This window comes from Aquabacterium parvum (assembly GCF_001447195.1).
GTDB classification, from domain to species: domain Bacteria; phylum Pseudomonadota; class Gammaproteobacteria; order Burkholderiales; family Burkholderiaceae_C; genus Aquabacterium; species Aquabacterium parvum.
Genome location: NZ_LFRI01000561.1, coordinates 1 through 55,653 on the forward strand (window position 1 = coordinate 1; position 55,653 = coordinate 55,653).

A 55,653-nucleotide genomic window follows, 5' to 3' on the forward strand; every position below is an offset into this window, starting at 1 on the left:
CTGGTCGTGCATGAAGTCCATTGACCACACCTGATTGATGGCCTCTGGTACCGATAGCGGCTGTGGCTTGTCGCGCACCAGGCGCTTGCGTGGCTTGATGCGCAGGTTCAGCTCCAGCTCCCTGTAGATGCGGTACGCGCTTGAGCGCCTCGATGATCTGGCTGTCGGTGAATCGGGACTTCTTCATGGTAGAAATTTTCCTTCGAAAACTTCTACTTCTCACTGCGCTGGTTTTGAGGGGGGATTACCGGAGCAGGCGTTGATTGCTCGCTACGGCTGCCTGGGCAAAGTCAGGCACCCGTTCTTGCTGAGGTCAGACAACGGACTGGTGTTCACCAGCCGCAGCTACACGGCCCTGGTCAAGAGCTATGGGCTGCAGCAGGAGTTCATCACACCGTACAGCCCGGAGCAAAACGGCATGGTCGAACGCGTGATCAGAACGCTCAAAGACCAGTGCGTGCACCGCCACCGGTTCGAGACCCTGCAACACGCCAGCCGCGTGATCGCAGACTGGATCGGCTTTTACAACCACCGGCGCCCTCACCAAGCGCTGGGCATGAAGACCCCCGCTGAGGCTTATGCTTTAGCAGCCTGACCTGTGCAGAAACCGCTGGGTCAATACAGGCAACGCCTCATCAGCTATCGTTCGCACTGGACCAACACAAAAGGGCAGTGGATTCATGAACCCAGCAATCAAGGCAGCCGCGATGACTGGCGCCATCGTTCTTGCGGCAATTGCCCTCAACCCCTCTGCCCAAAGGCACAGAGATCAGATCAAGGCGGCGGTCGCAGAGCGCAGCCCCTTGGCGGGAATCCTGGGCGTCGGGGCGTTGACGGCGTTCGCCAGCAACTATCACTCGGTTGGCGTGGCCTCTTACACAAGCATCCAAGACAAAACCGTCTCGGTTGGCCTTTTGGGCATGGTCTTCGTGCTTGATTCGCACTGACCGGTCCACGCCGAAAACTCAAAGATACCTGGAAACTTCATGGGACAAGCCAAGCTACGCGGCACACCAGAGCAACGCAAACAAGCTGCCATCGAGCGGCAACTGTCACTGCGGCCGAAACACATCGTCTGCAACAACTGCAAGGCGGAGCTCACCGAAATGATCCCGATGGACATTTCGGGCATGCGCGGCATCGAGGCGGCATTCGCCGCACATTGCCCGCATTGCTCACACGACACCTATGCCATCAAAGGCGAGCGAGAGGCCGTGGCAAACATGCACATGGCCATCGAAGATGCCACGGGCACCGAGGCGCAGGTCGGGGTCGTGCCGGCTGCCAACAAACGATGAGCCTGCGCACACCGCGCACAAATTCACCCCAGTCAGAGGTCTTTCATGAAGCTTGGCTACACCATCGTCTATGTGCCGGATGTGTCGGCTTCGCTGGCGTTCTTCGAGAACGCATTTGGTCTGAAGCGAAAGTTTCTCCACGAGAGCGGCACCTACGGTGAGCTGGACACCGGTGCCACCACCTTGTCTTTCGCCGCGCACGAGCTGGGTGACATGAACTTTCCTGGCGGTCACGTGCACGCGGACAAATCCTTGCAGCCGTTGGGCTTTGAAATTGCGCTGGTGACCGAGCAGGTGTCAGCAGCCCACGCTCGCGCGCTCCTCGCCGGGGCCACCGAGCTCGCTGCACCAAAGCTCAAGCCTTGGGGTCAGACGGTCTCGTATGTGCGCTGCCCAGATGGGGTGCTCGTCGAGCTTTGCTCCCCCATCAGCAACTGAGCGGCGCCAGCGCGGGCCCGCTGCAGTGGTAAGGTGGGGGACACCAACCGGAGAGCATCCCATGGCCAAGCCCAACTACCAGTTCGAGAAGCGTCAGCGGGAACAGCAAAAAAAGCAGAAGAAGGCCGAAAAAGCCCAGCGCAAAGCCCTTCCGGCACAGACCGAGCCATCAGCCACCGACTTCCCTGTTCAGGCACCTGCCGCCGAATGAACACAGGTCTTTGAAAAGGAGTGCACCATGGCCAAAGGCGAACAGCGCAGCAACAAGATGATCAAGAAGCCGAAGAAGGACACCAGCGCGCCCAAAGATTCGGCTTCCGTCTCGACCCGGCCCGTTGCACCGACCACGACGGTCATGCCCAAGGGCAAGTTGAAGAACAAATAGCTTCGGACAGGCCTGTTGGCCCTGAAGTGTCAGAATCGCGGCCATGCATGCCTTGCTGGACGCCATCTCCCGACTCGAACGCCCAACCGATGCCCAGCGCGTCTTCCATGGTCGAGGGGGCTTGCACCCTGGCAGCGAGCAATGGTCGCTGGACGCCTACGCACCAGTCTGGTTGCTGACCAGCCACCAGCCCGTCTCTGATAGCGATCTCGACGCCGTGCTCGAGGCGCTGCGTGGACGCTGGTCGGTGCTGGCGCCGTCAGAGCCACTCAATTGCGTGTTTCAGCTTCGCCAGGAGGCTCGATCGGAGACCCGGGTGTTGTCTGGCGATGTGCCCGACCCGCACACCGTGAGCGAGGGCCCGGTTCGCTTTCGTGTGCACCTGCCAAGGGGCCTGAACCACGGGCTGTTCCTGGACATGGCAGCTGGCCGTCAATGGGTTCGCGATCGCATGCAGGCTCAGCCTGGTGCGCGGGTGCTCAACCTGTTCGCCTACACCTGCGCCTTCTCGGTGGTGGCCATGCAGGCAGGCGCCTCGCAGGTGGTCAACGTGGACATGGCGGGCAGTGCACTGAACATCGGCAAGCAGAACCACGCGCTCAATGGCCTGGGCCAAGGTGCGAGTTTCCTGCCGCACGACATCTTCAGCTCATGGGGCAAGTTGCGCAGAAGCGGCCCTCATGACCTGGTCATCGTGGACCCGCCTGCTTACCAAAAAGGCAGCTTCGTGGCCGAGAAGGACTATGTGCGCCTGATGCGCCGCCTGCCTGACTTGCTGGCCCCAGGAGGCCACGCGATGCTCTGCTTGAACTCAACCAAGCTGGAGACAAGCTTTCTGCTTGACCTCATGCAGGAGGCTGCACCGTCCCTGCGCTTTGTCGAGCGCCTGGCCAACCCGCGAGCGTTCGACGACGCCTCACCCGAGCGCGCCTTGAAGGTGCTGATCTTTCAGGCGCCCACCGAAGAACCGGGCGGGGATGAAGCCCGCCCGGGTCACATGCCATGAGCGAGGAGGCGTCATGGTTGATCGAGCTGGCGGGGTCCGAGATCGCTCGGGTGGAGCAGCATGGCGCAGACCTCGTGGTGGTCCTGGCTGCGGCCAAGGTCGGCGGGGATCGGCGCCAGTTGGACCCCACACGAAGTGGCGGTCACCTGCTGGGCGTGAGGTGGCACCTGATTGAAGCAAGCTGGGAGGGTCTGCCATCCAGATTGATCGGTCGCATCGACGAGGCCGAATGGTGCGATGGCTCGAATGCGCACACGGTCACAGGCGTCGTCCTCGAAGCACCCTCCCGGGGTGATTCGCCCACCTCGCTGACATTGAAGACAGCTTTGGGTGATGCCTTGCTGGTGCACGCCAAAGCCTGGCGGGTCGAGCTGCCAGCAGACGCTCGTTTCGCGCCTTCCTTGGCTTGCTGACGTGCCCAGGCCTCAGGCCATGACGTCGTCCAGCCAACCGGCCAGGGGCATGGGCCTGGCGAAGAGGTAGCCCTGCAGGCACTGGCAACCGTGGCTGGTCAGGAAAGCGGCCTGCTCTTCGGTCTCGACGCCCTCGGCCACCACGCGCAGACCCAGGTGTTGCGACACCGACAGGATGGCTTCGACGATGGCCGTGTCGTTGGGATCCGACGGCGTGTCGCGCACGAATGTGCGGTCGATCTTGAGCTCGTACAGCGGCAGCTTCTTGAGGTAGGCCAGGCTGGAGTAGCCCGTGCCGAAATCGTCGATCGAAAAGCGCAGGCCCAAGGCCACCAGCTCGCCCATGCGCGAGACCGTGTCTTGCCAGTTCTCGATCAACAGGCCTTCGGTGACCTCCAGGATCAGGCCACGCGCATCGGCGCCGGCTTCTTTGAGCGCGTGCGAGACGCAGTCCACGAAATCGGGGCTGCGGAACTGGCGCGGGCTGACGTTGACCGACAGCGTCCACTGCCGGCCCGCCTGCTGCAGCCGAGCCAAAGCCTCGCAGGCTCGCTGCAACACCATCTGCCCCAACTGCAGGATCAGCGTGGATTCTTCGGCCAGGGGGATGAAGACGTTGGGCGGCACGTTGCCGCGCTGGGGATGCTGCCAACGCATCAGCAACTCGCCACCGATGATTCGGCCCTGGGCGTCGACCTGGGGCTGCACGTGCACATCGAACTGCTCACCCGCCAGGGCGAGCTGCAGGTCCTGCTCCATGGCCAGCCGCTCTTCGACTTCGGACTGCATGGTCGCCTCGAAGAACTCGATGCGGTTGCGCCCGCCCGACTTGGCGCGGTACATGGCGGTGTCGGCTTCGCGCAGGAGGTCGTCGACGGTGGTGGCGTCACCGCGCGGGAACAAGGTCAAGCCGATGCTGCCGGTGCTGCTGTAGGGGAACCCCGAAACCTCGTAGCGCCCTTCCAGCACGGTGCGCACCTTCTCGGCCACCAGGCGGGCCTGCCTGGCGGCGACCTCCACATCGGGGTCGAGGTTGCCAACCTGCACGACGAACTCGTCGCCGCCCAGCCGGGCCACGGTGTCGTCCTGGCGCAGCACGCTGGACAAACGCTGGGCCACCTGCCTGAGCAGGTCGTCGCCGACGGCATGGCCGCGCGCGTCGTTGATCTGTTTGAAGTTGTCCAGGTCGATGAACAACAAGGCCCCGAGTCGGCCGCAGCGCCGCAAGTGCGCCAGTTCGCGCTCGAGGCGATCGATCAGCAAGCGGCGGTTGGGCAAGCCGGTGAGCGGGTCGTAGTAGGCCAGGCGGTGAGTGCGCTCCTGGTGCAGCCTTCGCTCGGTGATGTCGGTGATGAAGCCGTGCCACAGCACACTGCCATCGGGCAGGCGCTCCGGCACCGCGTCACCAAGGCGCCACCTGGTGCCCTGCTGGGGCAGCACGACGCGGTACTCGTGTCGCCACGGCAGCATGTTGGTGGCAGAGGTCTCGATGGAATCGAGCACGGCTTGCACGTCCTGCGGGTGGATGCGCGCGATGACGCAGGACGCGTCATGCAGGGCCTCTTCCGGGTGGACTTCGTACATGTCCCACATGCGCTCGCTGGCGTACGGGAAGCAGCTTCGGCCGTCCGGGTAGAGCCTGAACTGGTAGATGACGCCTGGCACGCGGTGCGAGAGCTGGCTCAGCAGTTGGGTGCGGTCTTGCAGCTCGTGCAGCAAGGCCTCCAGGCGCGTCGCCTGCCTGCGCAAATTGAGCTGGGCCATGACCTGCCTGGCAAGCAGGGCCAGGGTCTCGCGCTGGCCAGGGAGCAGACTTCTGGGCTGACGGTCGATGACACACAGGGTACCCAGGGCCGAACCATCGTCGGCGACCAGGGGCGCCCCGGCGTAAAAGCGGATGAACGGATCGCCCGTGACCAGCGGGTTGCTGGCGAAACGCGGGTCAGCGCTGGCGTCTTCGACCACCATGACATCGGGTTGCCGGATGGCGTGGTCGCAAAAGGCGAAGTCGCGCGGGGTGCTGCAGACATCGATGCCCACTCGGGACTTGAACCACTGCCGGTCGCGGTCGATGAGGCTGACCAGGGCAATGGGCATGCCCAGGACCTGGGCAGCCAGCTGCGTCAGGTCATCGAAGGCCTGTTCGGGGGGGGTGTCGAGAACACCGTGGCGAGCCAAGGACGCCAGCCGGCGTTCCTCGTCATCGTTCGTGCTTTTCGGCAAGGCGGACATGGTCAGTGGCAATGAGTGCACCGATTCTAGGAATCCTGCCCGGTTTGAAACCGCAAAACAGCACCGGTAAACGCAAGCATGCCCTGATTTTGTGCGGGGCGCCACACCCTGCCCCGGCTGTGGCCGCTGTGTATGCTTGTGCATCGACGCCGAACGCCCTCGCAGACCTCTTGCCCATCCTGATCGTCACCATCCTGGCTTTGTTGCTGATTGCCTGGCTCATCTGGCAGCCACGTCTGGTCACACAACGGCGTGTGCGCCAGCAAGGCCAGGCTTTCCCCCCGGCCTGGCGGGCGATCATCCGGCGCAATGTGCCCCTGGCAGCGTCCCTGCCTGCGGACCTGCAGGTTCAGCTTCGGCGCCACATCCAGGTCTTCCTGGCGGAAAAGGCATTTGTCGGTTGCCAGGGACAGGTCATCGACGACGAGGTGCGCGTGACCATCGCGGCGCAGGCCTGCCTGCTGCTGCTCAATCGGCCGAACGACTACTACCCGGCTCTCAGGCAGGTGCTGGTCTACCCGAGTGCGTTCGAAGTCGACATCGCTCACACCGACGAGATCGGCGTGGTGCAGTCGGGCCGCGACTGGCGGGCAGGCGAGTCATGGCAGGAGGGACAGGTGATCCTGTCGTGGGAGGACGTGCTGGTTGGCGCCGCCGACCCCGTTGATGGCTGGAACGTGGTCATCCACGAGTTCGCGCACCAGCTGGACTCGGAGGCGGGACTGACCGATGGCATCCCGGCGCTGCCCAGCGCAGCCCGGCAAGCCAGCTGGTCGAAGGTGATGCAGTCAGAGTTCGAGGCGCTGCTGGCCGCTTTGGATCGCGGGGAGGAGGACACCTTCCTCGACCCTTATGGCGCCAGCAACCCGGCCGAGTTCTTTGCGGTGGTGACAGAAGCCTTCTTCGAGCAAGGGCTGGAGCTGCGCACGCACCACCCAGCGCTGTTCGAAGAGTTGCTGGCTTTTTACTGCGTGGACACCAGCGCCTGGCCGCCACCCCGGGTGCTCAGGCGCCCCGATCTGGCGCAGCAACAGTCCCCTTGATGCTCACTGCGCACGCACCTGGGCGACCAGCTCGGCACGTTGGCCCGTGCGCGCACGATGGTGGTGCAGGCTGCCCAGCCGAGCCCGCGCTGGCACTGGCACTCAATTTGCTTACTGACTTGCGAGAGCAGCTCGGACCGCGGTCACCGCTTCAGGGCTGAATGAGCGCTAGGGTTCCGAGTCGGTGTCACGCCGGCTGTCTGGTCCGAGAGCACTCGGTCGCAACGGCAACAGCGGTGGCGGCTCCACGGAGGGACAAAAGCCCGGGAGGTCCTGATGAAGGCGAAGAGCCGACACCAGAGTCTCTCGTGCTTGTCCCGCCCCTCCAGGAGTCAGACCATGTCAGCCCACCACCCCGAACACACCCGCGACAACCCACCCGCTTCGGCCCCGGTTGACGCCGTCGCTCATTGGCAGCGCCTGCCCGCTGATTCACTGGCTGGTGTGAGCACCGACCACATCCTGTGGTCCGAACGCGTGCCGGGAGGTGGCCACTGGTCGTGGCGCCTCAAGCGTGGCACCTCCTTGCGTTTCGTCAGCCTTGGTGCCGACGCCAACGTGAGCTTGGTGCTCTACGCCGCGCACCACACGCTCGAGCGCTACAACATGCCCGACTCGCTCAAGGCGCAGCACACGGCCCACTACCGCCGCGGCCACGTGCTCATGAGCGACATGGGGCGCTCGATGGCCAGCTTCACCGCCGACAGCCTGGGCTGGCACGACCCGCTTGGCGCCCTGCTCGACACCCCCACCATGCAGCGGCGCTTTGGCGAGCACCGCTTCGAGGCCCACCGCAACGGCATGCACCGCTCGGGCAAGGACGGCCTGCTGATCGAGATCGGCAAGCACGGCCTGAGCCGGCGCGACCTGATCGCGCCGGTCAACCTGTTCAGCAAGGTGACGGTCGATGACGAGGGGCGATTCCACTTTGCGGCCGGCCACAGCCAAGCGGGTGACTTCGTCGAGCTGCGGCTGGACATGGACTTGGTGGTGGCCATCTCGACAGCGCCCCACCCGCTCAACCCCAGCGAGTCCTATGCGCCGCCGCAGGTCGGCGTGGTGGCCTGGCGCAGCGGCCCGGCCCCGGCCGACGACTTCTGCCGCACCTTCCGCGGCGAGAACGCCCGCGCCCACCACAACAGCGACATGTTCGCGCTCTGAGACTCAGGAGCCCACGCCATGAACGCAACCCAAGCGACCGCCATCCGCATCCAGCACAGCCCCCTGCTTGAAGCAGATGCCATCCTCAACCAGCGCCACCCGGCGGGCGAGCCCGTCCTCTTTCAGGTCAAGCGCGGCCAGACGCTGCGCATCGTCGACCTGGAGGGCAACCAGGCCGCCGACGTGATCTTCTACAACGCGAGCGACCTGGCCGAACACTACAGCGCCACCGACACCCTGCTGCACCAGGGCGGCATCTACCTGACGACCGGCTCGGTGCTGGTGAGCAACGAAGGCCGCCCCATGCTCACCATCACGGCCGACACCTGCGGCCGGCACGACACGCTGGGCGGGGCCTGCGCAGCCGAGAGCAACACCGTGCGCTACGCGCTGCAGAAGAAGTTCATGCACAGCTGCCGCGACAACTACCTGCTGGCCATCCAGCACGCCGACATCGGCCTGGGCAAGGCCGACCTGGTGCCCAACGTCAACTTCTTCATGAACGTGCCGGTGACGGCCGACGGCCAGCTCACCTTCGCCGACGGCGTCTCGGGCCCCGGCAAGTACGTGGAGATGCGCGCCGAGATGGACGTGTGGGTGCTGATCTCGAACTGCCCACAACTCAACAACCCCTGCAACGCCTACAACCCGACGCCCATCCAGCTGCTGGTGTGGGACCCGGTTGAGGCCGCGAGCTGAGCGGCTGGCCCAAGCCTTGCTGTCTCAGCACCAAGTCGATCACATCCTGTTCTTGACGGCCAGCGGGACGGCCCGCTGCGCGACACACGCCCGCGGGACGGCCCGCCCGGAAGCGCCCCCATGTTCGACAAGGTCCTGATCGCCAACCGAGGCGCCATCGCCTGCCGCATCATCCGCACGCTCAAAGCCCTGGGCGTGCGCAGCGTGGCCGTCTACTCCGAAGCCGACGCCAGCGCGCGCCACGTGCGCGAGACCGACGAAGCCTTCTGCGTGGGCCCGGCCCCGGCCGCCGAGAGCTACCTGCGCGCCGACGAGATCCTGCGCATCGCGCGCGAGTGCGGCGCCCAGGCCATCCACCCCGGCTACGGCTTCCTCTCGGAGAACCCCGGCTTCGCTGAAGCCTGTGAAGCGGCGGGCATCGCCTTCATCGGGCCGAACGCCGATCAGATGCGGGCCTTTGGCCTCAAGCACACCGCGCGCGAGCTGGCCCAGCTCAGCGACGTGCCCCTGCTGCCCGGCTCGGGCCTGCTGGACGACATCGCCCACGCGCAGCTGGAAGCCGCACGCATCGGCTACCCAGTGATGCTCAAGAGCACGGCGGGCGGCGGCGGCATCGGCATGCGCCTGGTGCGCAGCGACGCCGAGCTGGCCGACGCCTTCGCCGCCGTGCAGCGCCTGGCCTCGGCCAACTTCAAGGACGCGGGCCTGTACCTGGAGAAGTTCGTCGAGAACGCGCGGCACATCGAGGTGCAGGTGTTCGGCGACGGGCGCGGCCAGGTCATCGCCCTGGGTGAGCGCGACTGCTCGGTGCAGCGCCGCAACCAGAAGGTCATCGAAGAAACGCCGGCTCCAGGTTTGACCGACGCCCAGCGTCAGGCCTTGCTGGACACCGCCGTGCGCTTGGCGAAGGCCGTGAACTACCGGTCTGCCGGCACGGTGGAGTACGTCTACGACGCCGACACGGCGCAGTTCTACTTCCTGGAAGTCAACACGCGGCTGCAGGTCGAGCACGGCGTGACCGAGCAGGTGTGTGGCGTGGACCTGGTGGCCTGGATGGTGAAGCTGGCCGCAGGTGAACTGCCGGACCTGGCCTCGCTGCAGCCCAAGCCACAAGGCGCCTCCATCCAGGTGCGGCTGTACGCCGAAGACCCGGCGCGCAACTTCCAGCCCAGTGCGGGCCTGCTGACCGAGGTCGTGTTCCCTGAAGCGGCCCGCGTGGACGGCTGGGTCGAGCGCGGCACCGAGGTGCCCGCCTGGTACGACCCGATGCTGGCCAAGCTCATCGTCACCGCCGACACGCGCGAGCAAGCCCTGTCCAGGCTGGACGCGGCCCTGGCCGGCACCCGCCTGGCCGGCATCGAGACCAACCTGCCCTACCTGCGCCAGGTGGTCAAGCACCCGGTTTTCCGCGAAGGCCGCCAGGTCACGCGCTTTCTGAGCACATTCGAATTCCGCCCCGACACCATCGAGGTGCTGGCCGCTGGCGTGCAGACCGCCGTGCAGGACTGGCCCGGCCGCCAAGGCCTGTGGGACGTGGGCGTGCCCCCTTCGGGCCCGATGGACGCCCTCGCCCACCGCCTGGCCAACCGGCTGGTGGGCAACGCGCCCGATGCCGCGACGCTGGAATGCACCCTGGCCGGCCCGACGCTGAAGTTCCACGTCGACACCGTCATCGCGCTCACGGGTGCGCCGATGCCAGCCGAACTCGACGGCGAACCATTGGCCCTGTGGCAAAGCCACGCCGTGCGCGCCGGCAGCGTGCTCACGCTGGGTCGCGCCGGAAGCGGCTTGCGCAGCTACCTGGCCGTGGGCGGCGGCCTGGACGTGCCCACCTACCTGGGCAGCCGCGCCACCTTCACGCTCGGCCAGTTCGGTGGCCACGGCGGGCGCAACCTGCGCGTGGGCGACGTGCTGCACCTGGCTGCCCCTGGCGTCGGTACATCGGGCCAGCAGGTCGCGGCCGAGGCCCTCCCCAACATCGGCCAGCACTGGGACATCGGCGTGCTCTACGGCCCGCATGGCGCTCCCGACTTCTTTCAGGACGAGGACATCGCCACCTTCTTCGCCGCCGACTGGAAGGTGCACCACAACTCCAGCCGCACCGGCGTGCGCCTGATCGGGCCAAAACCGAAATGGGCCCGCACCGACGGTGGTGAAGCCGGCCTGCACCCCTCCAACATCCACGACAACGCCTACGCCATCGGCGCCATCGACTTCACCGGCGACATGCCCGTCATCCTCGGCCCCGACGGCCCGAGCCTGGGCGGCTTCGTCTGCCCTGCCGTGGTGGTCAACGCCGAGCTGTGGAAGCTGGGCCAGCTGCGCCCAGGTGACACGGTGCGCTTTCACCGCATCTCGGCTGCGCAGGCCGCCGAGCGCGAGGCCGTGCTCGAAGCCAGCGTCCGCACGCTGAACACGCCGCTGCCCGCGGCGCCGCACGACCACGCGCACGCCTGCGTCAGCCCGATCCTGGCCGACGTGCCCGCCGATGGCGAGAAGCCCCACGTGGTGGTGCGCCAGGCCGGCGATCGCTACGTGCTGATGGAGTTCGGCCCGCTGGTGCTGGACCTGGAGCTGCGCTTCCGCGTGCACGCGCTGATGGCCGAGCTCAAGAAGCTCAATGGTGGAAAAGGCCTGTCAGGCGTCATCGACATGACCCCTGGCATCCGCTCGCTGCAGGTGCTCTTCGACCCGGCCGTGCTGCCGCGCGACGAGCTGCTGCGCGTGCTGCTCGACGTCGAAGACCACCTGCCGCCGCTGGACGACATCACCATCCCCAACCGCGTGGTGCACCTGCCGCTGTCTTGGGACGACGCGCAAACGCGCCTGGCAATCGAGAAGTACATGCAATCGGTGCGTCCCGACGCACCCTGGTGCCCGAGCAACATCGAGTTCATCCGCCGCATCAACGGCCTGGACAGCCTCGAAGAGGTCTTCAACATCGTCTTCGACGCCAGCTACCTCGTGCTCGGCCTGGGCGATGTGTACCTGGGCGCGCCCGTCGCCACGCCGGTCGACCCACGCCACCGCCTGGTCACCACGAAGTACAACCCCGCGCGCACCTGGACGCCCGAGAACGCCGTGGGCATCGGCGGTGCCTACCTGTGCGTCTACGGCATGGAAGGCCCCGGCGGCTACCAGTTCGTCGGTCGCACGCTGCAGATGTGGAACCGCTGGCGGCATGGCGCCGAGGCGGGGCACCCGGCGTTTGAACAGCCCTGGCTGCTGCGCTTCTTCGACGAGATCCGCTTCCACCCTGTCAGCGAGGCCGAGCTGCTGCGCATCCGCGCCACCTTCCCGCACGGCGGGTACGCGCTGCGCGTCGAAGACTCGAGCTTCAACCTGCGCAACTACCGCCGCTTCCTGACCGAACAGGCCGACAGCATCGCGGCCTTCAAGGCCCGCCAGCAGGCCTCGTTCGAGGCCGAGCGTCAGCGCTGGATCGCCAGCGGCCAGGCCGACTTCGGCAGCGAAAGCGACGTGGCCAGCGCCGCACCCGACGCCGAGCTGGACCTGCCCGCAGGCGGCCGCTTCGTGGCCACCAGCGTGCCCGGCAACGTCTGGCAAGTGGCGGTCAAGGACGGCCAGAGCGTGAAAGCCGGCGAGGTGCTGGTGGTGGTCGAGTCCATGAAGATGGAGTTCGCCATCGCCGCGCCTTGCGACGGCACCGTCCACCGCGTGCTGTGCCGCGAAGGCGCGCCGGTTGCGGCCGGCCAGGACACGCTGATCCTGATCGAATCAGGCCCGAAATGAACCCATGAGCGCCGCCCAGCACACGCCCCGCACCAGGAAGGAAGCCCTTTGATGACCCCGACCGAGATCGCGACCCAACCGCCCGCCACCGACCTCAGCCAGCTGAGCTTCGACCTCGCCAGCTTGCGCACCGCCTACCGCCAGGGACTGAGGTTGCGCGATGTGATCGCCGAGGCCGCGCGCCGTTGTGCCAGCGATGCCCACCACGCCTTCATCCACCGCCTGAGCGAGGCCGAACTCGAGCCCCACCTGGCTCGGCTGGAAGGCCTGGACGCCAGCAGCTTGCCGCTCTACGGCGTGCCCTTCGTCATCAAGGACAACATCGACCTGGCGGGGGAGCCCACCACTGCCGCGTGCCCCGAGTTCGCGCACACCCCGAGCGCCAGCGCCTTCGTGGTTCAGCGCCTGCTGGATGCGGGCGCCATCCCCATGGGCAAGGCCAACCTCGACCAGTTCGCCACGGGCCTGAACGGCACGCGCTCGCCGTATGGCGCCTGCGCCAACGCTTTCGATGCGGACTTCATCAGCGGCGGCTCCAGCTCCGGCTCGGCCGTGTCCGTCGCCAAAGGCTGGGTCAGCTTCTCGCTGGGCACCGACACGGCTGGATCGGGTCGCGTGCCCGCCGCGTTCAACAACCTGATCGGTCTGAAGCCCACGTGTGGCCTGCTGTCGACCACCGGCGTGGTGCCTGCATGCCGCTCGCTCGACACGGTCAACATCTTCGCGCTGCACGCGGGTGACGCACACGACGTGCTGCAGGTGGCCGCCGGCTTCGACAACAAGGACGCGTTCAGTCGTGCCGCGGCGCCACATGGCGTGGACTTCTCGGGCGGGCCGTTCCGCTTCGGCGTGCCGCGCGCACAGGACCTCGCCTTCTTCGGCAACGACGCCGCCCACCAACTGTTTGAAGCGGCGGTGCAGCGCGCCATCTCGCTCGGTGGCACCCCCGTCGAGGTCGATTTCTCGCCCTTCCTCGAAACCGCGCGCCTGCTCTACGAAGGCCCGTGGGTGGCCGAGCGCTACCAGGCCATCCGCGGTTTCATCGACGAACAGCCCGAGGCCGTGTTCCCGCCCGTGCGCAGCATCATCGAAGCCGGCCGATCCAAAACCGCCGCCGAGCTGTTCTCGGCACAGCACCAGCTCAAGGCCCTCAAGCGCGTGTGCGATCAGGTCTGGCAAACCGTGGACTGCCTGCTCACCCCCACGGCCGGCACGATCTACCGCATCGCCGAGATGCAGGCCGACCCGATCCGCTTGAACAGCCACCTGGGCCACTACACCAACCACATGAACCTGCTGGACTACGCCGCCGTGGCCGTGCCCGCAGGCTTCCTGTCCGATGGCGATGCCGCCGGCCTGCCTTGGGGCGTGACCCTGGCGGCCCCCGCGCACAAAGACATCACGCTGCTGCGCCTGGCCGACCGATTCCAGCGCTGCCTCTCGGTGGAGGTCAGCGGCTACGCACTGGGCGCCACCACCATGTCACTGGCCGACGTGGACAAGCTGGGTGAGCCCGTCGGCTTGTTGGCCGACAACCCCGCGCGCAGCGGCACCATCCCTGTGGCCGTGTGCGGCGCTCACCTCAGCGGCCTGCCGCTCAACCCCCAGCTGACCTCGCGCGGCGCGCGCCTGCTCTGCGCCATCGACTCGGCACCGCGCTACAAGCTCTTCGCCTTGCCTGGAGGCCCCGTCGCCCGGCCCGGCATGGTCCGCGTGCCCGAGGGCGGTCAGGCCGTTCCGCTGGAGGTGTGGGAAGTGCCTGCCGAGCACTTCGGCAGCTTCGTGGCCGGCATCCCCGCGCCGCTGGGCATCGGCAAGGTAGAGTTGGCAGACGGTCGCGTGGTGCCTGGCTTCATCTGCGAAGGCATCGGCACCGAAGGCGCCACCGACATCACGCACTTTGGCGGCTGGCGCGCCTACCTGGCCAACCGTACCCCCTGAAACCGCCCTCGGGCGCCACCAAGAAACAGGCCATGCTCGACCTCCTGATCCAGCACGCGAACCTGCCCGATGGGCGCACCGACGTGGGCGTGGCCGTGCAAAACGGCCTCATCGTGGCGCTCACCGAAGGCCTGACCACCCAGCAGGCCCCTGCCCGCGAGGTGGTCGACGCCGGCGGCATGCTGCTGAGCCCGCCTTTCGTCGACGCCCACTTCCACATGGACGCCACGCTCAGCCACGGCCTGCCACGCGTCAACCAGAGTGGCACCTTGCTCGAAGGCATCGCCCTGTGGGGCGAACTCAAGCCCGACCTCACGCAGGAAGCGGTGATGGCACGCGCCCTCGCCTACTGCGACTGGGCGGTGGCCCGTGGCCTGCTGGCCATCCGCACCCACGTCGACACCTGCGACCCGCGCCTGCTGGCCGTGGACGCGCTGCTCGAAGTCAAGCGGCAGGTGGCCCCCTGGCTCGACCTGCAGCTGGTGGCTTTCCCACAGGACGGCGTGCTGCGCTCGCCTGGCGCCTGGGATCTGCTGCAAGAGGCCTTGCGACGTGGCGTGGACGTGGTGGGCGGCATCCCGCACTTCGAACGCACACAAGCCGACGGCGCCGCCAGCGTGCGCATGCTCTGCGAGCTCGCGGCCGCCCAAGGCAAGCGCGTCGACATGCACTGCGACGAGTCCGACGACCCGATGTCGCGCCACATCGACACGCTCACCGCCGAAACCCAGCGCCTGGGCCTGCACGGCCGGGTCACGGGCTCTCACCTGACCTCCATGCACAGCATGGACAACTACCACGTCAGCAAGCTCATCCCGCTGATGGCCGAAGCCGGCGTCAACGCGGTGGCCAACCCGCTGATCAACATCACCTTGCAGGGCCGCCACGACACCTACCCCAAGCGGCGCGGCATGACCCGCGTGCCCGAGCTGCTGGCCGCTGGTGTGCCCGTGGCCTTCGGCCACGACTGCGTGATGGACCCCTGGTACAGCCTGGGCTCGGGCGACATGCTCGAGGTCGCCCACATGGGGCTGCACGTTGCCCAGATGACGGGCCAGGCTGCCATGCGCCAATGCTTCGAAGCCGTCACCAGCACGCCAGCACGCATCCTGGGGCTCGAGCACTTCGGCCTGCAGGTGGGCTGCGAAGCCAGCTTCGTGTTGCTGCAAGCGCGCGACCCCATCGAGGCCTTGCGACTGCGCGCCCACCGCCTGCGGGTGTACCGACGCGGGCAGCTGCTGGCCCACAGCGAACCCGTGCAGACGACCCTGGCGCTGCCGGGTCGGCCAAACGGCACGCGCTTTCTCTGGCCGATGGACCCCAACCCTTGAGTGCGCGGAGCCTTTCCCGTGGGCAACGGTCTGCAACGATCCGCTCAGGACAACAGGCTGTCAGCCCTTGCCCATTGACATGGGATGAGGCGGGTGCAATGGCGGCATGGTCGCTGCCATGAGCTGCAGCCGTCCTGTGACCACGCCCCGCAGCGCGGTCATGCGGTTGGCGATGGCCTGCAGCCGAGCAGCCGGCCCTTGCACCAGGATCACCTCCATCATCTGCTGCCCCATCAGGTGCACGTGCAAGGAGCTGATGACCTCGTCGATGTGGTCGCACTGCAGGTCGGCCAGCTCCTTTTGCAGGCCGCGCACCGAGCGGTCGTAGAGCAAGGTGATGGTGCCCACCATCACCTCGTCACCCAGCAGGCGTTTGTGCTCCAGCAGCTGCAGGTTGATCATCTCCGAGATGGCCTGCGAGCGGCTCTCGAAGCCCCGGGCTGACACCATGCCATCGAGCTCGGCCAGCAGGTCTTCAGGCATGGACACGCTGATGCGCGCCACGGGGCTGTTGCGCTGGTCGGCGGCCAGGGCCACGGTGGATGGCAGGTTGCTTGGCATGGTGAGGTCCCGGTTTGATCTGATGTGTGTGGCGCTGAGGTCGCCTGCGACAGGTGTCTTGCGGCCCAGGGCATCGCTTACCCCAGGCCTGGCCGACATCAGAACATGTGGCTGTAGCGCTCAACCTCCCACTGGCTGACCGACAGGTGATAAGCCTCCCACTCCTGCGTCTTGTAGGTGATGAACTCGTCGCGCAGCTCCTTGCCCAGCGTGCGCTCGACCAGCGGGTCTGCCGCGAAGGCCTGCACCGCCTCCTGCAGCGTCTGAGGCAGGAAGTCGATGCCGCGCTCGCGGCGCTGCGCGTCGCTCAGCTCGTACAGGTTGTCCTCGTTAGGCAGGCCCGGGTCCAGGCCTTCGCGGATGCCTTCCAGGCCAGCGGCCAGGGCCAGCGCGGCCGCCAGGTAAGGGTTCACCGCGCCATCGGCGTTGCGCGATTCGCAGCGGCCACCACCAGCCGGGATGCGCACCGAATTGGTCCGGTTGTTCGAGCCATACGAGTTGAACACCGGCGCCCACGAGAAATAGCTCATGGCACCACGGCGCACCAGCCGCTTGTAGCTGTTGACCGTGGGCGCGAAGGCTGCGCACAGCGCCCGCCCGTGCTTCAAGATGCCTGCCACGAACTGGTAGCCCAGGGGCGTGAGACCAATGCCGCGAGGGTCTTCTTTCGGGTCGCAAGCAAACAGGTTCTTGCCCGTCTTGAGGTCATACAGCGACATGTTGAAGTGCGCTCCCGTGCCCGTCTTGTTGGCAAAGGGCTTGGGCATCATCGTGGCGAGCAGGCCCTCTTCTTCCGCGTAGTGCTTGGCCATCATGCGGAAGAAGGTCAGGCGGTCGCAGCTCGTGAGCGCGTCGCTGTAGTTGAAGTCGAACTCGAACTGGCCGTTGGCGTCCTCGTGGTCGAAGGAGTAGAGGTCCCAGCCCAGGTCGTTGATGCAGCTGGGTGGGCAAGGTGTCAGCGCATTGCAAAGGTCGCGCCTTGGCATGGCATCCGGGGCATCCCGAACAAGCGACGGCCTTCGCGGGTTGTCCGCGCTGAGGACAACACCGAATTGTGACAATGTGCGTCAAAACGCCGGGCTGCGGTGCCACGAAAAACGGGCAAATGACCGCTCGAACCGCCGCTCTCCCGAGCGACGCCCCTGGTCAGGGTGGTAGGCCCCCCGGGAGTCGAACCCGGCACCAACGGATTATGAGTCCGCTGCTCTAACCAAGCATGAGCTAGAGGCCCCCTGAGAAATCAGTGCGCGATTGTAGGCGGGCCGAGCGACGCCCCCTCACCCGCTCAGTTCGCGTTCACGCCCGAATCACTTTTGACTCAAGGCGTTCGACACCAGGCGCGAGGTGATGTCCACGATCTCGATCATGCGGTCGTAAGCCATGCGGGTGGGGCCGATCACGCCCAGCGTGCCCACCACCCGCCCGTCGATCTGGTACGGGGCCGAGACCACCGACAGCTCTTCAAAAGGCACCACCTGGCTTTCGCCACCGATGTAGATGTTGACGCCCTCGGCGCGGCTGGAGCCGTCGAGCAGGCGCATGAGCTGCGTCTTTTGCTCGAACAGATCGAACATGCGGCGCAGCGAGCCCATGTCGCTGGAGAAGTCCTGCACCGTCAGCAGGTTGCGCTCGCCAGAGACGACCACGCTTTCCTGCGACTCGGCCTCGACCTCGCTGCCTGCCTGCACCGCCGCCTGCATCAGGCTGCCGATCTCGGTGCGCAGCTGGTCGACCTCGCGCTTGAGCCGCTCGCGCATCTCTTCGATGGTCAGGCCGCTGTAGTGCTCGGTCAGGAAGTTGCTGGCTTCGATCAGCTGGGCGGGGTTGTAGTCCTGCGCAGTGAAGATGACGCGGTTTTGCACGTCGCCATCTGGCGAGACCAGGATGACCAGCAGGCGCTTTTCGCCCAGGCGCAGGAACTCGATGTGGCGAAACACCGTGGCCTTGCGCGGCGCGGTGACCACGCCCACGAACTGCGACAAGCTCGAGAGCATCTGCGCCGCGTTGGAGATGACGCGCTGAGGCTGGTCGGGCTGGAGCTGGTCGCGGGTCTCGGCCGAGAAGTCGCCCATGTTCAGCGGACGCGCCGTGAGCATGGTGTCCACGAACAATCGGTAGCCGCGCGCGGTGGGCACGCGCCCGGCCGAGGTGTGCGGGCTGACGATCAGGCCGAGCTCTTCGAGGTCGGCCATCACGTTTCGGATGGTGGCAGCGGAAAGCTCCAGCCCCGAGGCCCGGGACAAGGTGCGCGAGCCGACGGGCTGCCCGTCGGCGATGTAGCGCTCGACCAGCGCTTTCAACAGGATCTTGGCACGGTCATCCAGCATGGTTCGTCCATTCTAAGGACTGCGCACGGGCTCGCTGCTCCCCCCTGGGCAGGCGTCCGATTTCGCGGGGCTGGCCGACACACCGCTGTGGTGTAATTCCGCGCATGCCCAATCAGCTTCCCTGCCGATTCCGCCACGCCGCCCTGGTCGGTAAATTCCAGGCCCGCGGCATCCGCGCCGTGCTGGAAGACGTGGCCCACCTGCTGGCCCGCACCGGACTGGACGTGTCGCTGGAAGCCGAGACCGCGCTCAACACCGGCATGACCGACTACCCCGCGTTGAGCATGCGCGAGATCGGTGAGCAGTGTGACGTGGCCATCGTGCTCGGCGGCGACGGCACCATGCTGGCCACCGCCCGTGAGCTGGCCCGCTACGACATCCCGCTGGTGGGGATCAACCAGGGGCGCCTGGGTTTCATCACCGACATCCAGTTGAAAGACGTCGCCACCGCCCTGCCCCTGATCCTCAGCGGCCAGTACGAGGCCGAAACCCGCCACATGCTCGAAGGCGCCGTGTTGCGCCCCCACCGCAATGGCGAGCTGGAAACCATTTACGAAGGCCACGCCATCAACGAAGTGGTGGTCAGCCGCGGCGCCACGGCCAGCATGGTCGAGCTGCGCGCCGAGGTCGACGGCCAATTCATCGCGAACTACCGTGCCGACGGCCTGATCGTGGCCTCGCCCACTGGCTCGTCGGCCTACGCCATGTCGGCCGGCGGCCCGATCCTGCACCCCGCGCTCGGCGGCTGGGTGATCGTGCCGATCGCCTCTCACACGCTGTCGAACCGGCCCATCGTCATCCCCGACACGGGCACGGTGAGCATCGAGATCGTGGCCGGCCGCGACGCCAGCATGAACTTCGACATGCAGTCCCTGGCCAGCCTGCTGCACCGCGACCGCATCACCGTGCGGCGCTCGGCGCACAAGGTGCGTTTCCTGCACCCCGAGGGCTGGAGTTATTACGCGACCCTGCGCCGCAAGCTGCGCTGGAATGAAGGAGTGAGCTGAAAGCCATGCTGCGCCGCCTGAGCCTGCGTGACTTCGTCATCGTCACCGAACTCGACATCGAACTGGACAGCGGCTTCACCGCGCTGACTGGCGAGACCGGTGCCGGCAAGTCCATCCTGATCGACGCCCTGCAACTCACCCTGGGCAGCCGTGGTGATGCCGGTGTGGTGCGCGAAGGCGCAGCCCGCGCCGACCTGAGCGCCGAGTTCGACCTCGTGCCCGCGCTGGCCCAGCGGCTGCGCCCCTGGCTGGACGAAGCCGGCTTCGACACCAGCGAGTGGCCCGATGAACCGACCGGCACGCGCAGCCTGCTGCTGCGCCGCGTGGTCGACGCTCAGGGCAAGAGCCGAGCCTGGGTCAACGGCGGCGCGGCCACGCTCACGCAGTTGCGCGAGTTGGGCGAGCACCTGGTCGACATCCATGGCCAGCACGCCTGGCAGAGCCTGACCCGCCCCGACAGCGTGCGCGAGCTGGTCGACGAACAAGCAGGCGTGGACACCGCCGCCCTGCAAGCAGCCTGGGTGGCGCGCCGCGAGGCCCACAAGCGCCTGCACGACGCCCGCACGAAACAAGCCGACTTGGAGCGCGAACGCGAGCGCCTGCAGTGGCAGATCGCCGAGCTGGACAAGCTCTCGCCGCAGGCCGGCGAATGGGACGAGCTCAACGCCGAGCACACCCGCCTGAGCCACGGCCAGTCCATCCTGGACGCGGCCCAACTGGCGCTGGACGCCATCTCCGAGGCCGAAGTCAACGCCGAGAGCCTGGCAGCACGCGCCATCGACGCGCTCGACGAGGTGGCCAGCTACGAACCCCGACTGGGCAACGCACTGGAGGTGCTGCGGGAAGCGCAGGCTCAGCTGCATGACGCCGCCCACAGCCTGCACGGCGTGCTGGGCCACACCGAGCTCGACCCCGACCGCCTGAACGAGCTCGATGCCCGCGTGTCGGCCTGGATGAGCCTGGCGCGCCGCCACCGCCGCCCGCCCGCCGAACTGCCCGAGCTGCTGCAAGGCTGGAAGACCGAACTCGCCGAGCTGGACGCCGCCACCGACCTGGCTGCGCTGGAGCGTGGCGCCGAGCAGGCGCACGCCGCCTGGCTCAAGCAGGCCCAGCAAGCATCCAAGCAGCGCAAGCAGGCTGCGCCTCGCCTGAGCGACGCGGTCAGCGCAGCCATGCAGGAGTTGGGCATGGCCGGTGGCCGCTTCGAGGTGGCGCTGTCGCCCCTTGAAGAACCGCAGCCCGGCGGCCTGGAGACCATCGACTTCCTGGTGGCAGGCCACGCGGGCAGCACGCCTCGTCCGCTGGCCAAGGTCGCCTCGGGCGGCGAACTCTCGCGCCTGGCCTTGGCGATTGCCGTGACGACCACGCAGCAGCGCGGTGGCCAGGGCGTTGCCACCCTGATATTCGACGAGATCGACTCTGGTGTCGGCGGTGCGGTGGCCGACACCGTCGGACGCCTGATGCAGCGCCTGGGCGGAGCCCAGGAGGGCCGCCAGGTTCTGGCCGTCACCCACCTGGCTCAGGTCGCGGCCTGCGCACACCATCACCTGCTCGTGGCCAAATCGCAGCACGGCGAGCAGACCACCAGCCGCATCGGCGAGGTCAGCGGACAGGCGCGTGAGGCCGAAATGGCCCGCATGCTCGGCGGCGCCATCAGCGACACCAGCCTGGCCCATGCCCGTGTGATGCTGCAAACCGCGCACGCCACACAAAGCGAGGGTGAACCTGCCGCCCAGGCCCATGCCACGCGCAACAAAGCGCGCAAGGAACCTGCATGAAAACGCTCGACATCGTGCTGCTGACAGGCATCTCCGGTTCGGGCAAGTCGGTGGCGCTCAACGCCCTGGAAGACGCAGGCTACTTCTGCGTCGACAACCTGCCCCCTGAGTTGCTGCGCGGCATGATCGAGCTCGAGGTCCAACGCGACCCCGACCGCCGCCGGCGTGTGGCCGTCTCGGTGGACGTGCGCAGCGCTGACACCCTGCCGCACCTCACCCCGATGCTGGAAGAGCTGCGCGCGGATGGTCACAAGGTCCGCTCGGTCTTCCTCGACGCCAGCACCGACGCGCTGGTGAGGCGTTTTTCAGAAACCCGCCGTCCTCACCCCCTTTCACAGGTGCGTGCGGTGCCGGCGGCGGTGATCGGCGCACCTCGCCGCCGAGCCAGCGACCACGACGCCAGCGTGACCTCCACGGCAGACCAGGTGTTGATCGACGCGATCCGCACCGAGCGCGAGTTGCTGAGCCCGCTGCGCGAGGTCTCCACCGTGATCGACACGACGCTGCTGCGGCCTGCCCAGTTGCGAACCTGGATCCGCAACATCGTGCAGGCGGCCCCCTCGAAGCTGACGCTCGTGTTCGAGTCCTTTGCTTTCAAGCAGGGCGTGCCCATGGACGCGGACTTCGTCTTCGACGTGCGGATGCTGCCCAACCCGTTCTACATCAAGGAACTCAAGCCCTTGACGGGACGGGACCCTTCGGTCATCGAGTACCTCGGTCAGCAGCCCGAGTCGGCCGAGCTGATCGCACAGATCGAGGCGTTCCTGCTGCGCTGGCTGCCAACGCTCGAGGGCGATCAGCGCAGCTATGTCACGGTGGCCATTGGCTGCACGGGCGGGCAACACCGTTCGGTGTATTGCGTGGAGCAGCTGACCCAGCGCTTTGCACAGCGGGGGGTGGTGCTGTCGCGGCACCGTGAGTTGGACGCGAAGTGATCCAGTTGATGGACTGACCTTCTGGCCACGACTCGCGCTTGTGCAGAGTAGTTGAGTTAGTGGGTTGAGGTGTTGTGCCACGGTTTGAGCAACGGGCTGAGGGCGAGGGGTGCCTGCTCCGGCCCTGCGCGGGGCATCACCGAGCGCCGCCTTCGTCACCCCTTGAACACGAGCCTGGCTGTTGCCGAGCCATGACACCGCACATGTCGGGCCTGCGCAGGCACCCCTCGCCCCCATCCCGCGACAAACCGTGGCATGCGAAGAAGGAAGAAGAAAGGCGACGCAAGCGTCGCCTTTCTTCTTCCGCAACCCACGCCGTGCTCGGTGATTCGGGTCCGGTGGGTGGGGGGCGTGTGAGCCGGCCCGACATGTGCGGTGTCATGGCTCGGCAACCACTTGACTGGTGTTCAAGGGGTGACGGTCCGACCAGCTCGGTGATGCCCCGCGCAGGGCCGGCTCACACGCCCCCCACCCACCGGACCACGCAACACCCGCCGCACAAAAAAATCAACCCTGAGCAGCCTGCCTCAAAGCCACCCGCAACTGCTCACCAATCTCCGGCTTGCCCGCGAACGGATCCGTCGGGTTGCGCCCCTGCACCACGTCTTCCAGCCGAGTCTGCACCATGCCCAGCGCCTGCGGGTGCGTGTACACGTAGAACTTGCCCTGGTTGATGGCGTCGAACACCAACTGCGCCGTGTCCGCCGCCGTCACCTTGCCCGACGTGACCGCCTTGGTGCTCATCGCCTGCGCGATCATCTGGCTGGCCGTCGGCTTGCCCTCGCTGAGCAGCTCCTTGGGCCGATTGCGGTGCGACTGGTGGATGCCAGTGGGCACGAAGTACGGGCACAGCACCGAAGCATGAACCTGCTCGGTCACCAAAGACAAGTCCTGGTACAGCGTCTCGGACAGGCTCACCACTGCGTGCTTGCTGACGTTGTAGGCACCCATGTTGGGCGAGTTCAGCAGCCCGGCCATCGAAGCCACGTTGACGATGTGGCCCTGGTACGAAGCGTCCTTCGCAGCCGCCGCGAGCATCAGGGGCGTGAACACGCGCACGCCATGCACCACGCCGAACAGGTTCACGCCCAGCACCCACTCCCAGTCGCGCTGGGTGTGTTCCCAGATCAGCCCACCGTGGGCCACACCCGCGTTGTTGATGACGATGTGCGGCGCGCCAAAGCGCTCCATGCAAAGGTCGGCCAGGGCCTGCACGTCTTCGGCACGAGAGACGTCGCCGCGCAGGGCGGCCACCTTGGCGCCCATGCCGGTGAGCTCGGCCAGGGCGGCGTCGAGCGCGTCCTGCTGCACGTCGGTGATGACGAGGTTCAAGCCCTGCTTGGCGCCCAGGCGGGCCAGCTCCAGGCCGAAGCCGCTGGCCGCGCCGGTGATGACGGCCGTCTGGCCAGGGCGGATGGTGAGGTGTTGAGCGGACATGTCGGGTTCTTCTTGAATGAGGTGTTCAGATCAGTTTGACCAGCTGCTTGCCGAAGTTGCGGCCCTTGAGCAGGCCCAGGAAGGCCTCGGGCGCGCTGGCAATGCCTTGCGCCACCGACTCGCGGAACTTCATGCGCCCGGACGCCACCAGCCCCCCCAGCTCCTGCATGGCCTCGGGCCAGACCTCGGGGTGCTCGCTCACGATGAAGCCTTCGAACTTCATGCGATTGACCAGGATCAGGGATGGGTTCTGCATGACCAGGGGTTCGCCGTTGTAGCCAGCGATCAGGCCGCACAAGGCCACGCGGGCGAAGGCGTTGGCGCGCAGCATCACGGCGTCCAGGCCGATGCCACCGACATTCTCGAAGCACCCGTCGACACCATTGGGCGCAGCGGCCTTCAGCGCGGACGAGAAGCTGCGCAGATCGGTCAGTTGCTTGTGGTCCAGGCAGGCATCGAAGCCCAGCTCCTCGGTCACGTAGCGGCACTTGTCGGGCCCACCGGCGATGCCGACCACGCGGCAGCCGTGCACCTTGGCCAACTGCCCCACCACGCTGCCCACCGCACCACTGGCGGCGCTGACCACGATGGTCTCGCCCGGCTTGGGCGCGATGATCTTCATCAGGCCGTACCAGGCCGTCACGCCCGGCATGCCGACCGAGCCCAGGTAGGCCGACAGCGGGATGTGGCGGGTGTCGACCTTGTTGAGGATGCCGCGCTGGTTGGCATCGACCACGCTGTACTCCTGCCAACCTCCCATGCCCACGACCGAGTCGCCCACGGCGTAGCGCGCGTGTTTGCTGGCGATCACCTCGCCCACCGTGCCGCCGATCATCACCGAGTTCAGCGGCTGCGGTTCGGCGTAGCTCTTGCTGTCGTTCATGCGGCCGCGCATGTACGGGTCGAGCGACAGGTAATGGTGGCGCACAAGCACCTGCCCGTCTGCCAGTTGAGCGGCCGTGGGCACAGGCGTTTCGACCAGCTTGAAGTTGTCAGTGGTGGGCTCGCCCGCAGGGCGCGATGCCAGCAGGATCTGGTGATTGATCAGGCTCATCTTGTGGACTCCTGGTTTGCCAAGGGAGCCGGCTGCTGGAGATCAGTCCGAGCCGGCGTGGCGTGCCAGCGGCTTGACCTCTCGGTCGGCCGTGGGCAACGCGCGAAGGAACTTGAAGGTGCCCGTGGCGTGGGCACAGATGCGACCCTGCTCATCGAGCACGCGGCCTTCGGTGAAGGCCATGGAGGCGGTGGCGTGCAGCACCTGACCGATCACGCGGATGCGGCCCTGCGCCGGGCGCATGAAACTGGTCTTCATCTCGACCGTCACGAGGCCCGGGCCACCACCAGGCTGGTCGATGTGGCGGCTGCGCGCCGCATGGGCCATGGCCACGTCGAGCAGGGTCATCTGCAAGCCGCCGTGGGCCACGCCGAAGGAGTTGGTGTGCGGCTCCTGCACGCCCAGCGTGATCTCGGCCTCGCCATCGGCGAAGCGCTGCAACTCGGCGCCGATGCCAACGAGGAACGGAATGTGGACCGGGAACGGGATGGCCATGGTCAAGTGCCCGTGTTGGGGTGCCGTGGGTGCAGAGGGTGTGATGCGGCGCGCGAGCCTCAGCCGCCCACCACGGCGCTCACGCCGCCGTCGACCGCCAGCACCTGCCCGGTGATGTGCTTGCCCGCGTCGGACGCGAACAGCAGCGTCGCACCCTTGAGGTCTTCGTCGTCACCGAGGCGCTGCAGCGGCGCGCTGGCGGCCAGCCGATCTTCACCCACCGCAGCCAGCGTGCCGGCCGTCATCTTGCTGGGGAAGAAGCCAGGCGCAAGCGCGTTGACGCGGATGCCCAGGTGCCCCCACTCGCAAGCCAGCGCCTTGGTGAAGTTCACCACCGCGCCCTTGCTGGTGTTGTAAGCGATGGTCTGCATGAAGGGGTGGTTGCCGCCCAGCCCGGCGATGGAAGCCACGTTGATGATGCGGCCCTGCTTGCGCGGGATCATGCTGGCCTTGGCGATGGCTTGCGACAGAAGGAAGTAGCCGCGCACATTGAGGTTCATCACCTTGTCCCAGGCTTCGAGCGGGTAATCGGCCGCGGGCGCACCCCAGGTGGCGCCGGCGTTGTTGACGAGGATGTCCACGTCGCCCACGCGCTCCAGCGTTTCATCGGCCAGGCGCTGGATGTCCTGCGGGTTGCCGGCGTCGGCGGCGATCCAGCGCGCGTCGATGCCCGCATCCTGCAAGGCCATCACGGCTTGTTCGAGGTCAGCGGCCTTGCGCGAGCTGATGACCACCTTGGCGCCGGCCTCGCCCAGCGCATGGGCCATCTGCAGTCCCAGGCCGCGCGAGCCGCCGGTGATCAGGGCCGTCTTGCCCGTGAGGTCGAAGAGTTGCTGGACGATGCGGGGGGCGGTCATGACGTTGGGCCTTCTTGGGGGATCAGACGAGGTAGTCGAGCACGTGGCGCGTGGCCGCCATCTGGCGGATCTGCGCGACCACGCCCTGGTGGTGCGGGTGCGGCACATAGGCAGCCAGCGCGGCGGCGTCTTCGAAGGTCGAAACCAGCACCACGTCGCAGTTGGCTTCGAGCCCCTCGGCCTTGATGCCGACGTCGAACTCATGCATGCCGGGCACCAGGCCCTTGCAGCTGTCGAGCAAGGCCTTGACCTGGGGCGCGTCGGCCGGGTCTTTGAGGGTCCACATGACGATGTGTCGCAGCATGGTGTACGGAGCTTTCTTTTTGAGGATCAAAGGTGAATCAGAACCAATCGGCTTGTGCCTGCGCGCAGGTCAGGTCGCGGCGCGAGACCACGCCCAGCCAGGCGTCGATCTTGGGCAGCTCATAGGCGAAGAAGTAGTCGGTTGCGGCCTGCTTGCCCTTGAGGAAACCCGGGCCCAGCGGCGACGCGTCCCACTGACCTTGCGCTTGCGCGGCCTTGGCGGCCAGCCCCAGCTCCAGCCAGATCCAGGCCAGCACGGTGTGGCCGAAGGCCTGAAGGTAAGGCGTCGCATTGGCCAGAGCCTCTTCGGGCACGCCGGTTGACCAGGCCGCCTTGGTGGTGGCGCCCACCTTCTGCAGGGCCTGGGCCAGCGCATTGGCGTGCTCGGCCAGGCCATTCACATGCCCCGCCTTCTGGATGGTTTCACTGATGCGCTCGGCCAGAACGCTCAGGGCCGTGCCGCCGTTCATCACCACCTTGCGACCCAGCAGGTCCAGGCCCTGGATGCCGTGCGTGCCTTCGTGGATCATGTTGAGGCGGTTGTCACGCCAGTACTGCTCGACCGGGTAGTCGCGCGTGTAGCCGTAGCCGCCCAGGATCTGGATGGCCAGCGAGTTGGCTTCCTGCGCCCATTCGCTGGGCCAGCTCTTGGCGATCGGGGTGAGCAGTTCCAGCAGCAGGCCGGCCTTCTCGGCTTCTTCGCCGCTGCCCGTGTGTTGGTCGTCCACCAGTTGCGCGCACAGCAGGCCCAGCGCCAGGCCGCCTTCGGCGATGGCCTTTTGCATCATCAGCATGCGCTTGACGTCGGTGTGGCCAATGATGGGCACCTGCGGCGCGCTGTGGTCCTTGCCACCGGCACCCATGTGCCGGCCTTGCGGGCGGTCCTTGGCGTACTGCAGCGAATACTCATAACCGGCGTAGCCCAGCATGGTCGCGCCCACGCCCACGCTGATGCGGGCCTCGTTCATGAGCGTGAACATGCACTTCAGGCCCTCGCCCTCCTTGCCGATCAGGTAGCCCACCGCGCCGGCCTCGCCGTTGACGGGGAACTTGCCTTCACCGAAGTTCAGCAAGGTGTTGACGGTGCCGCGGTAGCCGCACTTGTGGTTCAGGCCCGCCAGCGCCACGTCGTTGCGCTGCTGCGTGATCGAGCCATCGGCCTTGACCAGCTTGCGCGGCACGATGAACAGCGAGATGCCCTTGACGCCCGGCACCGGCTTGCCATCGGGGCCTGGGATCTTGGCCAGCACCAGGTGGACGATGTTCTCGCCCATCTCGTGTTCGCCGCCCGAGATCCACATCTTGTTGCCCTTGAGGCGGTAGCGCTTGCCCAGCGGGTCCTCAAGCCAGTCCACGCCCGTGCCATCGCCCTTCACATCGGGCACGGCACGCGTGGAGATGTCGGACAAGCTGGAGCCGGCCTGCGGCTCGCTCAGGCACATGGTGCCGAAGGTGCGGCCTTCGAAGCCGCCCTTGGCGAACACCTCGATCTGCTTGGGCGTGCCGTGCGCCAGGATGGTGTTGGCGTTGCCGCGCGTGAGCATCGGGTATGCGGCCAGCGACACGCTGGCCTTGTAGAAAAAGCTCATCGAGGCGATCTCGACCACGGTGGGCAGCTGCATGCCACCGAGTTCAACGTCCTTGCTGGCGGCCATCAGACCGGCCTCGTTGAAGGCGGCCATCGCCACGGGCGTTTCCTTGGGCAGCGTCACGGTGACGCCGTCGAAGGTGGGCTCGTGCTCGTCGGTCAGGCGGTTGATGGGGGCGAACTGCTCGTTGGCGATCTTCTCGCTGAGGTCGAGCACGGCGTCGAAGGTTTCGCGGCTGTGCTCGGCGTGGCGTTCGCGCTGGCAAAGGGTTTCGGCCTTGAGCCAGTCGTGCAGCAGGAAGTCAACGGTGGCGCGGTGGGTCATGGTTCGGCTCTTGGGAACTTCGTGGGAACGGGTTGAACAGGTTGACGGGGACACATGGCGAGGCGCTCCGCCCCCTGATCGCCATGGGGCGACTGCACGGCGGCCGTTAGCGCCCCTTGAAAACGGCCTCTCGCCGCTCGATGAAGGAGCGCACGCCCTCGGCTGCGTCTTCGCTTTGCATCACCGGAAGCATCTCCTTGAACAGGTGCTGGGCTGCCACAGCATCGCCATCGTGCATCGCCAGGCGGCTGGACTTCAGGATGTTCTGCACGCCCAGCGGCGCAGCCTTGGCGATCTGCTCGGCGATCTCACGGGCCTTGGTGAGCTGCTGCCCAGCTGGCACCACCTCCTGCACGAGGCCCGTTCGCAAGGCTTCTTCGGCGTACCAGAACTCGCCCGTCAGCAGGTAGCGCTGTGCGGCACCCCACCCCATCTGCTTGGGCAGGCGCAAGGTGGCGCCACCACACGGGAAGATGCCGCGCTTGACCTCGAGCATCGCAAAGCGCGTGTCATCAGCGGCCACGCGCACCTCGGTGTTGAGCATGATCTCGACACCCCAGGTGAAGCAGTTGCCCTGCACCGCCATCACGATGGGCTTGCGGTGCCGCTCGCCGAACAGGCCGAACGGGTCGACCTCGCCTGCCGGCACCTCGAAACCCTTGCCATTGCCGAAGATGGGCGCCCACTTGTCCAGCTCGACGCCCGAGGTGAAGTGCTTGCCCTCGCCGTGCAGCAGGGCCACGCGAAGCTCGGGGTTGCGGTTGAGTTCACCCAGCGCACGCGCCAGGTCCAGGTACATCTCGGGAGACAGCGCGTTGTGCTTGTCGGCCCGGTTGACCTTGATCTCCAGGATGTGGCCGTTGACCAGGGTTTCGATGTGCGCCATGGCGGGCTCCTTGCCGTTTCAGGAAAAAGCGATCAATCAGCCCGTGAAGCCCTTGCCCTCTGAAGCCAGCTTGGCGAGCAAGGGCGCCGGGGTCCAGAAAGCGGGGTCGGAGCCGCCGTTGGAAGCAAAGCCCTTCATCAGCTCGATCACCTTGGGCAGGCCCAGCATGTCGGCGTAGAGCATCGGGCCGCCACGGTAGACCGGGAAGCCGTAGCCCGTGAGGTACACCATGTCGATGTCCGAAGCCTTCGAGGCGATGCCCTCTTCCAAGATCAGCGCGCCCTCGTTGACCATGGCCAGCACCAGGCGCTGCACGATTTCTTCGTCGCTGATCTGGCGGGGCGTGACGCCCTTGTCGGCGCGCACCTTGTCGATGCAGCCTTGCACCTCGGCCGAGGGGATGGGCTCGCGCTTGCCTGCTTCGTAGTCGTACCAGCCCTTGCCCACCTTCTGACCAAAGCGACCCAGCTCGCAAATGGCGTCGCCCACAGGGCTGTAGATGACGTCAGGGCGCTCGACCTTGCGGCGCTTGCGGATGGCAAAGCCGATGTCGTTGCCAGCCAGGTCGCCCACGCGGAAGGGGCCCATGGCGAAGCCGAAGGCCTCGGCGGCCTTGTCCACCTGCTGCACCGTGGCGCCCTCTTCCACCAGGAAGAAGCCCTGGCGCACGTACTGCTCGAACATGCGGTTGCCGATGAAGCCATCGCACACACCCGAGACCACGGCCACCTTCTTGATCTTCTTGGCCACGGCCATCACGGTGGCCATCACGTCCTTGGCGGTGTGCTTGCTGCGCACCACTTCGAGCAGGCGCATCACGTTGGCCGGGCTGAAGAAGTGCAGGCCCACCACATCGGCGGGGCGCTTGGTCACTTCGGCGATCTTGTCCACGTCCAGCGTCGAGGTGTTGGACGCCAGGATGGCACCGGGCTTCATGATGCTGTCGAGCTTGGTGAAGACCTGCGACTTCACACCCATGTCTTCGAACACGGCCTCGATGACCATGTCGGCCTGGGCGATATCGTCATAGCTCAGCGTGGTGGTGAGCAGGCCCATGCGCTGCTCGTACTTGTCCTGGGCCAACTTGCCCTTGGCGACCTGCGCTTCGTAGTTCTTGCGGATGATGCCCACGCCGCGGTCGATGGCTTCCTGCTTCATCTCCAGCAGCTTGACCGGGATGCCGGCGTTGAGGAAGCACATGGTGATGCCGCCACCCATGGTGCCGGCGCCGATCACGGCCACGTTCTTGATGTCGCGCAGCGGGGTGTCGGCGGGCACATCGGGGATCTTGCTGGCAGCGCGCTCGCCGAAGAACGAATGGCGCAGGGCACGGGCCTGGTCACCGGTCACCAGACCTTCGAAGACCTCGCGCTCGAACTTGATGCCTGCGTCCAGGTCCAGCTGGGTGGCGGCTTCGACGCAGTCCACGCAGCGCTGCGGGGCGATCAGGTTCTTGCGGGACTTGGCCAGCTCGGCGCGGGCCTTGTGGAAGGCCTCGGCATCAGCCGGTGCGGCCACCTTCAGGTCGCGCACCGAAGGCAGCGGGCGCACACCGGCGACGTCCTTGGCGAAGGCGATGGCAGCGGGCAGAAGCTCGCCATCGACCAGCTTGTCGAACAGCTTCTGGCCCGGCGCTGCGGCCAGCTTCTCGGACATCACCGAGGCGCCGGTGGTGATCATCTGCAGGGCGGTGTCAACGCCCAGCACGCGCGGCAGGCGCTGCGTGCCACCGGCGCCTGGCACGATGCCGATGTTGACCTCGGGCAGCGCGATTTGCGTGCCCTTGGCGACCACGCGGTAGTGGCAACCCAGCGCCAGCTCCAGGCCACCGCCCATGGCCACACCGTGGATGGCGGCGACAACGGGCTTGGCAGAACGCTCGACCGCTTCGATGGTGACGTGCAGGTTGGGCTCGGCAAAAGCCTTGGGGCTGCCGAATTCGCGGATGTCGGCGCCACCGCAGAACACCTTGCCAGCACCGATGATGACCACCGCCTGCACGGAGGCATCAGCCTGAGCCTTCTGGATGCCATCCACGATGCCTGCCCGGGTGCTTTGACCCAGGCCGTTGACAGGCGGGTTGTCCAGGGAGATGACGGCCACGCCGTCGGTGACTTGGTAGGTAGCGCTCATGGCAATGTCGGTGAGTGAATTGAAAACACGCGCACACCGCCCCTGCCCCGGCTGGGAGAAGAAGGCTGGCGGCGTCCGCACAGCAATCCGCAATTCTGACAATGGATCTTGTAAGAATTGAACTAGATTCTGACACAGCTCGAGAAGCCTTGCTCGGTGCCCTTGCGCGCCGAACCACAAGCCTCGCACAAGCACTTCCGTTTTGGCACCTCGGTTTGTCCGGTTGACCTCTGCGGGCCGATGTCGGGCATGCCTGACGACAGGGCTGTCGCAGCTGATTTCTTGCAGCCCTGATCGCTTTCTCAAAGCGCTAATTCGTCATCGCGAATCGCCGCGCATGCACCGAGGTCCGATCAGATCAGGGCGCCCCAAGACGCCCCTTTGCACACTGCCGCCAGGGTCTGAGACGCATCCGCGCCTCGATCGCCTTCAACGCACCGCAAGGAGACAAGCAACATGTCCAAGTACCTCAAGGGCTGGCTGATGCCAGCACTGGGCGCCTTCTTCTTCCTCACCCTGCTGCAAGGCGGCTGGTGGATGTGGGCCCCATTTGCCGCCGCCATCGTGTTCTTCATCGGCGCCGATGCGCTGTTGCCGCGCGACCTGTCAGAGCCACCACGCATGCAGTTCGCAGCCCTGCTGAACCTGCCGCTCTACCTGATGCTGCCCCTGCTGGCGCTGTTGAACTTCACGGTGCTGTGGATGTTCGGCTCGGGCGACTTCCTGGGTTATGGCGCCTGGATGAAGGAGCACGCCGGCCTGGACCTGTTCGCCGGCCGCGAAGCCACCACGCACTGGGTGCAATGGGCCGGCTGCGTCATCACCGTGGGCCTGATGAACGCCGTGGGCGGCACCGTCACCGGTCACGAGTTGACCCACCGCACAGGCAACGCCTTCGACCTGTTCATGGGCCGCTGGATGCTGGCCTTCACCTGCGACACCTCGTTCGCCATCGAACACGTCTACGGCCACCACGTGCAAGTGGGCACCGAAGCAGACCCTGCCACGGCCCGCCGCGGCGAGAGCTTCTACAAGTTCACCGTGCGCTCGACCATCATGAGCTACGTGCACGCCTACCAGGTCGAGCGCGCCCGCCTCAAGAAGATCGGCAAGTCGGTGTGGAACCCGTTTGCCAGCCCCTTCCTGCGCGGCAACCTGGAAAACATCGCGCTCTTCGTGGCGGCCTACGCGATCGCAGGCTGGCCCGGCGTGGGGTTCTGGGCGCTCATTGCCTTCGTCGGCAAGCAGTACCTGGAGATCACCAATTACTTCGAGCACTACGGCCTGGTGCGCGTGCCCGGTGAGCCGGTCCAGCCTCGCCACTCCTGGAACTCGAATCACTGGGCCAGCACCAACGTGCTGTTCAGCCTGGCCCGTCACTCGCACCACCACGCCGAAGGCGAAGCCCCTTACTGGACGCTCTCGGCCTACCCGAACGCACCCATGCTGCCAAATGGCTACCTGTCGATGCTGCTGATCGCCCTGGTGCCACCGTTGTTCAAGAAGATGATGACCCCGGCCTTGAACGAATGGGATGAGCGGCACGCCTCGCCCGCCGAGCGCAAGCTGGCCAAGCAAGCCAGCCAGCAAAGTGGCATGTCGGGCTTGAAGATCGCCCAGGCCAAACTGAGCTGAGCCCCACGTCCACCCATCCCCAGACGCGACCCTGCCGAAAGCGGCGTGGGTCGCTGCGGTTTCAATCCGACAAGGCCATCCCGTGTTCGAACGATTCTTCCGACGCAGCCCCAGCGAGTTTCAGCTGCAGGTCAACCCGACGGGCGTGCCCATCACCGCTGCAGCCAAAGACAGCTTGTTGCTGACCGCCCTGCAAAACGGCATCGCGTTTCCGCACAACTGCCGGGTCGGTGGTTGCGGTGAATGCAAATGCCGACTGGTCTCAGGCAAGGTCAAGGAGCTCACCGACAAGACCTACCTGCTGTCTGCCGAAGAACTCCAGCAGAACTACATCCTCGCCTGTCAGAGCCAGCCACGCTCGGACGTGGTGATCGAGGTCAAGCTGCGCGAGCAGGCCGCCGCCCACCCGGTCACCGAGACCCGTGGCCGGATCACGGCCAGCCGCGCACTGACCCACGACATCCTTCACCTCAGCATCGAGACCGAACAGGCACTGCCCCACTCAGCGGGCCAGTACGTCGACATCGCGCTGCCAGCGGCCGCGGGCGGCACCGGCAAGGAGGTGCGCAGCTACTCGTTCGCGCGCGCGCCAGCCGGCGCCACGCCAACCCTGCTGGACTTCTGCATCCGCAAGGTGCCCGGTGGCGCCTTCACGGAGTGGCTGTTCGCGCAAGACCGCACGGGCGAGACCTTGAACCTGATCGGGCCGCACGGCAGCTTTGCCTTGCGGCCTGACGTGGGGCCGATCGCCTGCATCGCGGGCGGCAGCGGCCTGGCGCCCATCCAGTCCATCCTCGAGCAAGCCATCCGCGACAAGCAAGCCATGCGACCGCTGGTCATTGTGATGGGCGCCAGGACCCAGGCAGACGTGTACGGCCTGGACGCCATCGACCAGATCCGTCGCGCCTGGGGCGGGCGGTTCCACTTCGAGGCCATCCTGTCGGCAGAGCCCGAAGGCAGCAGCTGGCAGGGCAAACGGGGCCTGGTCACCGAACACCTGCCTGCCCTGCTGGGCGAGCGCATGGCCGAGCACAGCGCCTACCTGTGCGGCCCACCCGCCATGATCGACGCCTGCGTCAACGCCTTGCAGAATGGGGGCGTTGCAGCCACCCGCATTCACTTCGACAAGTTCCTCGATCGCAGCAACACCCCGGCCCTGCGTTGAGGCAGGCCGGAGCGCTGCAAACGGTCAGACCTCGAGCCACTCGCGCCGCACGTACTTGTCGGCGCGAAGTTCGTCAGGCGTGCCATGAAAGACGACCTCGCCGTGCCCCATCACGTAGCAACGCTGCGAGATGTCGAGCGCGATGGTGAGCTTCTGCTCGACCAGCAGCACGCCCAGGCCGCGCTTTTGCAGCTCCTTGAGGTACTCGCCCACCAGCTCGACGATCTTGGGCGCCAGGCCTTCGGTCGGCTCGTCGATCATGATCAGGTCGGGGTCGCCCATCAGCGTGCGGCACAACGTCAGCATCTGCTGCTCGCCCCCTGACATCACGCCGGCCTCGGTGTGCTGGCGCTCTTTGAGGCGAGGGAACATCTGGTACATGTCGTCCAGGCTCCAGCGACCCTTCTTGCGACCCGACTGCTGGCCCAGCAGCAGGTTCTGCTCCACCGTCAGCTTGGGGAAGACATCGCGGCTCTCGGGCACGTAGCCGATGCCATGGCGGGCGATGTCGTAAGGCTTGGCGCCCAGCATCTCCTTGTCCTGCCACTTGATCGAGCCATGGCCATCGACCAGGCCCATGATGGTCTTGATGGTGGTGGAACGCCCCGAGCCGTTGCGGCCCAGCAGGCTGACGATCTCGCCGGGGTTCACCTCCAGGTCGACGCCGTGGAGGATGTGGCTCTTGCCGTAGAAGGCATGCAGGTTCTGGATCTTCAGCATGTCAGGCTCCTGCAGCTTCTGCGGCTTGCGCCTCGGCTCGCTGGCTCTCGGCCAGCACCGACCCCAGGTAGGCCTCCTTGACGCGGTCGTTGGCGCGCACGTTCTCAGGTGTGTCGAAGGCGATCACCTCGCCATAGACCAGCACCGCGATGCGGTCGGCCAGGCCGAACACCACGCCCATGTCGTGCTCCACGGTCAGCAGGGTCTTGCCCTCGGTGACCTCGCGGATCATCTTGACGAAATTGGCCGTCTCGGACTTGCTCATGCCAGCGGTCGGCTCGTCGAGCAGGATGACGTTGCCGCCACCGGCGATGGTCACGCCCACTTCGAGCGCACGCTGCTCGGCATAGGTCAGGTTGGCGACGTGGGTGTCGCGCTTGCGGCGCAGGCGGATCATGTCCAGCACCTCTTCGGCGCGCTGATTCACGGCCGTGAGGTCGGACAGGAAACGCCAGAAGCTGTAGCGCTGACCCATGGACCACAGCACCGCGCAGCGGATGTTCTCGAACACCGACAGACGCGGGAACAGGTTGGAGACCTGGAAGCTGCGGGCCAGGCCGCGGCGGTTGATCTCATATGGCTTCATGCCATGGATGGCTTCGCCGTTGAGCAGGATCTGCCCGCTGGTCGGGGCCATGCGGCCGCTGATGAGGTTAAACAGCGTGGATTTGCCCGCGCCGTTCGGGCCGATGAGGGCAACGCGCTCACCGGCTTTGACGGCCAGGCTGCTGCCACGGATGATTTCGGTCTTGCCGAAGGACTTGCGCAGGTCGCGCAACTCCAGGGCCAAGCCATTCGATGAGGATGCGGAACTCATGTTCTCAATGCTCCGATAGAGGGACACACGGGGGGCGATCGATGGAAGTGGGCACGCAGGCCATCACTGGCCATCGCGCCGAAGGTTCTCGGCCTCGATCTCCTCCTGGATGTGGCCCCACTGGCGCATGAACTCGCGCCGCGCCACCTCGAAACAACCCACGCCCGTGATGAGCAGGAACACCGCCCCCACCCAGGCATCCACCCCATGCGTGTCCAGCGTCACACCCATGAAACTCATCTCGGGGCCCAGGGCCTCGTTGAGCTTGATGTGATAGACCATCTCGACCATCACCGACAAGCCGATGATCACCGTCAAGCCCGTGCCCGCCAAGGCCAGGTAGCTCGTCCACAGCTTGCGCAGGAAGCCATAGGCCGCCACGCGCAGGTTCATCATGATCAGGCTGGAGATGCCGCCCGGCGCGTACATCACCATCAGCAGGAAGAACACACCCAGGTACAGCAACCAGGCCTTGGTCAGCTCCGACAGCAGCACCGTGGCCAGCACCATCAGCACCGCGCCGATGATCGGACCGAAGAAGAACAGCGCCCCGCCCAGGAAGGTGAACAACAGATAGGCGCCGGAGCGATGAGCCCCGACCACCTCGGCCGTCACGATCTCGAAGTTGATCGTGTACAGGCCACCCGCGATGCCCGCAAAGAAACCCGCGATCATGAAGGCGATGTAGCGCACGCGCTGCGTGTCGTAGCCGATGAACTCGACGCGCTCCGGGTTGTCGCGCACCGCGTTGAGCATGCGCCCCAGCGGCGTTTGCGTGAACGCGAACATCAGCACCGTGCACACGAAGCAGTAGAACGCGATCAGGTAATAAACCTGAATCTGCGGCCCGAAGGTGATGCCCATGACAGGCTCACCCACCACGCGGTTGCTCGACACGCCGCCCTCGCCACCAAAGAACTCCGGCAGCATCAGCGACATCGACCACACCAGCTCACCCACACCCAGCGTGATCATGGCGAAGGTGTTGCCCGACTTCTTGGTGCTGACCGCGCCCAGCAGCGCGGCCACGAGCAGGCCTGCCAGCCCGCCCACGATGGGGATCAGGCTGACCGGAATGGCCCACTCGCCTGCGCCCACCTTGTTGAGCGTGTGGATGGCGGCGAACGAGCCCAGGCCCGAGTAAACCGCATGCCCGAAGGAGAGCATGCCGCCCTGCCCCAGCAACATGTTGTAGGACAGGCAGACCACGATGGCGATGCCCATCTGCGTGAGCATGGTCATGGCCAGGCTGCTGGTGAACAGCTTGGGGGCCACCAGCAGGACGAGGGCGAACAGCGACCACAAGATGATGCGGCCGACGTTCCAGGGTCGGAAGGTATAGGCTTGTGTTGACATGTGTTTACTCCTCGCGCGTGCCCAGCAGGCCCTTGGGTCTGAAGATCAGGATCAGCACCAGGAGGAGGTAAGGCAGGATGGGCGCCATCTGCGACACCGAGATCTTGAGCAACGGGTACGCCCAGTGTTCGAAGTCCACCGGGCTGCCCAGCTTCTCAAGCAGGGTCAGGCCAGAGACGTCGATCACCACGGCAAAAGTCTGGATCAGGCCGATGATCAGCGAGGCCAGGAAGGCCCCGGCGAGCGAGCCCATGCCGCCCACCACCACCACCACGAAGATGATGGCGCCCACCGAAGCCGCCATGTTGGGCTCGGTGACAAAGGCGTTGCCGCCGATCACACCTGCCAGGCCGGCCAGCGCGCAACCCCCACCGAAGACGCCCATCATCACGCGCGGCACGTTGTGCCCGAGCGCCTGGGTCATGTCCGGGTGGGTGAGCGCGGCCTGGATGATCAGACCGATGCGGGTGCGCGTGAGCAGCAGCCACAAAGAGCCGAGCATGAACAGCGCCACCAGGGCCATGAAGCCTCGGTAGATCGGGAACTGCGTGCAGCTGTTACCTGCCGTGGCGCACAGCGCGGCATCACCGGCGCCGGCCATCCAGCTCAGGCCCTGGTCCTTCACGCTGGCCAGCGTGAAAAGCGGGCCGCTGAGCGACTCGGGCACACGGTAGTCGACGTTGGCCGGCCCCCAGACCAGGCGCACCACCTCGAGCACGACGTAAGACAGGCCGAACGTCACCAGCAGCTCGGGCACGTGTCCGTACACGTGCACCTTGCGCAAGCTGTAGCGCTCAAAGGCCGCCCCGAGCAAGCCCACCAAAAGCGGCGAAAGCACGAGCGAGGGGAAAAAGCCGATGATGCCCGTCAGCGCGTAGGCGATGTAGGCACCCAGCATGTAGAAGCTGGTGTGCGCGAAGTTGAGCACACCCATCATGCTGAAGATCAGGGTCAGGCCCGAACTCAGCATGAACAGCAGCAGCCCGTAGCTGATGCCATTCAGGAAGAAGACGAAAAAGGTTTCCATGTCAGGCAAGCGTGATGCATGCCAGCGGGATCACCGGGCATGCGGAGCCCCGGCGGCTGCAACCGCACGGAACCGGAAAGGCCCTCCGACCGGTCAGGCCGGGCGAGCCACGTCAAACACGAAACGACCGATCGCCCCCATGCAGGAAACGATCGGTCGGGTACTTCTCAAGGCGATCCAGCCTCAGAGATGGCGCATCACGAGGGACGCTTCATCTGACAAGAGGTCGGCGTGCTCGAGACGTACGCATCGAAGGCTTTGACGGGCACAAAGGTCATGCCGGTCTTCTCGACGTCGTAGGTGTTCTTGGCGTCCAGCGGCGCCCACTGCGCGATGAACAGGGGCTGCTGCAACTGGTGGTCGGTCTTGCGCATCTCGACCTCGCCGTTGAAGGACTTGAACTTCATGCCTTCCATGGCCTTGGCCACCTTGACCGGGTCGGTCGACTTGGCGTTGGCCATGCCTTGCGCCAGCATCGTCAGCGAGGTGTAAGTGGCCTGCGAGTAGTAGTCATCGTTGAAACGCTTCTTGAACTCGCTGACCAACTGCCCTGCTGTGCCACCCAGGTTGTAATGGCCGTAGCCGACCTGGAACACGCGACCATCGGCGGCCTTGCCCAACGCAGTCGGGGTGCCACCGAAGTTGGCGTAGTAGGTGTAGAACTTGGCGGTCAGGCCTGCATCGTTGGCGGCCTTGACCAGCAAGGCCAGGTCCGAGCCCCAGTTGCCGGTGATGACCGTGTCGGCACCCGAGGCCTTGATCTTGGCCACGTAAGGCGCGAAGTCACGCACCTGAGCCAGCGGGTGCAGGTCGTCGCCCACCACTTGCACATCGGGGCGCTTGCGCTTGAGGTTTTCCTTGGCGTATTTGGAGACCTGCTGGCCGTGCGCGTAGTTCTGGTTGATCAGGTAGACCTTCTGGACCTCCTTCTGGTCCTTCATGAACGTGGTCATGGCCTCCATCTTCATGGACGTGTCCGCATCGAGGCGGAAGTGCCAGAAGCTGCACTTGCTGTTGGTCAGGTCGGGGTCCACCGCGGCGTAGTTCAGGAAAACGACTTCCTTGCCGGGGTTGCGCTCGTTGTGCTTGTTGATGGCGTCCACCAGCGCGCCTGCGGCACCGGAGCCCAGCCCCTGCACCACATAGCGCACGCCCTGGTCAACGGCCGACTTCAAGGCGTTGAGAGACTCGGCAGGGCTCAGCTTGTTGTCGATGCTGATGATTTCGAACTTCACGCCAGCGGGGTTGTTGGCGTTGAGCTTCTCGGCGACGAACTGGTAGCTCTTGAGCTGGTTCTGGCCCACGCTGGCCATCAGGCCCGAGAGGGGATCGATCCAGGCGACCTTGACGGTCTCGCCTTTCTGGGCCAGGGCGGCACCGGCGGTCAGGGAAGTCATGACCAGCACGCTCAGTGCACGAACGGGGAATCTCATTGCTTTCTCCTTTGAATCGATGCTCACAACCAAACACAATTTACCCCCCTTGCATTGGGGGGAGCTTCAGGGATGACCCGCAACAACACACACTTCAAACGAACGTTCGGACGCCTTCATTGCAGAAACGGTCATCGGCCGGAGATGCCGATCAAATGGGGCATTGCGGGCGATGAACAAAAAAAAGGACCACCCCTTTCGGAATGGTCCTTTCAGCGCACACAACAACGCATGCGATGGCATCAACGAGGCCATCGAGTGGCCTCGCTCCAGCTGTCCGCAACCGGCTCAAGCCGTGGGCAACTTGTGCTCCTTGAAGCGCTCGCGCAGTTGCAGTTTGGAGATCTTGCCGGTCGCCGTGTGAGGGATCTCATCAACGAACACAACGTCATCCGGCGTCTGCCACTTCGGGATCTTGCCTTCGTAGAAAGCGATCAGCTCTTGCACCGACACCTCGGCGCCAGGCTTCTTGACGACCACCATCAGCGGGCGCTCGTCCCACTTGGGGTGGAAGCACGCGATGGCAGCGGCTTCGTGCACCGCAGGGTGGGCCATCAGCACGTTCTCCAGGTCGATGGAGCTGATCCACTCACCACCCGACTTGATCACGTCCTTGGAGCGGTCGGTGATCTGCATGTAGCCATCGGCATCGATGGTGGCCACGTCGCCAGTGGGGAACCAGCCGTCGTGCAGCGGCGACTTGTCCATGTTGAAGTAGCTGTTGATGACCCAGTGACCACGCACCTCCAGGTCGCCTGCGGCCTTGCCGTCCCAGGGCAGCACCTTGCCGTCGCCATCGACGATGCGCATGTCGACACCGAACACCGACTTGCCCTGCTTTTCCAGCAGCTTTTGCTTGTTTTCCGTGGACCACTCGGCGTGCTTGGTCTTGAGGCGACCCAGCGTGCCCAGGGGAGACATCTCGGTCATGCCCCAGGCGTGGATGACTTCGACGCCGTATTCGTTCTCGAAGGCCCGGATCATCGCGGGCGGGCAGGCCGCGCCACCGATCACCGTGCTCTTGAAGGTGCTGAACTTCAGGCCGTTGGCCTTGACGTGGTTGAGCAGGCCCAGCCAGATGGTGGGCACGCCGGCCGACATCGTGACCTTCTCTTCTTCGAAGAGGTTGTACAGCGAGGCGCCATCAAGGTGGTGGCCGGGCATGACCAGCTTGCAGCCCACCATCGCGGCGGCATACGGCAGGCCCCAGGCGTTGACGTGGAACATGGGCACCACCGGCAGCACCGTGTCGGTGGCCTTGAGGCACATCGCGTCAGGCAGCGCAGCGGCGAACGCGTGCAGCACGGTCGAGCGGTGCGAGTACACGGCGCCCTTCGGGTTGCCCGTCGTGCCCGAGGTGTAGCAGATGCTGGCGGCGGCGTTCTCGTCGAACGAAGGCCACTGGTAGTTGCCGTCTTCGGCGGCCAGCAGCTCTTCGTAGCAGTGCAGGTTCGTGAGCGCCGACTCCTTGGGCATGTGCTCGCGGCCGCACATCAGCACCACGTGCTTGAGCGTGGGCAGCATGGGCGCCAGCTTCTCGACCAGCGGGAAGATGTTGAGGTCAACGAAGATGACCTGGTCTTGCGCGTCGTTGGCGATCCAGGCGACCTGCTGCGGGAACAGGCGCGGGTTGATGGTGTGGCAGACGCGCTGCGAGCCCGACACCGCGTAATAGATCTCGAGGTGGCGGTAGCCGTTCCAGGCCAGGGTGCCGACGCGCTCGCCGGCCTTGACGCCCAGGCGTTCCAGGGCTTGGGCCAGCTTGCGCGAACGCAGCTCGACCTCGGCCCAGGTGGTGCGATGCATGTCGCCCTCGACGCGCTTGGAAACGATCTCGGTGTCGCCGTTGTGGCGCGCTGCGTGGGTCAGCAGCGACGAGATCAGCAGGGGCATGTGCATCATCTGGCCCATCAGGCTCATGGAAACCTCCGAGGAAACGGCTCAAAGAAAGACAAACTGGTGTGGCACCCTTTATCTGATAACACCAGATATCAGATGCACCCAGAAATCATAGACGGCCGAGCACGTGCGATTTCGCGACCAGCGCCAGGGAATACCCGCATGGCGCATGCCCACCCTGCGCGTGAACTGAATCAATCGGGCGACTGAAGCCGCTTCAAAGCCTGAAGAAACGCCTCGGGCAAGTTCGTGGGCCTGCGCTCCTGGCGGTCCACGTAGACGTGCACGAAGTGCCCACAAGCCGCGCTCATCGCCTCACCCTGCTCAAACAGGCCAATTTCGTAACGCACGCTGCTCTTGCCGACGTGGGCCACGCGGATGCCAGCCTCGACGTTGCGTGGAAAGGCCAGTGGCGCGAAGTAATTGCAATGCGTCTCGATGACCAGGCCGATCACCTCGCCCTCGTGGATGTCGAGCACGCCCGCTTCGATCAGGTAGCGGTTCACCGCCGTGTCGAAGTAGCTGTAATAGGTGACGTTGTTGACGTGCCCATAGACGTCGTTGTCCATCCACCGCGTGGTGATGGTGCTGAAGTGGGCATAGGCCTCGCGAGGCTGGGCTTGAGGGCGGTTCATGCCGAAACCATAACCGATCGGGCCGCCCCTCGGCGTTGACCTGTTTCGGTGGCGACAGCTACATTAATGACCCAAGAGTCAGTTATTTGCCACCCGCTTGAAACGAGTCCAGCCCCCCGTTGGCGGCGCCCTGCCCGCCGACCCGCCCGCCACGGGCTGCCCGCTGAGCGAAGCCATGGCCGCGCTCAGCCAGGCCTTGCCACGCGGCCGGCAGCGCCGCAAAGCCGCGCGCCCGCAAGAATTGCTGGACGCAGCCCTCGACCTTTTCGTTGAAAAAGGACTGGCCGCCACGCGCGCCGAAGAAGTGGCCCACCGGGCGGGCGTCTCCAAAGGCACGCTCTACTTGTACTACCCCAGCAAGGACGAGCTCTTCAAGGCCGTGGTGCGCGCGCACCTGATCGACGCCATCAGCGCCGGTGACGAGCTCGCCGATCACTTCGAGGGCTCCACTTCGGAGTTGCTGCGCCTGCTGGCCGAGACCTGGTGGACCAAGGTGGGCTCGTCAAAGGCCGCCGGCCTGCTGCTGCTCATCATGAGCGAGGCCCGCGCCTTCCCGGACGTCGCGCAGTTCTACCTCGACGAGGTGGTGGCCCCCAGCCACACCTTGTTGTCGCGCGTGATCCGGCGCGGCATCCAGCGTGGCGAGTTCAGAGACATGGACGTCACCTCCGTGGTCCACGGGCTGATCGCCCCGGCGCAGTTCCTCATCCTTTATCGCCAATGCACCTCGGTGTGCTCGTCCAACCCCGCGCCGCTGGACCCACAGCGCTTCATGCACACCCAGATCGAGCTGATCCTCAAAGGCCTGGAGCACCCACCGCAGTCGTGAAGCCGACACAAATGCCGCCCCGCGCGACGGCAATCCACCCCGAGTCGGGTGGGTCTTCTTAAAATCTCAGTTTTCCCCGGATACCTTCCCCTTACCGTCTCCCGTAGGATGCCCAGCATGAACGTCGAACAAGCCCGCTTCAACATGATCGAGCAACAGATCCGCCCCTGGGATGTCCTGGACACCTCGGTGCTGGAGCTGCTGTCGGCCGTGCAACGCGAAGACTTCGTCCCCGCCGCACACCAGGCTCAGGCCTTCATGGACCTGGAGCTGCCCCTGGGCGGTGGCCGCAGCCTGCTGGCTCCGCGCGTCGAAGCCCGCCTGGTGCAAGACCTCAACCTGAGCAAGCGCGACACCGTGCTGCAGGTGGGCGCGGCCACCGGCTACGTCACCGCCTTGCTGGCCCGCAAGGCCCAACGCGTGATCGGCCTGGAAGCCGATGCCGCGCTGGCCTCCCAGGCCCGAGCCAACCTGCGCAAGGCCGGCGTGAACAACGCCGAAATCGTGCAGACCGATGGCACATCCGGCCTCGCCTCGCAAGGGCCGTTCGACGCGATCTTGCTGTGTGGCTCGCTGGCAGAAGCACCTCAAGCCCTGCTCGACCAGCTCAAGGTCGGCGGCCGCCTGCTGGCCATCCTCGGCCAGGAACCGGTGATGCAGGCCACGCTGTTCACGCGTGTGGCCGCCAGCCAGTTCAGCCGCCAGGAGCTGTTCGACACCGTGGCAGCCCGGCTGCCAGGTTTTGCGGAGCCCAGCCGCTTCAAGTTCTGACCGATTGCGGTCGCCCTCACCTCGCGCTACCCACTTCAAGGATCGAAGATGTCCCAGCTCGCCGTCACGCCCCTGCCCCAACGCGCACCGTCGGTTCGCCGCCGCCGCTCTGCCGTCTCCCGGGCGATCGCTGTGATGGCAGCGGGTGCACTTGCCTCGGGCATGGCACAGGCCGACAACCTGCTGGAGCTCTACGAAGCAGCCAAGCTCTACGACGCAGCCTACCTGGCGGCTCGCGCCCAAGCCGAGTCGGCTTACAGCAAGGCCGATCAGGCCAAGGCGCTGGTGCGCCCCTCGCTGAACCTGCAGGCCAGCATCACCCGCACCGACTTCAACTCCAGCGCGAGCGCTCAGACCACCGTGCCAGGCGCTGCCGCGTCCTACGACAGCAACACCACCAACAAACGCGCCGGCATCCAGGCGCGTCAAACCCTCTACAACGCCGACAGCTTCGCGCGCCTGGACCAGGCCGACCAGTCGCGCCTGGTGGCGGACGCCGACCTGCAGGTCGCCTCTCAAGACCTCGCGGTGCGCGTCACCCAGGCGTACTTTGATGTGCTGGGCGCCCAGGACGTGCTCAGCACCGCACAAGCCAACAAGGCCGCGCTGGCCGAGCAACTGGCGGCGGCCAAACGCAGCTTCGAAGTTGGCAACTCCACCATCACCGACACGCGTGAAGCCCAGGCTCGCCATGACCTGGCCACGGCCCAGGAACTCGCCGCCGCCAACGAATTGCGCATCAAGCGCATCACGCTCGACCAGTTGGTGGGACGCGCCAACGTGATCCCCAACCCACTTCGCACCCCCGCCACGCTCGACAGCCTGGCCCCTGGCGAGATGGAAGAGTGGGTGAACCAATCCCAGGCCTCGCCCAACGTGCTCAAAGCCTCGGCAGGACTGGAAGCCGCCAAGCTCGAGATCAAGCGCGCCCGCGCAGGTCACCTGCCCACGCTGGACGCGGTGGCCAGCCTGCAGCGCACCGACATCGACTCCTCCAACCAGCTGGCCAAGACATCTGGTGGCGCTGGCACCTCCGCCGCGATCGGCCTGGAGATGAACATGTCCCTGTACGCTGGCAACTCCGTGCAGAACCGCATCGCCGAGGTGCTCAAGCTCCAGGAGAAGGCCGAGCACGACCTCGACAATGCCAAGCGCCAGGTCACGTTGGGCACCCGCCAGGCCTATTTGGGCGTGCAGTCAGGGCTGGCGCAGGTCAAGGCTTACGAGGCCGCTGAATCGTCGGCCAAGCTGGCCCTGGAGGCCACACAACTGGGCTACCGCGTTGGCGTGCGCATCAACAAGGACGTGCTGGACGCGCAAACCCAGTTGGCCAACACGCAGAAAGACCTGTTCAAGTCGCGCTACGACGTCATCGTGGGCTCGGTGAAATTGCGCCAAGCCAGCGGCGTGCTGACCCAGGATGACCTGGCCGAGCTCAACAAGCTGTTGGCGAACTGAACCACGCACTCAAAGCAGCCAGACAAAAGAAAAGGGCCTGCGTGAATGCAGGCCCTTTTGCTTGGGCTTGTTTGGTGCCGGCTGTCGGGTTCGAACTGACGACCTACCGCTTACAAGGCGGTTGCTCTACCAACTGAGCTAAGCCGGCGAAAGTCAATTTGCAGGCGCATTCTAGCGCCACGCTTCACTTGATGCGACGCAGTGTCGGGCGGCCGCCACCACCTGGGCCATCGGGCGTGGGCTCGTTGTCCGCACCTTCTGTGCTTTCGGCGCTTGGGCGCGAGCCCTTGCCGCTGTCAGCCGCCTGAGCCTGGGGGGCCAGGCGCAGGCCCCCTCCCGTGCGCCGAGGCACTTCAGCCATGACCGGTTCCGGCACGCCTGCGTCATCGATGTCCTGGACCGCCGAGGCTGGCGCATCGGTGGCGTCACCGCCCGCTGGCGTGGGCACCGGAAAGGCCATGCCCTGCCCGTTCTCGCGGGCGTAAATGGCAATGACGTGGTCCACCGGGACACTGATGTCACGCGCCACACCACCGAAGCGGGCCTTGAACTCGATGAACTCGTTGCCCAACTGCAGCTGGCTCGTGGCCTCGAAGCTGACGTTGAGCACGATCTCGTTGTTCTTGACGTACTCCAGGGGCACCTGAACCGAGCGATCGACGTACACCGCGAGGTAAGGCGTGAAGCCGTTGTCGGTGCACCAGTCGTGCAGGGCACGGATCAGGTACGGTCGGGTCGAAGTGCCCTGGGAGTCTTGTTCGGTGGACATGCGCAATCAGGCCGGCAGGAAGGTCACTTGCGCATCACCTTTTCCGAGGGCGTGAGGGCCTCGATGTAGGCAGGGCGCGAGAAGATGCGCTCAGCATACTTCAACAGCGGCAGCGCATTCTTGGACAGGTCGATGCCGTAGTAATCGAGGCGCCACAGCAGCGGTGCGATCGCCACGTCGAGCATCGAGAAGTCGTCGCCCAGCATGTACTTGTTCTTCAGGAAGATCGGGGCAAGCTGGGTCAGGCGATCGCGGATCTGCGAGCGCGCGCGCTCGAGCTGCTTGTCGTTGCCCTTCAAGCCGCCACGGCCTTCGAGCAGGTTCACGTGAGCGAACAGCTCCTTCTCGAAGTTCAGCAGGAACAGGCGCACGCGGGCGCGGGCCACCGGGTCACCCGGCATCAGCTGCGGGTGAGGGAAGCGCTCGTCGATGTACTCGTTGATGATGTGCGACTCGTACAGGATGAGGTCACGCTCCACCAGGATGGGCACCTCGTTGTACGGGTTCATCAGCGCGATGTCTTCGGGCTTGGCGAAAACGTCGACGTCACGGATTTCGAAATCCATGCCCTTTTCGAACAAGACAAAACGGCAACGGTGCGAGTAAGGGCAGGTCGTTCCGGAATACAGCACCATCATGGCGGTGAGCTCCTCAAAGTGGGCAAAAGGGGGCGAAAGAAGCTCGCCCGCTGAAAAACAACGAAGCGCAGTGGCTGCCCGAGGGCAGGCCACTGCGCCTGAGGCCCCTGCCGGCTCACGCCTTCAGGGACCGACGCATCACTTCACGTCTTTCCAGAACGCGGCGTTCAAGCGCCATGCGATGAAAGTGAAGATGGCCAGGAAAATCAGCACACCAACGCCGATCTGCTTGCGCTGGTTCTGAACCGGCTCGCCCATCCATTGCAGGTAGGCAACCAGGTCGGCCATGGCGCTGTCGAACTCCTGGGGCGACATTTTGCCCGGGGTGAGCTGCTCGAAACCTTCGAAGATGTGAACCTTCTTGGAGGCATCGTGCGGGTCGGCCGCTTCGACGAACTTGGCCGCGCGCTGGCCCTGCAACTCCCACAGCACGTGCGGCATGCCGACGTTCGGGAAGACCAGGTTGTTCCAGCCCGTTGCCTTGGTGTCGTCGCGGTAGAAGGTGCGCAGGTAGGTGTAGAGGTAATCGGCACCCGAGCCATCGTGGCTGGCGCGCGAGCGAGCCACCAGCGTCAGGTCAGGCGGCACACCACCAAACCAGTCCTTGGCGTCCTTCGGGTTCAGGGACACCTTCATGACGTCACCCACCTTGTCGGTCGGGAACAGGAGGTTGTCCTTGATCTGCTGGTCGGTCAGGCCGATGTCCTTGAGGCGATTGAATCGCATGAAGGCGGCGGCGTGACAGTTCAGGCAGTAGTTGGCGAAGAGCTTGGCGCCGTTTTGCAGTGCGGCCAGGTCGGTGACGCGTTCGGTGGGGAACTTGTCCAGCGCGATGGCAGCGCCACCAGCAGCTTGGGCACCAGTCACCACGGCAAAGGCGGCCAGCAGGGAAGCAAGCAGTTTTTTCATGGTTGTGAGTCCTGCCTTGATCAGTGGGGCTTGAAGGTGACGCGATCGGGCACGGGCTTGAAGGTGCCCAGCTGGCTCCACCAAGGCATCAGCACGAAGAAGCCGAAGTACAGCAAGGTGCCGACCTGGCTGACCTTTTCACCGATGGGCGACGGAGCCTGCACGCCCAGGTAGCCCAGGATGCAGAAGTTCACGACGAAGACGCCGTAGACGATCTTGTGCCAGTCAGGACGGTAGCGGATCGACTTGACAGGGCTGTGGTCAAGCCAGGGCAGGAAGGCCAGGATCACGACGGCGCCGCCCATCACGGCGACACCCCAGAACTTGGCTTCGAACACCTTGAGCAGGGCGATCACCACGGCGGCGATCACCAGGCCGGCAACCTTGGTCTTGCCGTCGCCCTTGCCCTTGACCAGGTTCAGCACGGCGCCCAAGGCGATGAGCCCGACGAACACGTTGACCAGGTCATCGGTGGTGGCGCGCAGCATCGAGTAGAACGGCGTGAAGTACCAGACCGGTGCGATGTGCGCCGGGGTCTTGAACGGGTCGGCCGGGATGAAGTTCGGGCGCTCCAGGAAGTAGCCGCCCAGCTCTGGCGCGAAGAAGATCACGGCCGAGAAGACGAACAGGAAGCCCCCCACGCCCAGCAGGTCGTGCACCGAGTAGTAGGGATGGAACGGCACGCCATCGAGCGGGTTGCCCTTGGCGTCCTTGGGGCCTTGCTTGATCTCGACGCCGTCAGGGTTGTTCGAGCCCACTTCGTGCAGCGCGATGATGTGAGCCACCACCAGACCCAGCAGGACCAGGGGCACGGCGATCACGTGCAGCGCGAAGAAGCGGTTCAGCGTGGCATCGCCCACGACGTAATCGCCGCGGATCAGGATGGCCAGGTCAGGACCGACGAACGGAATGGCCGCGAACAGGTTGATGATCACCTGGGCGCCCCAGTACGACATCTGGCCCCAGGGCAGCAGGTAGCCCATGAAGGCTTCGGCCATCAGGCACAGGAAGATCAGGCAGCCGAACACCCACACCAACTCACGCGGGGTGCGGTAGGAGCCGTAGATCATGCCGCGGTACATGTGCAGGTAGACCACGACGAAGAACGCCGAGGCACCGGTGGAGTGCATGTAGCGGATCAGCCAGCCCCAGGGCACATCGCGCATGATGTACTCGACCGAGGCGAACGCCAGTTCGGCGTCCGGCTTGTAGTTCATGACCAGGAAGATGCCGGTCACGATCTGGATCACCAGCACCAGCAGGGCCAGCGAGCCGAAGAAATACCAGAAGTTGAAGTTCTTGGGGGCGTAGTACTCGCCGACGTGCTCGTTCCAGAGCTTGGTGGCCGGAAACCGGTTGTCCACCCAGGTCAGGAGCTTTTCGCCAGCAGAAGCGTCGGCGGGGGCTTGCTTCATTTCAGCCATCGTGGTGTCTCCGTTCAGGCCTTCTTGTCTTCACCAATCAACAGCTTGGTGTCAGACAGGTACATGTGGGGCGGGATCTCCAGGTTGTCCGGAGCGGGCTTGTTCTTGAAAACGCGGCCGGCCAGGTCAAAGGTCGAGCCGTGGCAAGGGCACAGGAAGCCGCCCGGCCAGTCGTCCGGCAAGGAGGGCTGGGCACCGGCCTGGAACTTGGACGAGGGCGAGCAGCCCAGGTGGGTGCAGATGCCCACGGCCACGAGCACGTCAGGCTTGATCGAGCGAGCGGTGTTGCGGCAGTACTCGGGCGTGAGCTCAGCGGGCTTGCGCTCGGAGTTCGGGTCGGCCAGTTGGCCATCGTGCTTGGCCAATGCGGCCAGCTGTTCCTCGGTGCGCTTGAGGATCCACACGGGCTTGCCGCGCCACTCGACGGTCATCATCTCGCCGGGCTTGAGGGCGCTGATGTCAGCCTCGACGGCGGCACCAGCGGCGCGAGCACGTTCAGAGGGTTGGAAAGTCGAGACAAAGGGGATGGCGGTGGCCACGCCGCCTGCGCCGCCGACGGCGCAGGCCATGGTCACCCAGGTCCGACGGCTTTGATCCACTGGCTGATTGCTCATGGGTATCCTCAGGGACTGGTGGGACGATGACGTAAAAAGGGTCAATTGCGCATTGTAACGGACGCCCGAGCGCCCTCACGGTTCAGGCATGCGTCAGCGCCCCTGGATGCAATCGTGACAGTTTGCAAACAGGCCGAAAGCTTGCCGGGTTTGTGCCGATATCCAGCGTAGGAAGGGGTTTCCATGAGGCCCCTGGAACGCAGACATCGCCAGACAAGGACCGCTCGCCGTGCACGACCCCCGACTCGCATCCGTGCTGCAGGCCGCCGCTGGCCGCATCCAGGCGGCGATCGCGGCTGCCGTGGACAAGGCCGCTGTGCAACTGGCGCCGCTGGCCCTGTCCGCCACCAGCGGCACGGTGCGCATGGAGCTGATGAACGCCGAGCGTGAACTTCGCACGAAATCCGGTCGCATCCTCCAGGGATTTCAGAAGCACCTGCAGACCCAGATCGAGAAATCGACCAACCAGAAAACCACGGCGACCACATCCGGCCTGGGCGAACTGGACTGGGATGCCCTGTCACTCGTGGGGGACGACGAGGTCGAGCGCGGCGTGATGGCCGACCGGCTGGGGCAGACGCTTTTGCCCGATTGCGACGAACACCTCAAGGTCATCTACGCGCAATTCAGCGCCCTCATGGGCGAGGAGCATGTTGCAGAGCGCAACCCACTGAACCCTCAGTCGGTTGCCAAGGCCCTGCTGGGCAGCCTGGCGGATGCCGAGTGCCCGCAGGACACCATCCAGACGCTGACCACGCACGTCGGCCGCCTGCTGGGCGCCGAGTTGAACGCCGCCTACGGCATCGTGGTGCAGGAAATGCGCCAACAAGGGATCGAGCCTCGCGGCATGGTGCTGTCGCGTCCACGCCCCACCGGCGGCAGCGGGCACGCGCCGTTCAGCGCATCCACCTCCGAAGCTGGCGAGTTCGCCAACACCTCCGGCCAAGCCAGCCATGCCACGAGCCATTCACAGGCGGGCGCGTTCCAGGGCATGCCTGGCGGTTCGGCTTTCGCCCAGATCGACGCCCACCAGCGCGCGGCACAGGCCCTGAGCAACATGTTCGGGGTGGCGCTGCCCACCTCACCGATGGGGCTGGAGGGCTCGTTCATGCCTGTGCAAGGCGGCCAGAGCCCGCTCAGCCAGGCAGCTGCCCAAGCCGCCCGCACCGATTTCCAGCAGCTGTTGCGAAAGCTGGCCGCCCAAGCCATGCCCGCCCCCGGGATGGGCGAAGCGCTGGTGGCCCCAGGAGCAGACACCGCACCCATGGGGCTGATCGACTCGGTGGAGGCACACGGCTTCGCCGAGGGTCACTTCGCAGGCCCGCTGATGGCCGCCAACCTGATCCGGGCCCACCGAGATGAGCTGGTGCGGGCCAGTGGTGGCGCCCCCATCGACCAGATCGTGATCGACATCGTCGCGGCGCTGTTCGATCAAGTGCTTTCCGACCCCAAGGTGGCGCCGGAGATGGCTCGCCAGATCGCACGGCTGCAAATGCCTGTGCTGCGGGTGGCGCTGGGCGACATCAGCTTTTTCAGCTCGCGCAAGCACCCGGTCCGCCGCTTCGTCAACCGCATCGCCACCCTCTCGGGCACCATCGACGAGCAAGACGCCAGCGCCTGCCAGGCCTGCCTGGCCCGCGTGACCGCGCTGGTCGATGGCATCGTCGAGGGGGACTTCGACAACCCCGGCCTGTACGAGAGCAAGCTCAGCGAGCTCGAGAGCTTCATCGAACAGACCACGTCGCGCGACGCTGCCGAGCAGGCCGCCGTGGCGGAGCTGCTCAACGGCAAGGAAGCCGATCTGCGGGTGCAGCAGCGCTACATGCAGATCCTCAAGCGCGAGCTGGCTGACGTCGAGATCCCCGAGTTCCTGCGCGACTTCCTCACCCAGATCTGGAGCCAGGTGCAAGTCATGACCGCCGCGCGCCACGGCGCCGACTCGGCCATGGCCCAGCGGATGAAAAAAGCGGGCCACGACCTGGCGCTGAGCGTTCAGCCCAAAGGCCAGCCCCAGTTGCGCAAGAACTTCCTGCTGGGCCTGCCGCAACTCATGCGCGACCTCAACGACGGGCTGGGCATGATCCAGTGGCCAGAGGAAGCCAAGCAAGCATTCTTCGCGCAACTGCTGCCCGCCCACGCCGAATGCCTCAAGGCTGCACCCCACCACGAGCTGACCCAGCGCATGCTGGAGCAGCGCCTGACCAAGGTGGAAAACCTGGCGATCCCCTCGCGCGAGGAAGCTGCCAACGACCCCCTGCCCTCGCCCCTGGCCGACCTGGGCGCCGCCCCGACCCTGACGGTGGTCTCGGCCCTGAGCGTGGAAGAGGTCAAAGCCGCCGGCTTCGTGCCCGAGGCCGCCATCGGTGCCGACGCCCCGCTGGACATCGACCTGGATGCGCCAGCCGACCCCAGCCTGGCAGACATCGACATCAACCTGGACGCGCCGCCGACACCCTCGGCTGGGATGCAGCTGGTGCACCACATCCAGAAGGGCACGGCCTACCAGATGTTGATGCAGGACCAGTGGAAGAAAGTTCGACTGACTTGGGTGTCAGAAGGCCGCACCTTTTTCATCTTCACGCACGGCCACACGCACAAGCAAACGATCTCGCTGACCGCTCGCACGCTGGCCAAGATGTGCGAGACCGGGCGGTTCAAGGCATTCGAGCAGGCCGAGTTGATCGAACGTGCGACCCTGCGCGCTCGCCGCCAGCTCGCCGCATTGGCCTCGGGCGGACGCGAGCGCACCGCAGCCTGACGGCAATCGGCCGCGAATCGCCGCGCACGAGAAAACGGCGAGCCCTGCCGCCCGCCCGCCTGCCAGCCCGATCAGATCAGGCCTGCGCCAGGCGCCCCGCCAGCAGCAAGCGGGCCATGGCCGCGGCCTCGGCAAAGCTGCCCTCGTCGGCACGCCCCGTGCCGGCCAGATCGAACGCGGTGCCGTGATCCGGGCTGGTGCGCACGAATGGCAGGCCCAGCGTCACGTTCACCCCCTCATCGAGTCCCAGGTACTTCACCGGGATCAGGCCCTGGTCGTGGTACATGGCCACCACCACATCGAACTCCCCAGCGTGCGAGGGCGGGTCGTGGCGAGCGCGCATGAAAATGGTGTCAGGCGCCCATGGGCCTGACGCGTCGATGCCTTCGGCCTGCGCCGCGCGGATGGCCGGTGCGATGACCTCGACCTCCTCGCTGCCGAACAAGCCGCCCTCGCCCGCGTGGGGGTTGAGCCCCGCCACCGCGATGCGCGGCCTGGGCTGCCCCCACAAAGCCGCGCTGCGGTGGGTGATGCGCAAGGTCTCCAGCACGCTGTCGAAGGTCACTTGCTCGATGGCCTGGCGCAAAGACACGTGGATGGTCACCAGCACCGTGCGAAGCTGGCGATTGGCCAGCATCATGCGCACCGGCGCCGGCGGCTGGCCCGGCGGCGCACCTTCGGCCTGGAGCAACTCGGTGTGACCGGGGTAAGGCTCGCCTGCCAAGGCCAGGGCTTCTTTGTGCAGAGGTGCGGTGACGATGGCGCCGACCTCGCCCCGTTGCGCCAGGCGCACCGCAGCGCGGATGCAGGCCGCTGCGGCCTGCCCGGCTCGCCAGTCAACCCGGCCCAGCGGCGCCTCGAGCAGATCGGAAGGCAGACCGGGTGGCGCCCACACACCCATTTGCTCCGGCGGCAATCTGGACACATCACGCCAATCACCCAAGGCGACCACCTCGGGCGCCTGGCTCGCAGGCAGCCAGGCCACAGCACGGCGCATGACCTGGGGGCAGCCGATCACCAGGGCGCGGTCACCCCGCCCCCACCATTTGGCGATGATTTCCGGGCCGATGCCGCAGGCGTCGCCCATGGTCAGGGCCAACCAATCGCCCACGGCTGGAACAGTCGGGCAGGACGCGTGGGGCGCCTTGGCGCTCGCCGATGCCGGCATGTGGGAAAACATGTTGGAAACGCCTCCGGGGGCACGGACATTGCTACATCCCGATTGTCGGTCGGATCGGACCGATGCGCGGGGCCCGAGCCGCCCGGTTGCTACACTGCAGACATGACTTGGTTGGACGATGTGAAGTGGGACGAAAACGGGCTGGTGCCCGTCATCGCCCAAGAAGACAGCACGGGTGACGTGCTGATGTTTGCCTGGATGAACCGGGAGGCGCTGGCGCGAACCGCCGAAACGGGCGAAGCCGTCTATTGGAGCCGCTCGCGCAAACGCCTGTGGCACAAGGGCGAAGAGTCCGGTCACACCCAAAAAGTGCACGCCATCCGCATGGACTGCGACAACGACGTGGTGCTGTTGCGCGTGACGCAAAAGGGACACGAACCCGGCATCGCCTGCCACACGGGCCGTCACAGTTGTTTCTTCCAGAAGTACGACAATGGCGCGTGGGTGACGGTTGAGCCCGTCCTCAAAGACCCGAAATCCATCTATTCATGATGAGTGCGCACAATCAACTGGACGTGCTGGCCCGCGTTGCCGAGGTCATCGAATCCCGAAAGGGCGGCGACCCCGACAAGAGCTACGTGGCCCGCCTTTTCCACAAGGGCACCGACACCATCCTCAAGAAGGTGGGCGAAGAGGCCACCGAGGCGGTGATCGCCGTCAAGGACCTGGCCGCGCAGGACAGCCCTGAACACCGCAAGGCGGTGGTGGGCGAGTTCGCCGACCTGTGGTTCCATTCGCTGGTGGCGCTGTCGCACATGGGCTTGGGCCCCGAGGACGTGGTGGCCGAGCTGGCCAAGCGCGAAGGCCTGTCGGGCCTGGAGGAGTTTGCGCGTCGCAGCGTCCCTCGTTCTTGAATTCCCGGGGGGCGCCCCCACATCGACCCATGTCGATGCCGGTGCCCCCGACATCTTTCTTTCAATCAACGCGGGCAGTCAGCCCGCTCGGAGTGTGATCATGGGTTCGTTCAGCATTTGGCACTGGGTGATCGTGCTGCTCATCGTGGTGATGGTCTTTGGCACCAAGAAGCTCAAGAACATCGGCGGCGACCTGGGCTCGGCCGTCAAGGGCTTCAAGGACGGCATGAAAGACGGTGGCACCACCCCCGAGGCCCCGGCCCAGCAGGTGACCAACGCTGCCCGCCAGGACAGCAACACCGTCGACGTCGACGCCAAGACCAAGTCCTGATCTCCAGGGCATGATTGATTTCGGCATCGACAAGCTGGCCCTGATCGGGGCCGTGGCGCTCATCGTGATCGGCCCGGAGCGACTGCCCCGGGTTGCGCGCACGGTGGGCGTGCTCATCGGCAAGGCTCAGCGCTACGTCTCGCAGGTCCAGGGCGAGGTCAACCGGTCGATGGAGCTCGATGAGCTCAAGAAGATGAAGGACAACTTGCAGACCGCCGCCCAAGACATCGGGCAGACGGTGCAAGGCAGCCTGGACGAAGCCGGCCAGGCCCTGTCGGACAGCACGACGGCCGACTACCCCAGCTTCTACAACGACCTGCCGGCCACCCCCTACATCCCGCCGCGCAAGAACTGGCGCCTCAAGCGTGGGGCCACGCCGCTTTGGTACAAGCAGCGCAACGGCGTGCGTCGCCATGTGCAGTCGGGTGCCGCGCGCGTCGCCCGCTTCCGCCCGAACCGCCAACCCTGATACCCCGTGAGCACCCCTCCCCCCAGCCCGGACGGCACGGACGGCACCGAACAGCCTTTCGTCGCCCACCTCATTGAGTTGCGCGATCGCCTGATCCGCGCCGTCATCGCCATCGCCATCGCCTTCGTGGCATTGGCCATCTACCCATCGCCCTCCGGCCTGTACGACTGGCTGGCCATGCCACTGATCCAGCACCTGCCGGCTGGCGCGACCATGATCGCCACCAACCCGATCTCACCATTCATGGTGCCGATCAAGGTCACGATGCTGGCCGCGTTCATGCTGGCGCTGCCGGTGGTGCTCTACCAGGTCTGGGCCTTCGTGGCGCCCGGTCTGTACACGCACGAAAAGAAGCTGGTCCTGCCCCTGATCATCTCCAGCACGCTGCTGTTCTTCCTGGGTGTGGCCTTTTCGTACTTCTTCGTGTTCGGCAAGGTCTTCACCTTCATCCAGCAGTTCGCGCCCAAAAGCATCACCGCTGCCCCCGACATCGAGGCCTACCTGAGCTTTGTGCTCAACATGTTCATCGCCTTCGGGGCGGCCTTCGAGGTGCCGGTGGTGCTGGTCATCCTGGTG

The 55,653-nt window shown here is 65.7% G+C and carries 53 protein-coding genes, 2 tRNA genes, 1 pseudogene and 1 riboswitch (1 of these 57 only partly in view); of the genes and pseudogenes, 28 read left to right on the top strand and 28 right to left on the bottom strand.

All coding sequences use genetic code 11. The annotated features are described in order from the left end of the window. A pseudogene (locus tag ABG80_RS21750) lies at window positions 1-135 on the bottom strand (IS3 family transposase); the annotation flags it as partial. Window positions 136-259: 124 nt separating this feature from the next. On the opposite strand from ABG80_RS21750, the gene ABG80_RS20140 reads away from it, so the two are divergent. From ABG80_RS20140 to ABG80_RS20165, 8 genes are all read left to right on the top strand, one after another. Beyond that, complete coding sequence (locus ABG80_RS20140) at window positions 260-595, top strand: integrase core domain-containing protein (protein ID WP_235513976.1); 336 nt, start codon at window positions 260-262, stop codon at window positions 593-595. 85 nt (window positions 596-680) lie between these two features. After that, window positions 681-947: a hypothetical protein gene (locus tag ABG80_RS20145; RefSeq protein WP_058089341.1), complete on the top strand. Its 267-nt coding sequence runs from the start codon at window positions 681-683 to the stop codon at window positions 945-947. A 39-nt stretch (window positions 948-986) separates the two neighbouring features. Then, window positions 987-1,298 (top strand): hypothetical protein, encoded by a 312-nt coding sequence (locus tag ABG80_RS20150; protein ID WP_058089342.1) that lies wholly within the window; start codon window positions 987-989, stop codon window positions 1,296-1,298. 45 nt (window positions 1,299-1,343) lie between these two features. Beyond that, entirely contained in the window at window positions 1,344-1,736 is a 393-nt protein-coding gene (locus tag ABG80_RS20155) for a VOC family protein (RefSeq protein WP_058089343.1), read from the top strand. A gap of 61 nt (window positions 1,737-1,797) precedes the next feature. Continuing rightward, window positions 1,798-1,947, top strand: a complete 150-nt coding sequence (locus ABG80_RS23315) for a hypothetical protein (protein WP_200964355.1) — start codon at window positions 1,798-1,800, stop codon at window positions 1,945-1,947. A gap of 27 nt (window positions 1,948-1,974) precedes the next feature. After that, window positions 1,975-2,121, top strand: a complete 147-nt coding sequence (locus tag ABG80_RS23320; RefSeq protein ID WP_200964356.1) for a hypothetical protein — start codon at window positions 1,975-1,977, stop codon at window positions 2,119-2,121. 43 nt (window positions 2,122-2,164) lie between these two features. Then, the gene (locus ABG80_RS20160; protein WP_058089344.1) at window positions 2,165-3,127 is read left to right on the top strand and encodes a class I SAM-dependent methyltransferase; all 963 of its coding nucleotides are present in this window, start codon (window positions 2,165-2,167) and stop codon (window positions 3,125-3,127) included. Then, window positions 3,124-3,540, top strand: a complete 417-nt coding sequence (locus tag ABG80_RS20165) for a hypothetical protein (protein ID WP_058089345.1) — start codon at window positions 3,124-3,126, stop codon at window positions 3,538-3,540. The genes ABG80_RS20160 and ABG80_RS20165 overlap by 4 nt, the downstream gene beginning before the upstream one ends. Before the next feature lie 12 nt (window positions 3,541-3,552). Here the strand turns inward: ABG80_RS20165 and ABG80_RS20170 are convergent, their stop codons facing one another. Further along, window positions 3,553-5,772 (bottom strand): sensor domain-containing phosphodiesterase, encoded by a 2,220-nt coding sequence (locus ABG80_RS20170; RefSeq protein WP_160322623.1) that lies wholly within the window; start codon window positions 5,770-5,772, stop codon window positions 3,553-3,555. Window positions 5,773-5,942: 170 nt separating this feature from the next. Between ABG80_RS20170 and ABG80_RS20175 the strand changes: the two genes are divergently transcribed. From ABG80_RS20175 to ABG80_RS20200, 6 genes are all read left to right on the top strand, one after another. Then, on the top strand, window positions 5,943-6,815 hold the full coding sequence (locus ABG80_RS20175) for a M90 family metallopeptidase (RefSeq protein ID WP_058089347.1): 873 nt from the start codon (window positions 5,943-5,945) through the stop codon (window positions 6,813-6,815). A gap of 157 nt (window positions 6,816-6,972) precedes the next feature. Continuing rightward, window positions 6,973-7,087: riboswitch (guanidine-I (ykkC/yxkD leader) on the top strand. Window positions 7,088-7,154: 67 nt separating this feature from the next. After that, window positions 7,155-7,976, top strand: a complete 822-nt coding sequence (locus ABG80_RS20180) for an urea amidolyase associated protein UAAP1 (RefSeq protein WP_083506324.1) — start codon at window positions 7,155-7,157, stop codon at window positions 7,974-7,976. 18 nt (window positions 7,977-7,994) lie between these two features. Next, a complete protein-coding gene (locus ABG80_RS20185; RefSeq protein WP_058089348.1) occupies window positions 7,995-8,675 on the top strand; it encodes an urea amidolyase associated protein UAAP2 in 681 nt (226 codons plus the stop codon). Between the two features lie 120 nt (window positions 8,676-8,795). Then, window positions 8,796-12,428, top strand: coding sequence for an urea carboxylase (gene uca / locus ABG80_RS20190; protein WP_058089349.1), 3,633 nt, complete (start codon window positions 8,796-8,798; stop codon window positions 12,426-12,428). A gap of 51 nt (window positions 12,429-12,479) precedes the next feature. After that, a complete protein-coding gene (atzF, locus tag ABG80_RS20195) occupies window positions 12,480-14,369 on the top strand; it encodes an allophanate hydrolase (RefSeq protein WP_058089350.1) in 1,890 nt (629 codons plus the stop codon). A 32-nt stretch (window positions 14,370-14,401) separates the two neighbouring features. Continuing rightward, window positions 14,402-15,700: an amidohydrolase family protein gene (locus ABG80_RS20200; RefSeq protein WP_058089351.1), complete on the top strand. Its 1,299-nt coding sequence runs from the start codon at window positions 14,402-14,404 to the stop codon at window positions 15,698-15,700. A 60-nt stretch (window positions 15,701-15,760) separates the two neighbouring features. On the opposite strand, the gene nikR is transcribed toward ABG80_RS20200, so the two are convergent. The 4 genes from nikR to hrcA all read right to left on the bottom strand — a co-directional run bounded on the left by nikR (window position 15,761) and on the right by hrcA (window position 18,588). Next, window positions 15,761-16,261 (bottom strand): nickel-responsive transcriptional regulator NikR, encoded by a 501-nt coding sequence (nikR, locus tag ABG80_RS20205; protein WP_058089352.1) that lies wholly within the window; start codon window positions 16,259-16,261, stop codon window positions 15,761-15,763. 98 nt (window positions 16,262-16,359) lie between these two features. Continuing rightward, window positions 16,360-17,247 carry a hypothetical protein gene (locus ABG80_RS20210; protein ID WP_200964357.1) on the bottom strand — a complete coding sequence of 296 codons (888 nt, stop codon included), beginning with the start codon at window positions 17,245-17,247 and terminating at the stop codon, window positions 16,360-16,362. 166 nt (window positions 17,248-17,413) lie between these two features. After that, window positions 17,414-17,492: transfer RNA gene (locus ABG80_RS20215), tRNA-Ile, on the bottom strand. 76 nt (window positions 17,493-17,568) lie between these two features. Then, window positions 17,569-18,588: a heat-inducible transcriptional repressor HrcA gene (hrcA, locus tag ABG80_RS20220; protein ID WP_058089353.1), complete on the bottom strand. Its 1,020-nt coding sequence runs from the start codon at window positions 18,586-18,588 to the stop codon at window positions 17,569-17,571. 104 nt (window positions 18,589-18,692) lie between these two features. Between hrcA and ABG80_RS20225 the strand changes: the two genes are divergently transcribed. From ABG80_RS20225 to rapZ, 3 genes are read left to right on the top strand one after another with little or no spacing between them, the layout of a single operon-like run. Then, a complete protein-coding gene (locus ABG80_RS20225) occupies window positions 18,693-19,595 on the top strand; it encodes an NAD kinase (protein ID WP_058089354.1) in 903 nt (300 codons plus the stop codon). Between the two features lie 5 nt (window positions 19,596-19,600). Next, a complete protein-coding gene (recN, locus tag ABG80_RS20230; RefSeq protein WP_058089355.1) occupies window positions 19,601-21,373 on the top strand; it encodes a DNA repair protein RecN in 1,773 nt (590 codons plus the stop codon). Beyond that, a complete protein-coding gene (rapZ, locus tag ABG80_RS20235; RefSeq protein ID WP_058089356.1) occupies window positions 21,370-22,308 on the top strand; it encodes an RNase adapter RapZ in 939 nt (312 codons plus the stop codon). The genes recN and rapZ overlap by 4 nt, the downstream gene beginning before the upstream one ends. 507 nt (window positions 22,309-22,815) lie before the next feature. On the opposite strand, the gene ABG80_RS20240 is transcribed toward rapZ, so the two are convergent. The 8 genes from ABG80_RS20240 to ABG80_RS20275 form a co-directional block, all read right to left on the bottom strand. Then, window positions 22,816-23,745: an SDR family oxidoreductase gene (locus tag ABG80_RS20240; protein WP_058089357.1), complete on the bottom strand. Its 930-nt coding sequence runs from the start codon at window positions 23,743-23,745 to the stop codon at window positions 22,816-22,818. 25 nt (window positions 23,746-23,770) lie between these two features. Further along, the gene (locus ABG80_RS20245; RefSeq protein WP_058089358.1) at window positions 23,771-24,799 is read right to left on the bottom strand and encodes an NADP-dependent oxidoreductase; all 1,029 of its coding nucleotides are present in this window, start codon (window positions 24,797-24,799) and stop codon (window positions 23,771-23,773) included. Between the two features lie 42 nt (window positions 24,800-24,841). Next, window positions 24,842-25,294, bottom strand: coding sequence for a PaaI family thioesterase (locus ABG80_RS20250; protein WP_058089359.1), 453 nt, complete (start codon window positions 25,292-25,294; stop codon window positions 24,842-24,844). A 59-nt stretch (window positions 25,295-25,353) separates the two neighbouring features. Beyond that, entirely contained in the window at window positions 25,354-26,151 is a 798-nt protein-coding gene (locus ABG80_RS20255; RefSeq protein WP_058089360.1) for an SDR family oxidoreductase, read from the bottom strand. Window positions 26,152-26,173: 22 nt separating this feature from the next. Beyond that, the gene (locus ABG80_RS20260) at window positions 26,174-26,455 is read right to left on the bottom strand and encodes a Dabb family protein (protein ID WP_058089361.1); all 282 of its coding nucleotides are present in this window, start codon (window positions 26,453-26,455) and stop codon (window positions 26,174-26,176) included. 37 nt (window positions 26,456-26,492) lie between these two features. Further along, a complete protein-coding gene (locus ABG80_RS20265) occupies window positions 26,493-28,367 on the bottom strand; it encodes an acyl-CoA dehydrogenase (RefSeq protein ID WP_058089362.1) in 1,875 nt (624 codons plus the stop codon). 106 nt (window positions 28,368-28,473) lie between these two features. After that, a complete protein-coding gene (locus ABG80_RS20270; protein WP_058089363.1) occupies window positions 28,474-29,253 on the bottom strand; it encodes a crotonase/enoyl-CoA hydratase family protein in 780 nt (259 codons plus the stop codon). 36 nt (window positions 29,254-29,289) lie between these two features. Then, window positions 29,290-31,386: a 3-hydroxyacyl-CoA dehydrogenase NAD-binding domain-containing protein gene (locus ABG80_RS20275; protein WP_058089364.1), complete on the bottom strand. Its 2,097-nt coding sequence runs from the start codon at window positions 31,384-31,386 to the stop codon at window positions 29,290-29,292. 456 nt (window positions 31,387-31,842) lie between these two features. Between ABG80_RS20275 and ABG80_RS20280 the strand changes: the two genes are divergently transcribed. Next, complete coding sequence (locus tag ABG80_RS20280) at window positions 31,843-33,021, top strand: alkane 1-monooxygenase (RefSeq protein ID WP_058089365.1); 1,179 nt, start codon at window positions 31,843-31,845, stop codon at window positions 33,019-33,021. Window positions 33,022-33,103: 82 nt separating this feature from the next. After that, entirely contained in the window at window positions 33,104-34,186 is a 1,083-nt protein-coding gene (locus ABG80_RS20285; protein WP_058089366.1) for a 2Fe-2S iron-sulfur cluster-binding protein, read from the top strand. A gap of 24 nt (window positions 34,187-34,210) precedes the next feature. On the opposite strand, the gene ABG80_RS20290 is transcribed toward ABG80_RS20285, so the two are convergent. The 7 genes from ABG80_RS20290 to ABG80_RS20320 all read right to left on the bottom strand — a co-directional run bounded on the left by ABG80_RS20290 (window position 34,211) and on the right by ABG80_RS20320 (window position 42,073). Further along, the gene (locus ABG80_RS20290; RefSeq protein ID WP_058089367.1) at window positions 34,211-34,906 is read right to left on the bottom strand and encodes an ABC transporter ATP-binding protein; all 696 of its coding nucleotides are present in this window, start codon (window positions 34,904-34,906) and stop codon (window positions 34,211-34,213) included. Window position 34,907: 1 nt separating this feature from the next. Further along, window positions 34,908-35,723 carry an ABC transporter ATP-binding protein gene (locus tag ABG80_RS20295; RefSeq protein WP_058089368.1) on the bottom strand — a complete coding sequence of 272 codons (816 nt, stop codon included), beginning with the start codon at window positions 35,721-35,723 and terminating at the stop codon, window positions 34,908-34,910. A 63-nt stretch (window positions 35,724-35,786) separates the two neighbouring features. Next, entirely contained in the window at window positions 35,787-37,079 is a 1,293-nt protein-coding gene (locus ABG80_RS20300; protein WP_058089369.1) for a branched-chain amino acid ABC transporter permease, read from the bottom strand. Between the two features lie 4 nt (window positions 37,080-37,083). Further along, window positions 37,084-38,106, bottom strand: a complete 1,023-nt coding sequence (locus tag ABG80_RS20305) for a branched-chain amino acid ABC transporter permease (RefSeq protein ID WP_058089370.1) — start codon at window positions 38,104-38,106, stop codon at window positions 37,084-37,086. 197 nt (window positions 38,107-38,303) lie between these two features. Then, window positions 38,304-39,539: a branched-chain amino acid ABC transporter substrate-binding protein gene (locus ABG80_RS20310; RefSeq protein WP_058089371.1), complete on the bottom strand. Its 1,236-nt coding sequence runs from the start codon at window positions 39,537-39,539 to the stop codon at window positions 38,304-38,306. A gap of 288 nt (window positions 39,540-39,827) precedes the next feature. Then, entirely contained in the window at window positions 39,828-41,459 is a 1,632-nt protein-coding gene (locus tag ABG80_RS20315) for a 3-(methylthio)propionyl-CoA ligase (RefSeq protein ID WP_058089372.1), read from the bottom strand. Window positions 41,460-41,632: 173 nt separating this feature from the next. Continuing rightward, complete coding sequence (locus tag ABG80_RS20320; protein WP_058089373.1) at window positions 41,633-42,073, bottom strand: acyl-CoA thioesterase; 441 nt, start codon at window positions 42,071-42,073, stop codon at window positions 41,633-41,635. A 97-nt stretch (window positions 42,074-42,170) separates the two neighbouring features. On the opposite strand from ABG80_RS20320, the gene ABG80_RS20325 reads away from it, so the two are divergent. The 3 genes from ABG80_RS20325 to ABG80_RS20335 all read left to right on the top strand — a co-directional run bounded on the left by ABG80_RS20325 (window position 42,171) and on the right by ABG80_RS20335 (window position 45,131). Further along, window positions 42,171-42,902, top strand: coding sequence for a TetR/AcrR family transcriptional regulator (locus ABG80_RS20325; RefSeq protein WP_235513977.1), 732 nt, complete (start codon window positions 42,171-42,173; stop codon window positions 42,900-42,902). Between the two features lie 117 nt (window positions 42,903-43,019). Then, entirely contained in the window at window positions 43,020-43,673 is a 654-nt protein-coding gene (locus tag ABG80_RS20330) for a protein-L-isoaspartate O-methyltransferase family protein (RefSeq protein WP_058089439.1), read from the top strand. A gap of 48 nt (window positions 43,674-43,721) precedes the next feature. Continuing rightward, window positions 43,722-45,131: a TolC family outer membrane protein gene (locus ABG80_RS20335; RefSeq protein ID WP_083506325.1), complete on the top strand. Its 1,410-nt coding sequence runs from the start codon at window positions 43,722-43,724 to the stop codon at window positions 45,129-45,131. A gap of 72 nt (window positions 45,132-45,203) precedes the next feature. On the opposite strand, the gene ABG80_RS20340 is transcribed toward ABG80_RS20335, so the two are convergent. The 6 genes from ABG80_RS20340 to petA form a co-directional block, all read right to left on the bottom strand. Beyond that, window positions 45,204-45,279: transfer RNA gene (locus ABG80_RS20340), tRNA-Thr, on the bottom strand. A gap of 36 nt (window positions 45,280-45,315) precedes the next feature. After that, on the bottom strand, window positions 45,316-45,900 hold the full coding sequence (locus ABG80_RS20345; protein ID WP_058089374.1) for a ClpXP protease specificity-enhancing factor: 585 nt from the start codon (window positions 45,898-45,900) through the stop codon (window positions 45,316-45,318). A 23-nt stretch (window positions 45,901-45,923) separates the two neighbouring features. Next, on the bottom strand, window positions 45,924-46,538 hold the full coding sequence (locus tag ABG80_RS20350) for a glutathione S-transferase N-terminal domain-containing protein (protein ID WP_058089375.1): 615 nt from the start codon (window positions 46,536-46,538) through the stop codon (window positions 45,924-45,926). Between the two features lie 138 nt (window positions 46,539-46,676). Beyond that, window positions 46,677-47,447, bottom strand: a complete 771-nt coding sequence (locus ABG80_RS20355; RefSeq protein WP_058089376.1) for a cytochrome c1 — start codon at window positions 47,445-47,447, stop codon at window positions 46,677-46,679. A 20-nt stretch (window positions 47,448-47,467) separates the two neighbouring features. After that, window positions 47,468-48,871 (bottom strand): cytochrome b, encoded by a 1,404-nt coding sequence (locus ABG80_RS20360; protein WP_058089377.1) that lies wholly within the window; start codon window positions 48,869-48,871, stop codon window positions 47,468-47,470. Between the two features lie 14 nt (window positions 48,872-48,885). Beyond that, on the bottom strand, window positions 48,886-49,485 hold the full coding sequence (gene petA, locus ABG80_RS20365) for a ubiquinol-cytochrome c reductase iron-sulfur subunit (RefSeq protein ID WP_058089378.1): 600 nt from the start codon (window positions 49,483-49,485) through the stop codon (window positions 48,886-48,888). Between the two features lie 229 nt (window positions 49,486-49,714). On the opposite strand from petA, the gene ABG80_RS20370 reads away from it, so the two are divergent. Next, window positions 49,715-52,243: a DUF1631 family protein gene (locus tag ABG80_RS20370; protein WP_058089379.1), complete on the top strand. Its 2,529-nt coding sequence runs from the start codon at window positions 49,715-49,717 to the stop codon at window positions 52,241-52,243. A 76-nt stretch (window positions 52,244-52,319) separates the two neighbouring features. Here ABG80_RS20370 and pdxA read toward each other — a convergent pair whose 3' ends face one another. After that, window positions 52,320-53,330 carry a 4-hydroxythreonine-4-phosphate dehydrogenase PdxA gene (gene pdxA / locus ABG80_RS20375; RefSeq protein ID WP_083506336.1) on the bottom strand — a complete coding sequence of 337 codons (1,011 nt, stop codon included), beginning with the start codon at window positions 53,328-53,330 and terminating at the stop codon, window positions 52,320-52,322. 195 nt (window positions 53,331-53,525) lie between these two features. Here pdxA and hisI point away from each other — a divergent pair, with 195 nt between their 5' ends. The 5 genes from hisI to tatC all read left to right on the top strand — a co-directional run. Continuing rightward, the gene (hisI, locus tag ABG80_RS20380; RefSeq protein ID WP_058089380.1) at window positions 53,526-53,915 is read left to right on the top strand and encodes a phosphoribosyl-AMP cyclohydrolase; all 390 of its coding nucleotides are present in this window, start codon (window positions 53,526-53,528) and stop codon (window positions 53,913-53,915) included. Continuing rightward, a complete protein-coding gene (locus tag ABG80_RS20385; RefSeq protein ID WP_058089442.1) occupies window positions 53,915-54,277 on the top strand; it encodes a phosphoribosyl-ATP diphosphatase in 363 nt (120 codons plus the stop codon). The genes hisI and ABG80_RS20385 overlap by 1 nt, the downstream gene beginning before the upstream one ends. A 100-nt stretch (window positions 54,278-54,377) precedes the next feature. After that, window positions 54,378-54,608, top strand: coding sequence for a Sec-independent protein translocase subunit TatA (gene tatA / locus ABG80_RS20390; RefSeq protein ID WP_058089381.1), 231 nt, complete (start codon window positions 54,378-54,380; stop codon window positions 54,606-54,608). Between the two features lie 10 nt (window positions 54,609-54,618). Continuing rightward, a complete protein-coding gene (locus ABG80_RS20395; RefSeq protein WP_058089382.1) occupies window positions 54,619-55,077 on the top strand; it encodes a Sec-independent protein translocase subunit TatA/TatB in 459 nt (152 codons plus the stop codon). Between the two features lie 6 nt (window positions 55,078-55,083). Beyond that, window positions 55,084-55,653, top strand: the 5' portion of a protein-coding gene (gene tatC / locus ABG80_RS20400) for a twin-arginine translocase subunit TatC (protein ID WP_058089383.1). Its footprint extends 228 nt past the window's final position; 570 of the gene's 798 nt are visible here — the first part of the coding sequence; its start codon is at window positions 55,084-55,086; its stop codon lies off the right edge, out of view.

What these genes read in the sequence shown, in the direction of transcription:
- ABG80_RS20145 (WP_058089341.1), top strand. Translation starts at nt 681, where the DNA reads ATGAACCCAGCAATCAAGGCAGCCGCGATGACTGGCGCCATCGTTCTT.
- ABG80_RS20150 (WP_058089342.1), top strand. Translation starts at nt 987, where the DNA reads ATGGGACAAGCCAAGCTACGCGGCACACCAGAGCAACGCAAACAAGCT.
- ABG80_RS20155 (WP_058089343.1), top strand. Translation starts at nt 1,344, where the DNA reads ATGAAGCTTGGCTACACCATCGTCTATGTGCCGGATGTGTCGGCTTCG.
- ABG80_RS23315 (WP_200964355.1), top strand. Translation starts at nt 1,798, where the DNA reads ATGGCCAAGCCCAACTACCAGTTCGAGAAGCGTCAGCGGGAACAGCAA.
- ABG80_RS23320 (WP_200964356.1), top strand. Translation starts at nt 1,975, where the DNA reads ATGGCCAAAGGCGAACAGCGCAGCAACAAGATGATCAAGAAGCCGAAG.
- ABG80_RS20160 (WP_058089344.1), top strand. Translation starts at nt 2,165, where the DNA reads ATGCATGCCTTGCTGGACGCCATCTCCCGACTCGAACGCCCAACCGAT.
- ABG80_RS20165 (WP_058089345.1), top strand. Translation starts at nt 3,124, where the DNA reads ATGAGCGAGGAGGCGTCATGGTTGATCGAGCTGGCGGGGTCCGAGATC.
- ABG80_RS20170 (WP_160322623.1), bottom strand. Translation starts at nt 5,772, where the DNA reads ATGTCCGCCTTGCCGAAAAGCACGAACGATGACGAGGAACGCCGGCTG.
- ABG80_RS20180 (WP_083506324.1), top strand. Translation starts at nt 7,155, where the DNA reads ATGTCAGCCCACCACCCCGAACACACCCGCGACAACCCACCCGCTTCG.
- ABG80_RS20185 (WP_058089348.1), top strand. Translation starts at nt 7,995, where the DNA reads ATGAACGCAACCCAAGCGACCGCCATCCGCATCCAGCACAGCCCCCTG.
- uca (WP_058089349.1), top strand. Translation starts at nt 8,796, where the DNA reads ATGTTCGACAAGGTCCTGATCGCCAACCGAGGCGCCATCGCCTGCCGC.
- atzF (WP_058089350.1), top strand. Translation starts at nt 12,480, where the DNA reads ATGACCCCGACCGAGATCGCGACCCAACCGCCCGCCACCGACCTCAGC.
- ABG80_RS20200 (WP_058089351.1), top strand. Translation starts at nt 14,402, where the DNA reads ATGCTCGACCTCCTGATCCAGCACGCGAACCTGCCCGATGGGCGCACC.
- nikR (WP_058089352.1), bottom strand. Translation starts at nt 16,261, where the DNA reads ATGCCAAGCAACCTGCCATCCACCGTGGCCCTGGCCGCCGACCAGCGC.
- ABG80_RS20210 (WP_200964357.1), bottom strand. Translation starts at nt 17,247, where the DNA reads ATGCCAAGGCGCGACCTTTGCAATGCGCTGACACCTTGCCCACCCAGC.
- hrcA (WP_058089353.1), bottom strand. Translation starts at nt 18,588, where the DNA reads ATGCTGGATGACCGTGCCAAGATCCTGTTGAAAGCGCTGGTCGAGCGC.
- ABG80_RS20225 (WP_058089354.1), top strand. Translation starts at nt 18,693, where the DNA reads ATGCCCAATCAGCTTCCCTGCCGATTCCGCCACGCCGCCCTGGTCGGT.
- recN (WP_058089355.1), top strand. Translation starts at nt 19,601, where the DNA reads ATGCTGCGCCGCCTGAGCCTGCGTGACTTCGTCATCGTCACCGAACTC.
- rapZ (WP_058089356.1), top strand. Translation starts at nt 21,370, where the DNA reads ATGAAAACGCTCGACATCGTGCTGCTGACAGGCATCTCCGGTTCGGGC.
- ABG80_RS20240 (WP_058089357.1), bottom strand. Translation starts at nt 23,745, where the DNA reads ATGTCCGCTCAACACCTCACCATCCGCCCTGGCCAGACGGCCGTCATC.
- ABG80_RS20245 (WP_058089358.1), bottom strand. Translation starts at nt 24,799, where the DNA reads ATGAGCCTGATCAATCACCAGATCCTGCTGGCATCGCGCCCTGCGGGC.
- ABG80_RS20250 (WP_058089359.1), bottom strand. Translation starts at nt 25,294, where the DNA reads ATGGCCATCCCGTTCCCGGTCCACATTCCGTTCCTCGTTGGCATCGGC.
- ABG80_RS20255 (WP_058089360.1), bottom strand. Translation starts at nt 26,151, where the DNA reads ATGACCGCCCCCCGCATCGTCCAGCAACTCTTCGACCTCACGGGCAAG.
- ABG80_RS20260 (WP_058089361.1), bottom strand. Translation starts at nt 26,455, where the DNA reads ATGCTGCGACACATCGTCATGTGGACCCTCAAAGACCCGGCCGACGCG.
- ABG80_RS20265 (WP_058089362.1), bottom strand. Translation starts at nt 28,367, where the DNA reads ATGACCCACCGCGCCACCGTTGACTTCCTGCTGCACGACTGGCTCAAG.
- ABG80_RS20270 (WP_058089363.1), bottom strand. Translation starts at nt 29,253, where the DNA reads ATGGCGCACATCGAAACCCTGGTCAACGGCCACATCCTGGAGATCAAG.
- ABG80_RS20275 (WP_058089364.1), bottom strand. Translation starts at nt 31,386, where the DNA reads ATGAGCGCTACCTACCAAGTCACCGACGGCGTGGCCGTCATCTCCCTG.
- ABG80_RS20280 (WP_058089365.1), top strand. Translation starts at nt 31,843, where the DNA reads ATGTCCAAGTACCTCAAGGGCTGGCTGATGCCAGCACTGGGCGCCTTC.
- ABG80_RS20290 (WP_058089367.1), bottom strand. Translation starts at nt 34,906, where the DNA reads ATGCTGAAGATCCAGAACCTGCATGCCTTCTACGGCAAGAGCCACATC.
- ABG80_RS20295 (WP_058089368.1), bottom strand. Translation starts at nt 35,723, where the DNA reads ATGAGTTCCGCATCCTCATCGAATGGCTTGGCCCTGGAGTTGCGCGAC.
- ABG80_RS20300 (WP_058089369.1), bottom strand. Translation starts at nt 37,079, where the DNA reads ATGTCAACACAAGCCTATACCTTCCGACCCTGGAACGTCGGCCGCATC.
- ABG80_RS20305 (WP_058089370.1), bottom strand. Translation starts at nt 38,106, where the DNA reads ATGGAAACCTTTTTCGTCTTCTTCCTGAATGGCATCAGCTACGGGCTG.
- ABG80_RS20310 (WP_058089371.1), bottom strand. Translation starts at nt 39,539, where the DNA reads ATGAGATTCCCCGTTCGTGCACTGAGCGTGCTGGTCATGACTTCCCTG.
- ABG80_RS20315 (WP_058089372.1), bottom strand. Translation starts at nt 41,459, where the DNA reads ATGAGCCTGATGGGCCAGATGATGCACATGCCCCTGCTGATCTCGTCG.
- ABG80_RS20320 (WP_058089373.1), bottom strand. Translation starts at nt 42,073, where the DNA reads ATGAACCGCCCTCAAGCCCAGCCTCGCGAGGCCTATGCCCACTTCAGC.
- ABG80_RS20330 (WP_058089439.1), top strand. Translation starts at nt 43,020, where the DNA reads ATGAACGTCGAACAAGCCCGCTTCAACATGATCGAGCAACAGATCCGC.
- ABG80_RS20335 (WP_083506325.1), top strand. Translation starts at nt 43,722, where the DNA reads ATGTCCCAGCTCGCCGTCACGCCCCTGCCCCAACGCGCACCGTCGGTT.
- ABG80_RS20345 (WP_058089374.1), bottom strand. Translation starts at nt 45,900, where the DNA reads ATGTCCACCGAACAAGACTCCCAGGGCACTTCGACCCGACCGTACCTG.
- ABG80_RS20350 (WP_058089375.1), bottom strand. Translation starts at nt 46,538, where the DNA reads ATGATGGTGCTGTATTCCGGAACGACCTGCCCTTACTCGCACCGTTGC.
- ABG80_RS20355 (WP_058089376.1), bottom strand. Translation starts at nt 47,447, where the DNA reads ATGAAAAAACTGCTTGCTTCCCTGCTGGCCGCCTTTGCCGTGGTGACT.
- ABG80_RS20360 (WP_058089377.1), bottom strand. Translation starts at nt 48,871, where the DNA reads ATGGCTGAAATGAAGCAAGCCCCCGCCGACGCTTCTGCTGGCGAAAAG.
- petA (WP_058089378.1), bottom strand. Translation starts at nt 49,485, where the DNA reads ATGAGCAATCAGCCAGTGGATCAAAGCCGTCGGACCTGGGTGACCATG.
- pdxA (WP_083506336.1), bottom strand. Translation starts at nt 53,330, where the DNA reads ATGGGCGACGCCTGCGGCATCGGCCCGGAAATCATCGCCAAATGGTGG.
- hisI (WP_058089380.1), top strand. Translation starts at nt 53,526, where the DNA reads ATGACTTGGTTGGACGATGTGAAGTGGGACGAAAACGGGCTGGTGCCC.
- ABG80_RS20385 (WP_058089442.1), top strand. Translation starts at nt 53,915, where the DNA reads ATGAGTGCGCACAATCAACTGGACGTGCTGGCCCGCGTTGCCGAGGTC.
- tatA (WP_058089381.1), top strand. Translation starts at nt 54,378, where the DNA reads ATGGGTTCGTTCAGCATTTGGCACTGGGTGATCGTGCTGCTCATCGTG.
- ABG80_RS20395 (WP_058089382.1), top strand. Translation starts at nt 54,619, where the DNA reads ATGATTGATTTCGGCATCGACAAGCTGGCCCTGATCGGGGCCGTGGCG.